We start from the raw sequence: 56,257 nt of genomic DNA, 5'->3' as shown, positions 1-56,257 counted from the left end.
CACCTCGACGATCCGTGTCGGCGCCGGCGGCATCATGCTGCCCAATCATGCGCCGCTGGTGATTGCCGAACAATTCGGCACGCTGGAATCACTCTTTCCCGGTCGCATAGATCTCGGCCTCGGCCGCGCGCCCGGCTCGGACCAGGCCACGGCGCGCGCCTTGCGCCGCAATCTTGATTCCGATCCGGACCAGTTTCCGCAAGACGTGCTGGAACTGATGCATTATTTCGAGCCTGCGCGACCGGGCCAGAGCGTGCGCGCCATTCCCGGTGAAGGATTGAACGTGCCGATCTGGATTCTCGGCTCCAGCCTGTTCGGCGCGCAGCTCGCGGCGGAATTCGGGTTGCCCTATGCCTTTGCGTCGCATTTCGCGCCGGCGCAAATGATGGATGCGATTGCGATATACCGCGCGCGCTTCAAGCCTTCGCGTCACTTGCAAAAGCCTTACGTGATGCTGGGCTATAACGTCTTTGCCGCCGACACCGATGAAGAAGCGCAGCTGCTTGCCAGCTCGATGCAGCAAGCCTTCGTCAACCTGCGCAGCGGCCGGCCGACGCCATTGCCGCCGCCGGTACCCAATTACACCGACAGTCTGTTGCCGCATCATCTGGCGATTCTCGAACATACGCTGTCATGCAGCGCCATCGGCAGTCCCGAGACGGTGCAGCGCGAAATCGCCAGCTTTGTCGAACGCACCGGCGCCGATGAATTGATGGTGACGTCGCAAATTCATAGCCACGCCGCGCGATTGCATTCCTATGAATTGCTTGCGGCAGCCGTCGACATGCAAGGCCAAAAGGCATAACGCGCATGGATATGCCCTCTGCCCAGCCGCCGGCGCAAACGCGCATCCGCCCGCCACCAGCGGCCTTGCTGGCCGTGATGCTGGCAGGCCTGTCCATGCTCGGTCCGTTTTCCATCGATACGTACCTGCCTGCTTTCCCGAATATCGAAGCCACGCTGCATGCCAATGCCATCCAGGTACAGCAAACCCTGACGGCATACATGCTGTCATTTGCCTTGATGATCCTCTGGCATGGCGCGCTGTCGGATGCCTTTGGCCGGCGCATCATCATTCTCGGCGCACTGGCTGTATTTGCGGTCGCCTCGCTGGGATGCGCCGCTGCGCACAGCATTGAATACCTCTGGGCTTTCCGCATGCTGCAAGGCGTCTCGGCCGGCGCCGGCGTCGTGATCGGCCGCGCCGTCATCCGCGACATGTATACCGATGCGCGCGCCACGCGCCTGCTGTCGCTGGTGACCATGATTTTTTCCATCGCGCCGGCAATTGCGCCCATCCTTGGCGGCTGGATCGTCAAGCTGCTCGATTGGCGCTCGATCTTCCTGTTCCTGTTTACGTATACGGTTTTGCTGATGTGGCTGTGCTACAAGCGCTTGCCGGAAACGCTGCCTCCGGAAGAGCGCCAGCCGTTCAACCCGACCTTCCTGGCGCAAAGCTACAAGCGGGTGCTAAGTTCACCGCTATTCCATTTAAAGGCTGGCACGGTGGCGCTCAACTTTGCCGGACTGTTCCTGTACGTCGCCGCTGCGCCGGTCTTCATCACGCGCCATCTGAAGCTGGGGCCGGATCAATTCGGCTGGCAATTCGTCCCGGCGGTGGGCGGCATTTTCCTCGGCGCGCTGACCGCGAACCGGCTCGCCGGCAAGATGCCGGTGCCCAAGCAAGTCATTATCGGCTTTTGCTTCCTGATCGGCGCGGGACTGATGAATGTGCTGTACCACGCATTCTTTCCGCCAGCCGTGCCATGGTCGGTATTGCCGCTGTTTTTCTACACGTTCGGCATGTCGGTGGTGGCGCCCGGCGTCACCTTCCTGGTGCTGGACCTGTTCCCCGAAATTCGCGGCACGGTCGCTTCCTGCCAATCGTTTGTGCAAACCATTATCGGTGCGCTAGTTGCCGGCGTGATCGCGCCGATGTTGTGGGGTTCGGTCTTGAGCCTGGCGCTCGGCCAACTGGCATTCGCATCCCTGGCCTTGGTGATGTGGCTGGCAGTAGGACCGTTTCATCGCCGCGCGCAGATTGCCTTGAAATAGACATGACTGCGACTCGCGTTAGGCACTAGCCTGAAGCGAGTCGCTTCTGGTGAAAACGGGAAAGAAAATGCTGCGGGCCGATGGCCCGCTTTCGACAAGGTGTTATCGCGTGCGGGAGAATTTCGCGGCGAGCTGATTGAGTTTCTCGGTGCGGCGCTGCTCGGCTTCTTCCGCCTTTTTCTTTTCCAACTCGGCCTGGCGTTGCGCCTTGCGCAATTCCGCATCCTTCTTCAAGCGCTCTTCCAGCACCGTGGCGGCATGCGCGCGCTGTTCGTCGGTGATCTCGCCGGCAGGATTGCCTTCCAGGTCGAACCGGTTCTCCGCCTTTTTCATCGCCTTCAAATAGCGCAGCGAATTGGTATGGATGCCGAGCGCAATCCGCAGCGCCTTGCGGTTGATTTCCGGTTGCAGCGCAATTAGCTGTTTGTCGATGCCGATGGCCAGCGGCTGCGCATCGCGCAAGACAGGGTACTTCTCCTGCAATTCCTTCAGCAGCGCACGGGCGACTTGAAAATGACTGGGCGCGGGCTTATCCATACTTATCAAGAAATCCATCAATATTTCAGAGGTGTGCAGGATACCACGGCAGGACAAGGATGCTGCAGCCGGACATATTGAAATTCCGGCAGACACCGACCAAATGATGTTTCTTTTTCATCTTGCCCACGTAAAAATACTAGTAATCTAGCAACAAAAATGGCATCCTTGCCAAAAATGACACTCGCCACCCTTCCTATCGATCGAGATGCCGTCAACCGCATCGGCCGCTTCCGCATCATCCGTGAGCTCGGACGCGGCACCATCGGTTGCGTCTATCTAGGCCACGATCCGGTCATCGACCGGGAAGTCGCCATCAAAACCTTCCTGCCATCGATGTCGATGGTGGAAAGAAAGCGCATCGAAGAACAATTCATCAACGAAGCACGTGCCTCAGGCCGCCTGAACCATACCAATATCGTCACGATCTACGAAGCCTTTTCCGAAGGCGGCACGACGTATATCGCGATGGAATACCTGAAGGGCACCGAACTGCACCGCATGCTGGCGGCCAAGCACAAGTTCTCTACTTCCGATGTGGCGTCGATCATTTACCGGCTGGCGACGGCGCTGGATTTCGCGCACAGAAATAATGTCGTGCACCGCGATATCAAGCCGGCGAACATTTTCCTGGTGGCCGACAACCAGCCCAAGCTGATGGATTTCGGTATCGCCCGCGCGCCCAACCGCGTGGCCGATGAACTGGCAGGCGCAGGCGACGCGCCCTTTACGCTGTACTGCAAGGACAATCTGCTGGGCACGCCCAATTACATGTCCCCGGAACAGGCCACCTATTCGCCGGTGGATCATCGCACCGATATTTATTCGCTCGGCGCGGTGATGTATGAAACGCTGACCGGCTCGCGGCCCTTCACGGCGGAAAATGTCGAGAAACTGCTGGAAAAGATCGCCTACAAAGCGCCAAGGGCGCCGCATGAAATCAACCCGGAAATCCCGGAAGGCTTGTCGGCCATCGTCATGAAGGCATTGCAGAAACGTCCGGAAAAGCGCTTTGCCACGGCGGGAGAGATGGCAGATGACATCAAGCGCTATGTCCTGGCAGGCAAGCGCCGTCGGCGCGAAGACCGCATGCGCCAGGGAGAAGAAAACCGGCGTCACGGCGACCGAGGCCACAATCATGAGCGGCAACAGGCTTACCCACGACCCGGCCTGATCAAAAAGATCTTCAATAACGTCCTGCGCAAATCGTAAGTGGCCTGGAACTGACTTAATTTGCCGACTAAATATGTCGGCTTATTTTTTTTGCTTATTTGGTCAGCTTCACTTGCCGGCTTATTTCACGCATGCCAGTAGCACCAGCGCGCCAATACCCACTGACGCGGCAGCGCACAGCCCGGCGATCCACATCCGCTTGAGATTGAACAATGCAGTGCGGCGGCCAAGGTAGATCCTGTTGTACATTGAGTGGCCCATATCCAACCCTCCGGCAAGTATATTTTCCCTTAATTTAATCGTATCGAATGAAACTTTCTTTGAGGAAAGTCATATCGTAACGATACCAGCGCTTCACGATTTAACAATGCAAGACACAAAAATTCACATCCTGGCACAACACTGAACCAGGCCAGCTTCCCATAGAAAACAGATAGGAGACAGGCATGAATCAATACCAAATCGCCCTTGTTGTCGGCAGCCTGCGGAGCGAATCGATCAACCGCAAATTCGCCGACGCGCTGGTACGCCTGGCGCCCGCCGAATTCTCGTTCAAGCATGTGGAAATCGGCGACCTGCCGCTTTACAACCAGGACGAGGAAAACAATCCGCCTGAATCGGTCAAGCGCCTGAAAGATGCCATCAAGTCGGCACACGGCGTTTTGTTCGTCACGCCGGAATACAACCGCTCAGTTCCCGGCGTGCTGAAAAATGCCATCGACCACGCCTCGCGTCCGTATGGCCAGAGCGCCTGGGCAGGCAAGCCGGCCGGCGTCATCGGCGTGTCCATCGGCGCCATCGGCACGGCCATGGCGCAGCAGCATTTGCGCAATATGCTGGCTTATCTGGACATGCCGACGCTTGGCCAGCCGGAAGCATTTATCCACGCCAAGGAAGGCTTATACGATGAAGCCGGCAACATCAGCCTGGGCAGCAAACAATTCCTGCAAGGCTGGATGGACAAGTACGTTGCCTGGGTAAAGAAACACAACGCCTGAATGTTCGCCTGACTGTTATCGAGGCGTGGCCACGGCTCAGGTGCGCAAGGTCTGATACGCCACCAGGCAGGTTTGCAGGTGGTGCGCCAATCCTTGGCCGCCGGCCCGCATGAGCGCATCGTGGCTGCGGCGGAAAAACGGCTTGGCAAACAGCGACAGCACATTCATCCAGCTGCGTGTCGTCTGCACGTGCCATTCATAGCGCACGATCGTCAATCCCTTGTCTTGCCCGAAGTGCCAGCAGCCGATGCCTTCCACGTCTCCCTCCACGCGTCCTTCCAGGATGCGCATCGGCTCGACCCGCGTGACGCGCGACACGAATTTCAGGCGATACGGTAAGGCGCTTTTCCAGATATAGCGTTGGCGTGCACCTATACCGCTGGCATCGCCGCGATCGAGTGTGACAACGCGCTCGACGCCTTGCCACCACTGCGGCCAGGATTCGCTATCCAGGATCGTCTTCCACACCAGTTCGAGCGGCGCGTCGAATTTCCACAGCGTGGTCAGATGATATTTGTTGAGCCTGGATGGGAGCATGGTGGTTTTTCTTGAATATTGAAACGGCACACGCCGGCTCGCGGCACGCCAGTTGCCGCGCCGTTTCCCTGTGCAATTGGATGGATTCCGGAGCGGCAATTTGGTTCGGGATAAACGTCACGGCGATTGGGCGGCTATGTCAACACTCGGTTTCGTTCCATGCCGCCGGAGCAAGCGCCGAACTCCCTACTGCTTGGGTCGTCTAAAAACTTTTCTTGCATTGAATACTTTTACTGTTGCGCTATCCAGAGAAACTATGGGCAGCGCAATTTTTTAGCAGTACTTGGCAGCGAAAAAGGAGCATCGAATGTCTATCACCAAGCCAAACCGTACTCATGTTAAATCTTCCAATGCAATGGAGCTGCAGCGGCAAAAGAACTCCGGCGACCAGCATGTCTTGCCGATCGACGACCCGGCCGAAGATCCGCATCGTCCGCATCGTGTGAGTCGTCAGGATATGCAAAAAACTTTTCCGAATGGTTCGGAACCGGCAGAACCGGAATCGCCATGACTTCCGATGCCCGGCCTGCATAAGAGCGACTTAGGCAGGCGTGCATCAATGAATTCAAGACGGGGCAGCATCTTTTCTGCCCCGTTTTTATTTGTCGCTCATTGAAAAACAGAAGTGGCATGCTGCAGCTGAGCGATCCCGCATGGCAAACCGAAAATTTTCATTTCGCACGGCACGAGAGACAATGTCCTGCCGGTGGATTTCTGCAGCCGCAAGCTTGTGCCGCAATTGCATCAGACTGGCTACGCCGTGACATATGACGAGTTTGAAGGCGGCCATGTCATTCCCACCAACATCGTGCAGGCAGCGATGAACTGGTTTCTGGCACGGGGCTGATGCGTTAGGAAGATGATAGATGCCGTGCATCCACCACGTGGGATGAAAGCGGAATTCGCACCACGGTTTGGCATCCAATCAGTCCAGCATCAGGCGGCGGCATCAATATCCCTCATGGCGTCGCCGCTGGTTTTATCGTTTACCGCTCGTTAAGAGCATGGAGACACATATGATCACGGACCCCATTGGCAATAGAAGAAGTGAAGGATTCCCGACAAGTGACCCGCTGCAAGCGCTTGAAAAGGACCATAACTTTGTGAAGAAGCTGTTCGAACGCTATTTTTCCACACAAGATCAGCAAGTCAAACAGGAAGCCGGCCCGGAAATATTACAGCTTCTGGAAATGCATTCGTCCCTGGAAGAAGCTACGTTCTATCCAGCAGTACAACAGCTTGATGCAAGGCTGGTTGAAGAATGCATGAGCGAGCATGAACAGGCCGACCAGTTAATCCATCAACTCAAGGGCATGGATCCCAGCAATCCGCAATGCGACGCGATGTTCCAGCAATTGCGCGATGCTATCCTGCAGCATATCGACGCCGAGGAAAAGCAGCTTTTCCCGGTAGTTCGCCAGTCCAACATGGATCTGGAAGCGCTTGGCATTCAAATGCAGGCTTATGAATCCAACATGGTTGCCACTCTGGCGCGTGAATCACAGGGCGCGCCAAGCAGCCGTCGTGGATCTTGACCGGCGTTTTATTACTTCCATTTATTTCTTTCAAGCAGAAGCCCGGCATGACTGGGCTTTTTTCTTGCCGATGATTCTGCACATGCAAAAATTCCTTTGATTAAGAGCAGTGCCAAAAATGCAACCTTGGCACAAGTCATGTATCTAATCTTCTGTGCGCTGCATCTCATACGTAATAGCTGTGCGCATTACGAAAAACCTTTCGTTCTTCAATTTTTTTACCTTGGGAATGGGAGCTTAATGAGATGTAACGTCATGCTGAAAAGCTTTTTCGATTACCTTACTCAAGGAGATTACTATGAATAAATTACTTGCTTCATTGAGTGTTGCTCTGTTGGCAGCCTTTATGAATACATCGGCCATTGCTGCCACTGATGCCGCCAAGGCAGATGCCAAAGCGATGGAAGAAAAAGCAGATGGCAACTATAAAGCTGCAAAGGAAAAGATTGACGGCGACTACAAGGCTGCGAAAGCCAAGTGCTCGAAATTGAAAGGCGATAAGAAAGATGCCTGCAAGGACCAGGCCAAAGCTCAGCATGAACAGGCCGAGGCCGATGCCAAAGCCAAGCATGAACGCGCCGAGGATAAGGCTGACGCAGCGAAACGCTGATGCGCTACTGAGATAGCCTCCTAAATGAAAACGCCTTACGCGGCATTCGCGTAAGGCGTTAATTTTTTGGTGCTGATGAGAGGAATCGAACCTCCGACCTACTGATTACGAATCAGTTGCTCTACCAACTGAGCTACATCAGCGAAGTCTGCTATTTTAGCAAAAAAATCTGCTTTTCTGTCAGCAACTCCAAGTGACTTTCATCAAGCGTCGCGATGATAACCAGTCACATGTTCCACTTCATTCTTCGAACCCAGGAATACGGCAACGCGTTGATGCAGCGATTCCGGCTGAATGTCGAGGATGCGTTGCGTGCCATTGGTAGCGGCGCCGCCGGCCTGCTCGACGATGAATGACATCGGATTGGCTTCGTACATCAAGCGCAGCTTGCCTGGCTTGTTGGGCTCACGCGCATCGGCCGGATACATGAAGATGCCGCCGCGGTTCAGGATGCGATGCACATCCGCGACCATGGAAGCGATCCAGCGCATGTTGAAATCCTTTCCGCGCGGGCCGGTCTTGCCTTGCTGGAGTTCGTTGATGTAGCGCTGCACCGGCGGATACCAGTGGCGCGCATTGGAAGCATTGATCGCGTATTCCTTGGTGTCGACCGGGATTTGCATGTTGCGCTGGGTGAGTACCCAGGAACCCATCTCGCGATCGAGCGTGAAGCAGTTCACGCCATCGCCGGTGGTGAGCACCAGCACGGTTTGCGGGCCGTACACGGCATAGCCGGCAGCGACCTGCTTGGCGCCAGGCTGCAGGAAATCCTCTTCGGTCGGCGTCACCATGCCTTCCGGCGCTTTCAGCACGGAGAAGATGGTGCCGATGGAAACGTTGACATCGATGTTGGACGAACCATCGAGCGGATCGAACAGCAACAGGTATTCGCCCATCGGATAACGGTTCGGAATCGGGTGGATGGTTTCCATCTCTTCCGACGCCATGGCCGCCAGATGACCACCCCACTCGTTCGCTTCCAGCAGGATTTCATTGGACAGGACGTCGAGCTTTTTCTGCACTTCGCCCTGCACGTTTTCAATGCCGGCACTGCCCAGCACTTCGCCCAGCGCGCCCTTGCCCACGGCGTGGCTGATGGTTTTGCAGGCGCGGGCGACGACTTCGATCAACAGGCGCAGTTCGCCCGGCACGGTATTGTGCAAGCGCTGTTCTTCTACGAGATATTGGGTGAGGCTGATACGTTTAGCGTTGGCTGTCATGGTCTTTCTTTAGTTTGCTAGGGATTTCGAGATAACTTCGAGCACGTCGCCCGACAGGGATGGAGAGGCGGCGACGCGTTCCAACGCTTCGCGCATCTTTTCGCGCAAGGGCTGGGCATACTTGCGCCAGCGGTCCATCACGCGGGCCAGCCGCGCGGCGACCTGGGGATTGATGGCATCCAGAGCGATGACATACTCGGCCCAGAAGGCATAACCGCTGCCATCGGGCGCGTGAAATTGCGCGGGATTGCCGCTGCAGAAAGCCAGCACGAGGCTGCGCACCCGGTTCGGGTTCCTCAGCGTGAAGGCAGGATGGCGTGCCAGCTCGCGTACCGCCGCGACATCGGTGCCGCGCGCGGTGGCTTGCAGGGTGAACCACTTGTCGATCACCAGGGCTTCGTGCTTGAACTCTTCAAAGAAGCGGTTCAGGCGGTCCTGTCGGCCAGCCGCCCTGCTGTTGACCAGCGCCGTCAACGCCGCCAGGCGGTCGGTCATGTTGGTGGCATGGTCGTACTGGCGCTCCATCAGTTCGTGCGAAGCCTCATCATCCAGTTCGCACAGATAGGACAAGGCCAGGTTTTTTAAGGCGCGCTTGCCCACCGATTGCGGATCGGGGCTATAGGGGCCCGGTGTCTGGTTGGCGTGGTAAGTCTCCAGGAACTCTTCCCGCAATTGCTCCGCAATCATGCGGCGCAGCGCCAGGCGTGCGCGATGGATGGCGTGCGGATGGATCACGTCCATTTCTTCCGACAGCATCGTTTCCGATGGCAAGCTCAGCGCCACTTCGCGGAAGGCCGGGTCCAGTCCGGCATGCCGCAAGGTGCCGCGCAGCGCGCCAATCAGTGCCGCCTGTTCCGCGCTCGGCACACGCGCAGTCGCAGACTGGACATCGGCATCCTCGCCATCGAACGTCTGCGCGACAGAGTCCGCCAGCAGCAGTTTGTCGACCAGCACCAGCAAGCGGCGTGTGGCCAGTCGCTGGCCCGCTTCCCAGCGATTGAACGGGTCGCTGTCATGCTCCATCAGGAATGCCAGTTCGGCATCGGTGTACTCGTACGAGAGCACCACCGGCGCGGAGAAATTGCGCAGCAGCGAAGGCACGGGACATTCGCTCACTTCGTGGAACACGAATGTCTGGCGCTCTTCGGTCAATTCGAGAATGGCGGTCGTCGGCGCTTCCGGCGCATTGCCGTGCGGCGCCAGGTGCAGCGGCATGTCGCGTCCGCTGGAGTCGAGCAAGCCGACCGCCACCGGAATATGGAAAGGCAGCTTCTTTTCCTGGCCCGGCGTCGGCGGGCAGGATTGCGACAACGTCAGGGTGAAGGTCCTGGCATGACCATCGTATTCGCTTGTAGCGGAGACATGTGGCGTGCCGGCCTGGCTGTACCAGCGTTCGAACTGCGTCAGGTCGCGGCCATTGGCGTCGGCCATGGCAGCACGGAAGTCGTCGCAGGTTACGGCTTGCCCATCATGCCGCTCGAAATACAGCGCCATGCCGCGGTTGAAGCCTTCGCGCCCCAGCAGGGTCTGGTACATGCGCACGACTTCCGAGCCTTTTTCATACACGGTCACCGTGTAGAAATTATTAATCTCAATGTACGAGTCCGGCCGCACGGGATGCGCCATCGGGCCGGCATCTTCCGCAAACTGCGTTTGACGCAGGACGCGCACGTCATCGATGCGCCGCACGGCCCGCCCCGAATCCGTGCCGATCATATCGGCGGAAAACTCCTGGTCGCGGAATACCGTCAAGCCTTCCTTCAGCGACAACTGGAACCAGTCGCGGCAAGTGACGCGGTTGCCGGTCCAGTTATGGAAGTATTCGTGCCCGACCACCGATTCGATATTGAAGTAATCGATGTCGGTGGCGATGCGCGGATTGGCGAGCACAAACTTGGTGTTGAAGATGTTCAGGCCCTTGTTTTCCATCGCGCCCATGTTGAAGTCGCCCACGGCGACGATCATGAAGCGATCCAGGTCGAGTTCCAGATTGAAGCGCTCCTCGTCCCAGCGAATGCTGTTTTTCAGCGAATCCATGGCGTGCTGGGTCTTGTCGAGGTTGCCGTGTTCGACCCACACCTGCAGCAGGACTTCGCGGCCATCCTTCAGAAGGAAGGCTTCTTCCTGGCAAACCAGGTCGCCCGCGACCAGCGCGAAGAGGTAGGACGGTTTCTTGAACGGGTCTTCCCAGAGAGCGTAATGGCGGCCGTCGCCGAGGTCGCCCTGTTCGATCAGGTTGCCGTTGGAGAGCAGCACCGGATAGCGCTTTTTATCGGCGCGCAGCATGACGGTGTACTTCGCCATGACATCCGGCCGGTCGGGGAAATAGGTAATCTTGCGGAAGCCTTCCGCTTCGCACTGGGTAAAGAAGTTGCCGTTAGAAACGTACAAGCCCATCAGCGACGTATTGCTTTCGGGATTCAAGGCCGTTTCGATTTCCAGCGTCACCTGGTCCGGCGCATTGGGAATGCGCAGGGTTTCGCCATCCAGGCGATAGTCCGCCGGCGTCAATTCCTTGCCGTTCATGCGGATTTGCACCAGGCGCATTTCATGACCGTACAACACCAGGTCGCGCTCGGGGCTATCCGGATTTTTTACCAGGGTACTGCGTGTGGCGACCCGGGTTTCTGCCGGATCGAGATCGAAGCCCATCTCAACCTGTTCGACCAAATAGCCGGGAGGGACATACTGATTGCGGTAAATCGTTGGGGGAGTATCGGTACGCATCACGGTAGAGTCCTGCGAAAGAAAGGCGCAAAATACAATTTTACCAATCCGCAGAGGGAATCATGAAATTTGTATCAAGCGGCTTCATGCTTTGCGTCATGTTTATGCTGGCTTCTTGTACCCAAGAGCAACAAAACCAGATCAGCCGCTCGGTACAGAACTGGACGGGCACCAATGGCGTGCTCGAATTCTATTCCGGCGACAAGCTGATGCGCCGCTTTTTGAAGATCGACAAGATCACGACTGCCACGGGAACGGACGATGGCCGGCCGCGTTCCTACCGTTTTGGCTATGGCATTCTGGATGAAAATCAGAACATGATTGCCGATCCCGGGGAAAAGAAGGTGTACTTCGAAATCAGCGATTTCGGCAGCAATTACATCTTTTTCGAAAATCCTCACTAAGCCGTTCCTTACATTTTCTTACCGTTTTTTTCAATAGCGCGACTATCATTCATTATGTAACTCAATGCTTTGGAGTCGACGATGAAACGCGGTTTCCCCCTGATGTTCGTGGCGCTGCTCGCCATACTGCTGGCTGGCTGCTCCACTCCGACAATTCGCAGCGAAGTCACGGCTTTCCATGAATGGCCGGCGCAACTGGCCGACAAGTCGTTCACCTTCGAACGCAGCAATGCGCAAAACAATGACCTGGAATATCGCAATTACGAAAACCTTGTGCGCGCGGAATTGCTGAGACTGGGCTTTACCGATGCGTCTGCAGCAGCGAAGGCGGCACTGAAGGTGAATCTGGCGTACCGCATCACCGACCGTGACGTGCGGGTAGTCGAGCCGGTTGTCGTGAACCCGGGAGGGTGGGGGCCGCCATATGGCCCTTTTTACGGGCCGCGCTGGCCATACCGGTATTACGATCCGTTCTGGTATGACCCCTTCTGGTATTCGCCGCCGGTAGTCAGTTACTCCGAATCGAATTATCGGCTCTACCATCGCCAGCTACAGGTAGGCATCACCCGTGCAGCCGATGGCAAGAAGCTGTATGACGTCACCGTCGTCAGCGAAGGTCGCAGCCCGTCCCTGGCTGCCGTTATGCCCTACATGGTGAAAAGCGCCTTCGCCGATTTCCCGGGCCGAAGCGGGGTACCGCATCAGGTGACGATGGAATTCAAGGACGATCCGGCGCCGAAGAACATCAAGCCATAGCGCTTGCCTTAGTAAGCTCTTGCTAGGCGCCCACCCGTTTCAGGCCGTGACTCAGGAATAATAAGCCTCGGAGGCAACGGTAATGAGTGCAATCAGCAGCACGGCGGCAACCAGTATGATCAGCAGGCGCCCGAATTTCGGGCTATCGGAAACGTTGGGCTCTTTGTGTTCGGGCTCTGGATGCATGTGAGGCTCTCGACGCATATGTCGATTGGTTAAAATATTGGGCAGCTCAATGAAGCTGCTGAGGAATGCGGCGTGCACGCTCCAGGTCGAGAGGACGCACGCCGCCTGCTCCGGAAGCCTTATCGATCTTCCGGCGTCAACCGCTTACGGCAGCAGGATAGTCGAGCCCGTGGTCTTGCGCGCTTCCAGGTCGCGATGCGCCTGCGCCACATCCTTCAAGGCATAGCGCTGATTGACAGGAATCTTCACCTTGCCGCTTTCGACCATGCGGAACAGGTCCGCCGCGATTTCCTCCAGCGCTTCACGCTTGGCGATATGGGTAAACAGCGACGGACGCGTCACATACAGCGAACCGCGCGAAGCCAGTTCCTGCAGGCCAAACGGCGGCACCGGGCCCGAGGCGGCGCCGAAGCTCACCAGCATGCCAAGGGGAGCCAGGCAATCCAGCGAAGGGATGAAGGTATCCTTGCCGATGGAATCGTACACGACCGGCACGCCGGCGCCGCCGGTGATTTCCTTGACGCGCTCGACGAAGTTTTCCTTATTGTAGTTAATGACATGCGCGCAGCCATGCGCCTTCGCCAGCTCGGCTTTTTCATCCGAACCGACCGTGCCGATCATGGTCACGCCCATCGCCCTGGCCCACTGGCAGGCGATCAAGCCAACACCGCCGGCAGCGGCATGGAACAGGATGGTTTCGCCGCCGCGCAAGGGATAGGTACGGTTGAACAGATATTGCACCGTCATCCCTTGCAGCATCATGGCCGCGCCGGTGTCGAAATCGATGGCAGCCGGCAGCTTCACCACTTGCTTGGCCGGCATGACGCGTTCTTCCGCATAGGCGCCTGGAGGCTGGGCGGCATAGGCGATGCGATCGCCCGGCTGCAGATGCGTCACGCCCTCGCCCACCGCCACGACCGTGCCCGAGGCTTCCATGCCCAGGCCAGCCGGCAAGGCTTGCTGGTAGGCGCCATTGCGGAAGTAGACATCGATGTAATTCAAGCCGCAGGCGGCATGGCGCACATGCACCTCGCCCGGACCCGGTGCGCCAACTTCGACATCGACATATTCCATGACTTCCGGGCCACCGACCCGGGATATTCTGATTGCTTTCGGCATGTGCGGCTCGCTTGATGTGAAGTGAACAATGTTGGCAATTCTAATACCGCTCAGCGGAACTTGCCGGAAGGCCTATCGCCTCACCCGTCACACCTTCTTGCGTGACAATAAATACATCCCGCTCAAGACCAGTGCCGTGCCGCCCAGCTGGATTGCCGTGATCGGTTCATCCAGCACCAGCGCGCCCAGGAATAAGGTGGATACCGGCCCGACCATGCCGGCTTGCGAAGCGCTGCCGGCGCCGATTTTTTCCACGCCCAGCATGGTCAGATACACCGGCAAGACTGTGCAAAACACCGCATTCACCAGCGACAGGCCATATACCTCATGCGGCTGCACCAGCATGCCAGCCGGCCGCAGCACGAAAAACTGCACGATGCACGCCACGCTGGAGACGCACATGGCATAAGCCACCAGGCGTAGCGTGCCGACCTTGCGCACCAGCTCGCCGGACAGCAGCAGATAGATTGCATAAGTAAATGCGCTGGATAGCACCAGCGCGCCGCCGAGCGCAATATTGCCCTGCCCGCCAATCTGCACATCATGCAAGAACACCAGCACGGTGCCGCCATACGAAACCAGCAAGGCCAGCCATTCCAGGCGCGTGACTTTCTTTTTTAGGAAAACAAAGGAAATCAGCAGGACAAAGGATGGCGTCAAGAACAGGATCAGGCGCTCGAGTCCCGCGCTGATGTATTGCAGTCCAAGGAAATCGAGAAAACTCGACAAGTAATAGCCGACGAGGCCGAGCAGCACGATCTTGATCCGCTCGGCGCGTGTCAGCGGCAACGCCGTGCGCGCTTGCCAGATTGCCATCACGGCAAAGAATGGCAGGGAAAACAGCATGCGGAAAGTGATCAGGGTGACCGCATCGACGTGATACCGGTAGATCAGTTTGGCGACAATGGCCTTAGCCGAGAAAAAGATTGCGCCAAGAATGGCAATGACCAGGCCGCCAAGAAAAGCACGGCGCGCCGGTAGAGAAGAAGATGAATTGGCAAGCATGGTAACAATTGTAGGCTTGCTACAATTTTCTTGCCGAATGCTTGCTTATCAGCATGCACTCCACTTTATACAAGCATGGCGAAATAGCTGCCGAACGGCATATTCAGCGGTGGGCGGCATGGTAAAATCCGCACTCATTTTCGTGTCTGCAGCCGCTCCGGCTGAATTGAAGACTCTCAATTTTTCCTTTGCAAACAGGCACTTGCAAAAGCTTATCGGGAAAGAATTGTCATGGCAGGACATAGCAAATGGGCCAACATCAAGCACAAGAAGGCAGCAACTGACGCCAAGCGCGGCAAGATCTGGACCCGACTGATCAAGGAAATCACCGTTGCGGCACGCATGGGCGGCGGCGACGTCAATGCCAACCCGCGCCTGCGGTTGGCAATCGACAAGGCGGCCGACGCCAATATGCCGAAGGATAATGTGCAGCGCGCCATCCAGCGTGGCACCGGCGGCCTGGAAGGCGCCAACTACGAAGAAATCCGTTACGAAGGCTACGGCATCAATGGCGCCGCCATCATCGTCGATTGCATGACCGACAATCGCGTGCGCACGGTGGCGGAAGTGCGTCACGCCTTTTCCAAGTATGGCGGCAACATGGGTACCGAGGGCTCGGTGGCTTTCCTGTTCAAGCATTGCGGCCAGTTCCTGTTCGCCCCCGGCACCGATGAAGACAAATTGATGGAAGCCGCGCTCGAAGCCGGCGCCGAAGATGTCGTCACCGACGAGGAAGGCGGTATCGAAGTGCTGTGCGCGCCGAACGATTTTTCTGCGGTCAAGGATGCGCTGGAAAAGACTGGCTTCAAGGCGGAAGTCGCCGAGATCATCATGAAGCCGTCCACCGAAACCGTGTTTACCGGCGAAGACGCGCAAAAGATGCAAAAGCTGCTGGACGCCCTGGAGAATCTCGACGATGTCCAGGAAGTCTATACGAATGCCGTGATCGAGGAATAATTACATGAAAGTTCTGGTAGTAGGTTCAGGCGGCCGCGAACACGCGCTGGCCTGGAAAATCGCGCAATCGTCGCGCGTGCAAATGGTGTATGTCGCGCCCGGCAATGGCGGCACCGAACTCGATCCGCGCCTGAAGAACGTGCCGATCACCGAGCCCGGCTGGCTGGCGCAATTCGCCATCAAGGAAGGTATCGGCCTGACCGTGGTCGGTCCGGAAACCCCGCTGGCTGCCGGCATCGTCAACATCTTCCGCGAACACGGCTTGAAGATCTTCGGCCCGACCAAGGAAGCGGCGCAACTGGAAAGCTCCAAGGATTTCGCCAAGGCCTTCATGAAGCGCCATAGCATCCCGACCGCCGATTATGAAACCTTTGCCGATGCCAAGGCAGCGCACGACTACGTCAACCGCAAGGGCGCGCCGATCGTCATCAAGGCCGATGGCCTGGCCGCCGGCAAGGGCGTGGTCGTGGCGATGAGCCTGGACGAAGCGCATGCCGCCATCGACGCCATGCTCTCGGATAACAAGCTCGGCGACGCCGGCGCGCGCGTGGTGATCGAAGACTTCCTCGATGGCGAGGAAGCCAGCTTCATCGTCATGGTAGATGGCCAGAACATCCTGCCGCTGGCCACCAGCCAGGACCACAAGCGCCTGAAAGACAATGACGAAGGCCCGAACACCGGCGGCATGGGCGCCTATTCGCCGGCGCCGATCGTCACGCCGTCCATCCATGCCAAGGTCATGCGCGAAATCATTCAGCCGACCGTGCAAGGCATGGCCAAGGATGGCATTCCGTTTACGGGCTTCCTGTATGCAGGCCTGATGATCGACAAGCAGGGCCAGGTCAAGACGCTGGAATTCAATTGCCGCATGGGCGACCCGGAAACCCAGCCGATCATGGCGCGCCTGAAGACCGATTTCCTCACCGTGGCAGAGCACGCCGTCAATGGCACGCTCGACAAGATCGAACTGGAATGGGATCGCCGCACCGCGCTGGGCGTGGTGATGGCTGCTGCCGGTTACCCGGAATCGCCGCGCAAGGGCGACGTTATCCATGACATTCCGGCCGAAACCGCCGATTGCGTCACCTTCCATGCCGGCACGACCATCGCCGATGGCAACCTGGTGACTTCTGGCGGCCGCGTGCTGTGCGTGGTAGGCCTGGGCGACAGCGTGCGCATGGCGCAACGCGCTGCCTACCAGGCGGTGGACAAGATCCAGTTCAACGGCATGCAGTTCCGCCGCGACATCGGCTGGCGCGCCATCAAGCGCTGACCGCACGGCAAACTTAGGAGCAGCATGGATTCCGCCATCGTCAAGGATTACCTGACCGGCCTGCAAACCCGGATCGTCGATGCGCTTGCCGCCATCGATGGCAAGCCCTTCCTTGTCGACACCTGGCAGCGGCCCGAAGGCGGCGGCGGCACCTCGCGCATCATCGAGGAAGGCAAAGTCTTCGAGCGTGGCGGCGTCGGTTTTTCCCACGTGATGGGCAAGAACCTGCCGCCTTCGGCCGCGGCGAACCGGCCGGAAATCGCCGGACGCAGCTGGGAAGCCATGGGCGTGTCGCTGGTGCTGCATCCCCGCAATCCCTATGCGCCGACCGTGCACATGAATGTGCGCTTCTTCATCGCTACCGCCGAAGGCGAGGAACCGGCGGCCGGCGCACCGATGTGGTGGTTCGGCGGCGGCATGGACCTGACGCCCTATTACGGTTTCGAGGAAGATGCCCGTCACTTCCACCAGACTTGCAAGGATGCGCTGACACCCTTCCGCGGCGACCTGTACCCGCGCTTCAAGAAATGGTGTGACGATTATTTTTTCCTGAAACACCGCAATGAACCGCGCGGCGTCGGCGGCATTTTCTTTGACGATTTCAATGCGCTCGGCTTCGATCAAAGCTTCGCCATGATGCAAAGCGTTGGTGATGCCTTTATCGACGCCTATGCGCCGATTCTCACCCGGCGCATGAATACGCCCTATGGCGAGCGCGAGCGTGACTTCCAGGCTTACCGACGCGGCCGCTATGTCGAATTCAACCTGGTGTTCGATCGCGGCACGCATTTCGGCCTGCAATCGGGCGGCCGTACCGAATCGATCCTGATGTCGCTGCCGCCGATCGTCAAATGGCGCTACAACTGGAGCCCGGAAGCGGGAAGCCCGGAAGCGCGGCTCTATTCGGATTTCCTGATTGCACGAGACTGGGTCTGATCACGCACCGACCATTACCAGCCGCATTGCCAATATCAAGAATTAGCATCAAACCAGCCGGGATACCCGCCGACCGCGTTGTCATCCCGGCAGTGTTAGACTATATATAACAATATCATCTCTACCAGGACCAAGTTCCCGCATGGATATCAAAAAACTGCAAGCCCTTGTTGTTGACGCTCTCGAAGACATCAAGGCACAAGACATCCGCGTCTATGACACGACCCAGCTGACCAGCCTGTTCGACCGACTCGCGATCGCATCCGGCACTTCCAACCGGCAAACCAAGGCGCTGGCCGCTTCCGTGCGAGACAAGGTCAAGGGCAATGGCGGCGAGATTCTCAGCATGGAAGGCGAAGATACCGGTGAGTGGGTGCTGGTGGACTTGGGCGACATGATCGTCCACATCATGCAACCGGCCATCCGCGACTATTATCGCCTTGAAGAAATCTGGGGCGAGAAAGAAGTCAAGCTGGGCGCTGCCAAACGGACCTCCAAGCGCACTGCCAGCGCGGAAGAAGAAGCTGAAGCGCCCAAGAAACGTGGCCGCCACCTGACGGTCAATCGTTCGGTGACTGAAACCGAGGAAGCCCCGAAAAAGGCCCCGGCACGCAAGACTGCATCGAAGACCGCGAGTAAAACTGCGACGAAAACAGCTAGCAAGAGTGCGGCCAAGTCGACCGGCACCGCTGCCAAGACCGCCAGCAAAACCGCAGGCGCCGCAGCAAAGTCTACGGCCGCCAAGTCCACTACAGCGCGCAAGACCACTGCCAAGACTGCCGCAAAGCCTGCCAGCAGCACCAAGATCAAGGTTGCCACCCGCAAGGCTCCCGCTAAAAAAGCCGCCAAGAAGGCTGACTAAACCGACGGCATGCAACTGATCATTGCCGCTGTCGGCCACAAGATGCCTGCCTGGATCGAGGCCGGCTTTGGCGAGTATGCCAAGCGCATGCCGCCGGAATGCCGGATTCAGCTCAAGGAAATCAAGCCGGTGGAGCGCAGCGGCAGCAGGACCGCCGAGACCGTCATGGCGCAGGAGCGCACCCGCATCGAGGCGGCGATTCCCAAGGGTTCGCGGATTGTCGCGCTGGACGAACGCGGCAAGGACATCACTACTGTACAACTTGCCAAATATCTGACACAGTGGCAACAAGATGGCCGGGATGTTACATTCGTCGTCGGCGGTGCCGATGGGCTGGATGCGGAATTCAAGGCGAACGCCGATCTTTTATTGCGCATTTCCAGCCTGACCCTGCCGCATGGCATGGTGAGGGTCCTACTGGCGGAACAGCTATACCGGGCGTGGTCGATTACCCAGAATCACCCGTATCACCGCGTCTAGGCTAGGCAACCTTTAGAGAATCGATCAAGCAGGGCATGAGACCAAGCGACCATAAAATCTACCTCGCCTCCAAGAGCGCCCGCCGGCGTGAACTGCTGCGCCAGATCGGCGTGGAATTCGAGCTGCTATTGCTGCGCGACCAGGGGCCACGCGGCCCTGAAGTCAGCGAAGAAGTGCTTCCCGGTGAAGCGGCCGATGATTACGTTGCGCGTGTGACCAGGGAAAAAGCCGAGTGCGCGCACCACACCATGTTGTGGCGCAAACTGCCGGCACGCCCGGTGCTCGCCGCCGATACCACGGTGGTGGTCGATGGCCGCATCCTCGGCAAGCCGGCCGGTTATGCCGAAGCCGCCGACATGTTGCGCTCGCTGTCCGGCCGCACCCATGAAGTGCTGACCAGCGTGGTCGTGCGGCACCACGATGAGACCTGGCAGCTCACCCAGCGCTCGGCGGTTCGTTTCACGCCACTGGACGATGCCGCGATTCATGCATATTGCATGTCCGCCGAACCTTACGACAAGGCTGGCGGTTACGGCATCCAGGGCATGGCTGCGGTCTTCATCCAGGAAATCGCCGGCAGCTATTCCGGCATCATGGGCTTACCCCTGTTCGAAACGGCGCAATTGCTGCGCCGGGCAGGCGTGCGCATCCTCGACACCACCGGTCGCTGAGTCTTCCCATGAGCGAAGACATCCTCGTCAACATCACCCCGCAGGAAACGCGCGTCGCGCTGGTCTTCCAGGGCGCCGTGCAGGAACTGCACATCGAGCGCACGCTGTCGCGCGGCATGACCGGCAATATCTACCTGGGCAAAGTGGTGCGCGTACTGCCCGGCATGCAATCGGCATTCATCGACATCGGCCTGGAGCGCGCCGCCTTTCTGCATGTCGCCGACATCTGGGAAGCACGTTCGCGGGAAAATGGCGGTAATCCGACGCCGATTGAAAAGCTGCTGTTCGATGGCCAGTCGCTGATGGTCCAGGTGGTCAAGGACCCGATCGGCACTAAGGGTGCGCGCCTGTCCACGCAAATCTCGATCGCCGGGCGCATGCTCGTCTACCTGCCGCAGGACCCGCACATCGGCATCTCCCAGCGCATCGAGAACGAAGCGGGCCGTGAGCAGCTCAAGCAGCGCGTGCAGCGCCTGTTACCGCCGGAGGAAAAAGGCGGCTTCATCATCCGCACGATGGCCGAGGAAGCGTCCGAAGCCGATCTGCAGATGGATATCGATTATCTGCGCAAGACCTGGTCCAATCTGAGCGCCGGCGCCAAGACCAAGCCTGCTCCCGTTTTGCTGTACCAGGATCTGAGTCTGGCGCAACGCGTGCTGCGCGACTTCGTCAACGACGACACTTCCAGCATCCAGGTCGACTCGCGCGAAAATTTCCTCAAGCTGCAGCAATTTGCCACGACTTACACGCCTTCCGTGCTACCCCGTTTGCAGCACTATACCGGCGAACGCCCCCTGTTCGAACTCTATGGCGTGGAAGAAGAAATCCAGCGCGCGCTGGGGCGCCGTGTCGACCTCAAGTCCGGCGGCTACCTGATCGTCGACCAGACCGAGGCGATGACCACCATCGACGTCAACACCGGCAGCTACGTCACCGGTCGCAACTTCGACGACACCATTTTCAAGACCAACCTCGAAGCCGCGCATGCCATCGCGCGCCAGCTACGCTTACGAAACCTCGGCGGCATCATCATTCTCGATTTCATCGACATGGATAGCCCCGACCATCGCGCCGCCGTCCTTGCCGAACTGCACAAGGCGCTGGCACGCGACCGCACCAAGATTTCGGTCTCCAATTTTTCCACGCTCGGCCTGGTGGAAATGACCAGGAAGCGCACGCGCGAGTCGCTCGCCCATATTCTGTGCGAGCCCTGCCCGGCTTGCAGCGGCAAAGGCCAGGTCAAGACCGCGCGCACCATCTGCTATGAAATCCTGCGAGAACTGCTGCGTGAAGCGCGCCAATTCAACCCGCGCGAATTCCGCATCCTGGCTTCGCAAGTCGTGGTGGATATGTTCCTCGAAGAGGAGTCGCAGCACCTGGCGATGCTCGGCGACTTCATCGGCAAGCCGATCTCGCTGCAGGTGGAGTCACAATTCCACCAGGAACAGTACGACATCATCCTGATGTAAAGGCCTGCGCCTCCACCCCTTCCTCAGTTGTACACATAAGGCTTGACCTTGATGTCGGACGTACTGGCGCGCTGAACTTCTTCCGGCGTCAGTGGTGGCTTGTCCCACCAGATGGCACGTGCTTCCCGCTGCTTGCGTTCAAGGTCGGGCTGCTGCCGTTTCAGGTCCTTGATAAATCCGGTCAATTCGGATTCATAGTTCCGGTTGTACTTGGAAAAATGCATGGCGATTACCTTTCGATATTCTGAAGAAGGTCACTTAAGCATCAACAACTTTGATAGTCGTTGCTTGAGGCTTACCCGTCTGCAACTTAGGTAATTCCACCCGCAGCACGCCATTTCTGTATGTCGCTTTGGCCTGGTCGGGCACGACGACTGCAGGCAAAGGCACAACACGGCGGAAATTGCCGTAAGCGCATTGCAGGATGCGATATCGGCCCTCCGACTCTTCGCGATCAAAACGCTTTTCGCCGCGCACGATCAGCGCATTGTCCTGCACTTCGACATCCAGCTCATTTTTGTCCATGCCGGGCACTTCGATGCGAACGACTACACGCTTGTCATCCTCAAACACATCGCCGCCGAGCATGGACCAGCCAATGGAAGGCAAATAAAACGCGTCGTCGACATCGCTTCTTTGCGGCAAATTGGTGTGCTGCCCGGGGCGAAATCCAGTCAGGGCACTGGAAGCGGATTGGCGCAAATGCTGCCAGCCTTCCGCCATGGAGTCCAGAAATGAAGAAAAGCCTTGTTTGAGGTCATCGAGTTTCATGTTACCTCCTTGATTCAGCCATTTCAGTTCTGCGCGACAGGCTTGCCTGCGCATCTACATAATATGTGCCGCGGAATGAATTTCAAGGCCGAAGCAGAGCTTCGACACCCCGGATTCGCACGGCCAAATTACACCTCAGCCCTTGAAATCTTCGGGCGAATATCTTAAATATTTATCGTGTTTGATGAACCCGTTTCCTGATTGATCCAAGGAGGTAATCATGAATCTCGTCAGACGTGAAAATTCCCCATTGTCTTTCTATCGTCCGATAGAAGACCGGTTCGAGCGCATGTTTGAAAACATGTTTCAAGACTTCTTCTCGCCGTTTATAGCCCAGTCCGCCTTGTCGGGCGGCGAAGGTGGCGATATCGTCAGTCCGCGCCTGAATGTGAAGGAAACGGACAAGACCTATGAAATCGAAGTGGAAATACCCGGCGTGAAGAAGGAAGACGTCAAGGTTGCGGTTGACAACCAGCGCATTTCCATCGAGGGCGAAGTCAAACGCGAATCCGCGCAAAAAGAAGGCGAGAATATCGTTTACGCCGAGCGCTCGATTAAAAAATTCGCGCGCAGCGTCATGCTGCCGGTGGAAGTGGATGATGCTGGCGCGCAGGCCAAGCTGGAAAATGGCGTGCTGATGCTGACCCTGCCGAAAAAAGTGACGGCACAACCGAAAAAACTGACGATCCAGTAATCCTCGAACCGTATCGAGCCTTGCATCAGGCAGGCATTCCTGGACATGGCGCCAGGCAGGCCGCGCTCGGCAGCGCGGCCTTTTCGTCAAAGAGCATTACGCCGGATTTGAATACTGCAACTGGTAAAGCTTGGCGTAGATGCCGTTTTTCTGCAGCAGCTCCGCATGCGTCCCCGCTTCGGCAATCCGGCCGTGGTCCAGCACGACGATCCTATCGGCGCGCTCGATTGTCGATAAGCGATGTGCAATCACCAACGTAGTGCGGCCGCGCATCAGCTCATCGAGCGCCGCCTGCACGGCACGCTCCGACTCGGTATCTAGCGCGGAAGTGGCTTCATCGAGAATCAGGATCGGGGCATTCTTGTAAATCGCGCGGGCAATCGCCAGGCGCTGGCGCTGGCCGCCTGAGAGCCGCATGCCATTGTTACCGACCTGAGTCTCCAGCCCTTGAGGCAGGTTCGCCACTACGTCTTCCATGTGCGCCGCCTTGACTGACGCGGCAATACGCGCCTGGTCCGGCTGCGTATCGCCATAGGCGATATTAGCAGCGACCGTATCGTCGAACAGCACGACATTCTGGCTGACCATAGCGATTTGCGCGCGCAGGCTGGCCAGCGCGATGTCACGGATTGGCATACCATCCAGGTGGATTTCGCCGCTCGTCGGCGAATAGAAATCCGGCACTAGGTTCACCAGCGTCGACTTACCTCCTCCCGAAGTGCCAACGAAAGCGACGGTCTGTCCCGGCTCAATTGCCAGATTTACATTCGTCAAAGCCGCACGCTCTTGCCCCGGATAGGTAAAGCCGACATCGATAAATTCCAGCCGGCCGGCGGCACGCTGCGGCAAGGTTTTGCCGCCAGTACGCTCGGGTACCGCATCGATCAGGCCAAAAACATTTTCCGCTGCCGCCAGACCGCGTTGCAACGGGCCATTGATCTCCGCCAGATGCTTTAAAGGTGTAAGCAGCATCAGCATGGCGGTAATGAAGGAAGCAAAGCCGCCGACCGTGGCTTGTCCTTCTCCCGCCTGCACCAGCGCAATCACGATCACCACGGATACCGCACAAGCGGTCATCATTTGCGTGATGGGTACCGTAGCGGCAAAGGTGCTGGCCATGCGCATGGCAAAGCCACGAATCTTGTCTGAACGCTGCTCGAATCGCGCCTTCTCGTATTGCTGGCCGCCGAAAATCTTGATGACCTGGACCGCACGAGTCGTTTCCTCCACCACCTGGGTCACCTCGGCATTGATTTCGAGGAAAGTCTTGGTCAGGCGACGGAAACGCTTGCTGGTCATGCGAATCACGGCGGCAAGCAAGGGAATCAGCACCAGCGTAATCAGGGTCAGGCGCCAGTTCAGCCAGAACAGATACCCAAGCAAACCCGCCACGGTCAGGCTATCGCGGATCATCGCCGTCAGCACGGTTTTCAGCATCTCGACGATCTGCTGCACTTCGAACATCATCGAGTTGATGACCTGGCCGACCGAGTTTTTCGTGTAATAGCCGACCGGCACATCGAGCAGGCGGCCAAACATCGCTTCACGCAATTGGTTCTGCAAGCGCGTCGACACCCATGTGATCATGTAAGTGGTCAGAAAAGTCGAGACGCCGCGCACCAGGAAAATCCCGACCACGAAGGCCGGCACCAACCACAACGAGAAGGTCGCCTTGCCGGAGAATCCCTTGTCGAGCAGGATTTTCATCATGGCTGCCAGCGTGGGTTCTGTGGTAGCGGTCAGGATCATGCCGATCAGGGCTAGCGCGAGGCGGCCCTTGTAGGGACGCAGCATGCCGATCAGGCGTTTGAGGTGAGGGGAAAACATCATAAATAGTGTGAGGTCTCAGTCTGCCCGTGTTTCTTCATACCGGGCGCCAGCCAACGGAATCGCCAGCAGGATCATGAAAGCCATGCCAAATACGGCATCGCGCAGGATGGCATTGAACATGCCGCCAACCATGATGGCAAGTCCGAGCATCAGTAGCCGCATGCCATGATGGTTATTCATGCGCCAGGCTACTGCCAGCTGCATCAGCCAGATCCACAACAATGCAGCAACGCCGATCACACCTATTTCCGCTGCATACAGCAGATAGTCGTTATGTGGTGTAGCGAAAACGTCGACATCGCGCTCGGTAGCCAGTTTGGCGTAATGCGGCTCCCAGGTAGAAATGCCGTGCCCGGTTAACGGCCGTTGGGCGATGATTTCCAACGTCAGTGCATATATCTCCAGACGGTTTCCTTGGGCGCTGGGCTTATTCCCCTTGGAAAAGGCAACGATATCGTTAAAAGTCGTTGTCATTCTTTCTTTAAAGCCGCTCGACATTCCCCATGCAGCAGCGACAATGAGTGCAACGCCGAGCAATCCGGCAGCGCCACGCCAGTGTCCTCTCAGGTATCGCACGCTCGCCACGATACATAACAATACAAAAATTACGATAGCAGTACGAGTCTTGGTCAAGAACAGAACGGGCGTCGCGATATAGATGAATGCAACCAAGATGCGCGCCAAGGATTTCCAACCTGTTGCCAGCGTCATGTCATAAAGTAGCCATCCTGCCGCTATTGCCAGCAAAATCCCCAGCAAAATGGATTTGTTGCCGGAATAAGCTCGATAGGCATTAAACAAGCCTATATCTGGAAGCAACTGCAAGACATTCAAGTAAAACAGCATCGCTGCATACAATGCGCCAGCAATGAATGCTTTATAAGCCCAGTTTTGCCACTCTCCTTTACCCACACTGATAAACAACAGCAGAAACAGATAAATTTGGTAATGGGCAAAGCCGGACCAGAATGCCTTTTGCGGCCGCTCCAGAAAAATGCCGGCCAGGCAGGTCACAAGCAGCATGGCCATCACCGGGCGGAACATGGGATGTGCCCGAACCTCGGCCCAACGCTTACGATAATCTCCCGCCAGCATCAGACTGAACAGGAAAATCACCACGCCCAGATAAACGATCCCGACCGGAAAAAACAGCAGAAACGGCAAAATGGCCAGTACATATTGCGGCCACTCGCCGCGTCGTGCTGCAAAGCTCATCGTGGTTGGCACTTTCTTAATTTATTCGCGCCAGTAGTCGGCAATCCAGGGAGCCCGTTTCACATACCGGAAAGCGCGGTTACGGCGGCCTTCCAAAGCGTCAGGCGGATTGACTTCGCCGTGGAAAATCACAATCCGGGTTCCGGCCGGGATTATCGGCGTACGCCAGTAATTGGTCGGCCAGGGCGGAATGCAATGGTATTTGTAACTGCAGCACCATTCACGCGGCCAGTATCCCAGCTTGCCCTGCTTGTGCAAGACATCGGAAAGGAAGGCCTGTTCATTGCGAAAGGTTTTGCGGGCTTCGGCCTGGGTGGCGCGGAACTGGGCCAGCACATCGGCATGCGCGCCGATGCGGAAGCGATAGACCGAGGAATTGCCCGTGACCCGCCAGGGACGTTTCCAGTCATGGATGATCAGGAATTCGCCCGGATGCTCGAAAAAGCAATCGATGCTGTCGGTGATGACGACATCCAGGTCAAGGAACAAGGCCGTGCCGCGCAAACCATGCAAGTCAGCTTCAAAAGTCGTCAACTTTTTCCAGCCGCGCTCGGGCAAGCCTTCCGGCAGCTTCAGGTCGGGAATCGGCAGGCATTCGACTTCGGAACGCACGCCTTCGCTGCGGTCGGTCAGACAAACGAAGCGGAAGTCTCCACTCAGGTGACGTCGCACCATGCCATATAAACGATTGACATACTCGGGGCCATACTTGGTGCCCCACTTCATGCAAAGAATTACGCGCCCGTCATCGGCCGCCGCATTGCTCGTTGTTGTCAAAATTACTCCATCCAGTGAAAATCCCGTCCTTTATGGGTAACAGGGACTGTAGCCAGCTAATAGAAAGAAGCTATCGCTAGCGGCAAGCGAAGAACTTTGCGGATTATCCCCGCCGATTTCAAGTTGTGCAATGACCAGCGAAGAAATTGCCCTATTTCATGTGCGTTGCTCGCGCCACATCATTCCGCGCAGGTAAAATAGATGGATGACTTCCCCGCAATTCATTCATCTCCGTCTTCACTCCGAATACTCCATCGTCGATGGCCTGGTGCGCATTGACGATGTCGTCAAGGCTGCTGCCAAGGATAAGCAGCCGGCGCTGGCGATTACCGACCTGGCCAACCTGTTCGGCATGGTCAAATTCTACAAGGCTGCGCGCGGCAAGGGCGTCAAGCCGATCGCCGGCTGCGATGTCTGGATCACCAATGACGAGGAACGAGACAAGCCCTCGCGCCTGCTCTTGCTGGTCAAAAACCGCGACGGATATCTGCAGCTCTGCGAATTGCTGGCCCAGGCATGGTTGACGAACCAGCATCGCGGCCGCGCCGAAATCCGCATCGAATGGCTGGATAAACTGCAGCCGGGCGGCCTGATCGCCTTGTCGGGCGCGCAATACGGCGATATCGGCATGGCGATCGACAATGGTAACCTGGCCGCCGCGGAAAAATGCGCGCAGCGCTGGGCCCAGATTTTCCCTGGCCATTTTTATATCGAAGTGCAACGCGCCGGCCACGCCAACGGGGAGCTGCATCTGCGCCAATCCGTCGCGCTGGCCGCCAAGCTCGGCTTGCCCGTGGTGGCGACCCATCCGGTGCAATTCTTGAAGCCCGAAGAATTCATCGCGCACGAAGCGCGCACCTGTATCGCCGAAGGCGAAATCCTGGCCAACAACCGCCGGGTCAAGCGCTTCAACGAACAACAATATTTCAAGAGCCAGGAAGAGATGGCGGCACTGTTCGCCGACATGCCGGCGGCAATACAAAACACCATCGAAATTGCCAAGCGCTGCAACCTGAATCTCGAACTGGGCAAACCCCAGCTGCCGCTCTTCCCCACCCCGGACGGCATGTCGCTCGATGACTTCCTGGTGCAAGAAGCCAAGGCCGGCCTGGAAGAGCGCCTGATACACCTGTACCCGAATGAAGCCGAGCGTGAGGAAGCGCGGCCGCGTTACGAAGCGCGCCTGAAGTTCGAGACGGATACCATCAACAAGATGAAGTTTCCCGGCTACTTCCTGATCGTGGCCGACTTTATCCAGTGGGGCAAGAACAATGGCGTGCCGGTAGGGCCGGGCCGTGGTTCCGGCGCCGGCTCGCTGGTGGCGTATGCGCTCAAGATTACCGACCTCGACCCGCTGCGCTACAACCTGCTGTTCGAACGCTTCCTGAATCCGGAACGCGTCTCGATGCCTGACTTCGATATCGACTTTTGCCAGGAAAACCGCGACCGCGTGATCCAGTACGTCAAGGACCGCTACGGCCGCGACGCCGTCTCGCAGATCGCCACCTTCGGCACCATGGCGGCCAAGGGCGCAATCCGCGACGTCGGCCGCGTGCTGGACATGGGCTACATGTTCTGCGACGGCATTTCCAAGCTGATTCCCTTCAAGCCAGGCAAGCAGGTATCGATTGCCGACGCTATCGAGGAAGAGCCGCTCCTGAAAGAGCGCATTGAAAACGAAGATGAGGTCCGCCAGTTGATCGACCTCGCGCAACAGGTGGAAGGCATCACGCGTAACATCGGCATGCATGCCGGCGGCGTGCTGATCGCGCCGGGCAAGCTGACCGACTTCTGCCCGCTCTACACGCAAGGCGGCGACGCCGGCGTTGTCTCGCAGTATGACAAGGATGACGTCGAAGCCGTCGGCTTGGTGAAGTTCGACTTTTTGGGCTTGACCACGCTGACGATTCTCGACCGCGCGGTCCGCTATATCAAGATGCTCGACCCGGCCCTGGCCGACTTCGCGCTGGAGAAATTGCCGCTGGATGACCGGGCTTCCTACAAGCTGCTGACCGACGCGAAAACCGTCGCCGTGTTCCAGCTAGAAAGCCGCGGCATGCAAGGCATGCTGAAAGACGCGCGTCCCGACCGCTTCGAGGACATCATCGCGCTGGTGGCGCTGTACCGCCCGGGCCCGATGGACCTGATCCCGGATTTCTGCAAGCGCAAGCACGGCGAAAAGTTCGATTATCCCGACCCTCGTACCGAGGGCATCCTGTCCGAAACCTACGGCATCATGGTGTACCAGGAGCAGGTGATGCAGATGGCGCAGGTGATCGGCGGCTATTCGCTCGGCGGCGCGGACTTGCTGCGCCGTGCGATGGGTAAGAAGAAGCCGGAAGAAATGGCCGAACATCGCCTGATCTTCCGTGAAGGCGCGGCGAAGAACGGCTTGTCGCAAGAGAAGGCCGACGAGATTTTCGACTTGATGGAAAAGTTCGCCGGCTACGGCTTCAACAAGTCGCACGCCGCCGCTTACGCCCTGCTGTCGTATCACACCGCCTACCTCAAAGCACACCATGCCGCTGCCTTCATGGCAGCCAACATGTCGCTGGCGATGGACGATACCGACAAGGTCAAGATCCTGGTCGAGGACGCCGTCGATGTCTGCGGCCTGACCATCCTGCCGCCGGATATCAACCAGTCGCACTACCGCTTCATGCCGGTAGGCGAGCCCGGCAAGAAAGCCATGCAAATCCGTTACGGCCTTGGTGCGGTAAAGGGCAGCGGCCAGAGCGCCATCGAAGCAATCATTGCGGCGCGTGAAGAAGGCGGCCCGTTCACCGACCTGTTCGACTTTGCCAAGCGCGTCGACAAGCAGCAGATCAACCGACGCACGATCGAATCGCTGATCCGATCTGGCGCCTTCGACTGCTTCAAGGTCGACCGCGCTGTCCTGCTGGCTTCGGTCAGCCTGGCACTGGAAAACGCGGAACAGGCAGCAGCCTCCGCCAACCAGGTCAGCCTGTTCGGCGACGATAGCGAACTGGCGGCGCCTCCCGAATACATCAAGGTGCCGGCCTGGAGCGAAAAACAGCGCCTGACCGAGGAAAAAACCGCGCTCGGGTTTTACCTGTCGGGCCACCTGTTCAATGCCTACGCCGCGGAAGCACGCAAGTTCGCCCGCTCCAAGCTGTCCGATTTGGCGCCTTCGCGTGACCCCAAGGTGATCGCCGGCGTCATTACTACTGTGCGCACGCAGATGACCCAGCGCGGCAAGATGGTGATCGTCACGCTCGACGATGGCAGCGCCACAGTCGATGTTACCGTCTATAACGAGCTGTATGACCCGAACCGCGGCATGTTCAAGGAAGATGAATTCCTCGCCGTCATGGGTAAGGTATCGGAAGACCGTTTCTCCGGCGGCTTGCGCATTACGGCCGACAAGGTGATGGATATCGCCGCGGCGCGTGCGGCATTCGGCAAGGGCTTGCGACTGTCGATGAATGGCCAGGCCGATGCCAAGAAATTGCGTGAATTGCTCGCGCCATTCCAGGCGGAAGATGCTTGCCGCGTGGTGGTGCAATACACCAAGAATGGCGCATTGGGCGAGCTGCAATTATCGGATGAATGGCGTGTGCGCGGCGACGATGCCTTGCGCAGCAAGCTGGGAGAATGGCTGCAGCACGAAAACGTTTGGTTTGAGTATTGAATGACTAATTAATCCAAGATGGATTAATTAGTTACTTTTTAAATTCCAGCAAACCGCGAATACGCCCCAGCAGGCGCGCCACATAGCGCGGCGACGGCACCAGCAGGCGCGGCACCAGCGCCGCCAGCGCCAGCAGCAAAGTCTTTCGTCCCAACGCTGTAGCTTGCCGAGGCCCCACATGCTTGCCGGTGAAGATCAGCTTGGATTGCGCATGGTGGTAGCCGCGATAGAACTCGGCGCGTAGCGGGCTCTTGCCGCGCACCGAACTGCGCGACAGGTGCGTTACCGACACATGCGGCACCACCACGATAGCCTTGCCGCTGTCGAACACGCGCTGGCACAGATCTTCGTCTTCGTAGTACAGGAAAAATCCCTCATCGAAGAAGCCGATCTCGCGCATCACTGCCATATTGAACAGCATCGCCGCACCGCATACGAAGCCGACGCAACAAGGTCCGTCAGCCCCCGGCCCGCGCGAGCGCCATAGCTTGCCAGGCCAGCGGTAGCTGAGCTCGATCTCGCCGCCGCGACGAATCAGATGCGGCGCGATGATGGCAGCATCTGGAAACTCGCCAGCGGCAGCCAGCAATCCCTGCAACAGTTCCATCAAAGGCAGACAATCGGGATTCAGCAGCAAGGCATGACTCGTCGTGACTCGATGCAGCGCCTGATTATTGGCTGCGCCAAAACCGAGATTACGCTCGTTGCGCAAGACCAGCGCGTTGGGCATGGCACGCGCGGCAGTGTCTGCAGTGTCATCATTGCTGGCATTGTCGACAATGGTCACGTGCGGCAGTTGGGACAAAGTCTCTGCCAGAGCAGGAATACAATGCGCACTGTTGTAGGTAACGACAATGACAGTCAGATCAGCAAGGGTGGGAGTCATAGGCAAGATTCGGTTACAGCGCCAAATTTTACCATGCGAAAATGCGCCCGCATTCCGCGCAAGGCTTATAATGCTGGGAAATCAAAGACTTAGAGAAGTTTCCATGCAGTCCACTACCGCACCCATCGTTAACATCGCCGCCTACAAATTCATCAGTTTCGACGATACCGCAGAAAAGCGTCCGCAATTCCAGGATATGTGTCGCGAGCTCGATCTGAAAGGCACGATCCTGCTGAGCCCCGAGGGCATCAACCTGTTTCTGGCCGGCGTGCGCGAATCCATTGACCGTTTCCTCGCCTGGCTGCGCAGCGATGCGCGCTTTGCCGATATCGAAGTCAAGGAAAGCTATTCAGACGAGCAGCCTTTCAAGCGCATGATGGTCAAGCTCAAGCGCGAAATCATCACCATGAAGCTGCCGCTGATCCAGCCGGAAAAAGGCCGCGCCCCGGCAGTCGATGCCAAGACGCTCAAGCGCTGGCTGGATACCGGCGTGGATGATGACGGCAAGCCGGTAGTGATGATGGATACCCGCAATGCTTTCGAGGTCGATGTCGGCACCTTCGACAACACGCTCGATTACCGCATCAGGAAATTCAGCGAATTTCCGGAAGTCGTCGCCAAGCACAAGGATGAACTGGCGGACAAGACCGTCGTCACGTTCTGCACGGGCGGCATCCGCTGCGAAAAGGCAGCGATCCACATGCAGAATATCGGGTATGAGCGCGTGTACCAGCTGGAAGGCGGCATTCTGAAGTATTTCGAGGAAGTCGGCGGTGCCCACTATACGGGCTCATGCTTTGTCTTCGATTATCGGACTGCTCTGACACCTGAGTTGAAGCCATCGGGTGAAATTCGCTGCAAGGATTGCGGAGCGGTGATCAAGGGACAGGAAGAGGAAGAGCCGGTGCTGATTTATGGGAAGCTGTGCAAGCAGTGCGCGGTTTAATAACGAATCACTATTCCTCCGTCTAGCGTAGGTGCGGCGAGCGTTATCAATTCATCAATTGAGCTTATGACTGGCTCTGCAATTCTTATTGCGCAGCGGCGAAGGTGCAGAACTACACTGCCTTCAGCCCACAATCTGCAATCAGTGATTAGCACTTGAATTATATTTTTTGACAATATTTGCTAATATGCAGTCAGCGGGCGAATCCTATAGCATCTAAAAATCGAACAATAAGCACACTCGGGGAGTCTTATGAGCATCGTACCTACCATTCTGTGTGGCGGCGCAGGTTCTCGCCTCTGGCCACTTTCCCGAGAAATGCACCCCAAGCCATTTATCCGCCTAGCAGACGGGCAAAGTTTGTTGCAGAAAGCGTTTCTGCGGGGTGCGATGCTTCCCGATGTAAAAGAAATACTGACCGTCACAAATCGTGAATTGCTGTTCAAAACCGAAGATGATTTTCGCGAGGTGAATGGCAATAAAATCGGCACTTCTTATATTCTTGAACCGTTTGGTCGCAACACTGCGGCCGCCATTGCCGCCGCCGCATTACATATTGCAAAAGCCCATGGCGAAGACGCCATCATGCTGGTTCTCGCGGCTGATCATTTGATCACTGATCAGCAAGCTTTTGCCGACGCTGTCAAGCAAGCACTGGCGCTGGCTAAACAGGGCAAGCTTGTCACTTTTGGCATCCATCCGGCAGCGCCGGAAACCGGCTACGGCTATATCGAAGCCGAGGGAAACCATGTTGTGCGCTTTGTTGAAAAACCTTCGCTAGAAAAAGCTCAGGACTACCTGGCATCCGGCCGCTTCCTATGGAACTCTGGCATGTTCTGCTTCGAGGCCGGCATCATGTTGCAGGCACTTGAACAGCATTGCCCGGAAATTCTGGCCGCCACCGCAGCCTGCATCGAAGCGTCGCGCCTGGCTGAGGGCAAAGGCTTTAGCCAGCTCGACCTTGACCCGGATGGTTTTCGGAATGTGCCGGACAATTCCATTGACTATGCCGTCATGGAAAAATCCGACCGGGTGGCAGTGATCCCCTGCGATATCGGCTGGAGCGACATCGGCTCCTGGAGTGCCTTGGGAGAGCTGACCAATTGCGACGATCAAGGTAACCGCATCATTGGCGAAGCATTGCTGCATGATGTGAGCGATTGTTATATCCGCAGCGACCAGCGCCTCGTTGGTGCAGTCGGGGTGGACAATCTCATCATCGTTGATACCCCCGATGCATTACTGGTTGCCGACAAATCCCGTTCGCAGGACGTCAAGCAGTTGTACGCCACCCTGAAGGCGCAAGGTCATGAAGCACATAGACTTCATCTGACTGTGCATCGTCCTTGGGGGACTTACACTGTATTAGAGGAAAATGTTCAGTACAAGATCAAGCGGATTGTCGTCAAACCCGGCGCGTCGCTGTCTTTGCAAATGCACCATCACCGCAGCGAGCACTGGATCGTCGTAAGTGGCATGGCTAAAGTCGTCAACGGTGATCGCGAATTGTATGTCAACACGAACGAATCCACTTACATACCAGCCGGACATAAGCATCGGCTCGAGAACCCCGGGATACTGGACCTTGTCATGATCGAGGTGCAGAGCGGCCAGTACCTCGGCGAGGACGATATCGTGCGATTCCAGGATAATTACGGAAGAGCTGGATAGCGTTGGCATCAAGTTAATCCTTGTGGATTGCTGATGCACACTTAACAGCCGAACCTGGAGGCGCATAATGGAAGTTATGGAACAGCGTCTGCTTCGCGCAGCTTGAAATTAATTTAAGTAAAGGTTTTTGATGATTGTAGTTACAGGTGGCGCCGGCTTTATTGGCTCGAATTTTGTACTGGATTGGCTGGCGCAATTGAACGAGCCTGTCATTAACCTGGACAAGCTCACCTACGCAGGCAATGTCCAGAACCTCAGCAGCCTGGAAAGCGACCCACGCCATATCTTTGTCCAGGGCGATATCGGCGACAGCGCGCTAATCCGCTCCTTGTTGCAGCAATATCAACCGCGCGTCATCCTCAACTTTGCAGCAGAAAGCCATGTCGACCGCTCGATCCACGGTCCGGAAGATTTTATCCAGACCAATATTGTCGGCACCTTCCGCTTGCTGGAAGAAGTGCGCAGCTACTGGAATCAATTGGAAGTCGACGCAAAACGCGATTTCCGCTTCCTGCATGTCTCCACCGACGAAGTCTATGGTTCGCTGAAAAAGGAAGACCCGGCTTTCAGGGAAACCAATCGTTACGAGCCCAATAGCCCCTATTCCGCCAGCAAGGCTTCCAGCGACCACCTGGTACGCGCCTATCACCATACGTATGGCTTGCCGGTGCTGACCACCAATTGCTCCAACAATTACGGTCCTTACCACTTCCCGGAAAAGCTGATCCCTTTGATGATCGTGAATGCGCTCGCGGGCAAGGCGCTGCCGGTATACGGCGACGGCATGCAGATACGCGACTGGCTGTATGTCAAGGATCACTGCAGCGCGATCCGCCGGGTGCTGGAAGCCGGCCAGCCGGGTGAAACGTATAACGTCGGCGGCTGGAACGAGATGCCCAATATCGAGATCGTGCGCCGTGTTTGCACCTTGCTCGATGAGTTGCGTCCGCGTGCCGATGGCAAGCCGTACAGCGAGCAGATTACCTATGTTGCCGATCGCCCCGGTCACGATCGCCGCTATGCCATCGATGCCAGCAAGATCGAGCACGAACTGGGCTGGAGGCCGGCTGAAACATTCGACACCGGTATTCGTAAAACGGTGCAATGGTATCTGGATAACCCGGAATGGGTCGCGAATGTGCAAAGCGGCGCGTATCGCGACTGGGTTGAAACCAATTACGCAGATCGCACGGCATGAGCGCGCCCAAGACCATTCTGCTTTTCGGCAAAGGCGGCCAGGTAGGCTGGGAATTGCAACGCAGCCTGGCTCCCTTAGGCAAGGTCATCGGGCTGGACTTCAACAGCACCGAGCTTTGCGGCGACTTCACCAATCTTGCTGGCCTGAGCAAGACCGTGGAAACGGTGCGCCCCGACTTTATTGTCAACGCGGCGGCGCATACGGCAGTGGACAAGGCGGAAAGCGAACCGGAACTGGCACGCACGATCAATGCGCTGGCCCCCGGCGCATTGGCGGAAGCCGCGCAGCGCGTCGGTGCTTGCCTGGTGCACTATTCGACGGATTACGTCTTTGACGGCAGCGGCGATCAACCCTGGAAGGAAACCGACACGCCGGCGCCGCTGAGCGTGTATGGCGCCACCAAGCTGGAAGGCGAACGCCTGATTGCCGCAGCCTGCCCCAAGCACTTGATCTTCCGTACCAGCTGGGTGTACGCGGCGCGCGGCGGCAATTTTGCCAAGACCATGCTGCGCCTGGCAAAGGAACGGGACAGGCTGACCGTCATCAATGACCAGATTGGCGCGCCGACAGGCGCCGACCTGCTGGCTGACGTGACGGCTCACGCGATTCGCAGCCTTGCCGTCAAGCCGGAACTGGCTGGCCTGTACCACCTGGTTGCCAGCGGTACGACGTCCTGGCATGGCTATGCCAGTTTCATCGTGGCGCATGCACAGCAAGACGGCGTGGCGCTCAAGGCAAGCGTTGACGCCATCGACCCAGTGCCGACCAGCGCATTCCCCACACCGGCAAAGCGGCCGCACAATTCGCGCTTAGATACCAGCAAGTTGCAGGCTGCGTTCGACTTGACGCTACCGGACTGGCAGCAAGGCGTTCAGCGCATGCTGACCGAAATCCTTTGAGCTTTCACTGATTCATCATGACACAACGTAAAGGCATCATTCTCGCCGGCGGCTCTGGCACCCGGCTGCACCCGGCGACACTGTCCATCAGCAAGCAACTGCTGCCCGTGTATGACAAGCCAATGGTGTACTACCCGCTGAGCACATTGATGCTGGCCGGGATGCGCGACATTCTGATCATCAGTACGCCGCAGGATACGCCGCGCTTTCAACAGTTGCTGGGCGATGGCTCGCAGTGGGGAATCAACCTGCAATATGCCGTGCAACCGAGCCCGGATGGCTTGGCGCAAGCCTTTATCATTGGCGAGCAATTCATCGGCAATGCGCCCAGCGCACTGATCCTGGGCGACAATATTTTTTATGGCCATGACATTTCGACTTTGCTGAAGAATGCGGATGCCCAAAAAGAAGGCGCCACGGTATTTGCCTATCATGTGCGCGATCCGGAGCGTTATGGCGTAGTGGCATTTGACGATCAAGGCAAAGCCAGCAGCATTGAAGAGAAGCCGCTCAAGCCCAGGAGCAACTATGCTGTCACCGGCTTGTACTTCTATGACAGCCAGGTGGTCGACATCGCCAGGGAGATCAAGCCAAGCGCCCGGGGCGAGTTGGAAATCACCGAGGTGAATCAAACCTACCTGAATCGGGGAAGCCTGAATGTACAAATCATGCAGCGCGGTTATGCCTGGCTGGATACCGGCACGCATGACAGTTTGCTGGAAGCCAGTCTGTTCATCTCGACGCTGGAGCATCGGCAAGGACTCAAGGTGGCCTGCCCTGAAGAGATCGCCTGGCGCAATGGCTTCATCGACCGCGAGCAATTGGCCAGGCTGGCGCAGCCACTCAGCAAAAATGGCTACGGGCAGTACTTGCAACAGCTATTGAAGGAACCCTTTAAGTGAACGTCATTGCCACTGCGCTGCCGGAAGTGCTGATTTTCGAACCGCGCGTCTTTGCCGATGAGCGCGGCTGGTTCATGGAAAGTTACAACCAGGCCGTGTTTGAAAAAGCTGTCGGCTATGCCGTGCATTTCGTGCAGGACAACCACAGCTATAGCATGCGCGGCGTCTTGCGCGGCTTGCATTTTCAACTGCATCCCTATGCCCAAGGCAAGCTGGTGCGCGCGACCCAGGGCCGGGTATGGGATGTCGCGGTGGATATCCGCAAGAGCTCGCCGACTTTCGGCAAATGGGTGGGAGCGGAACTCAGCGCCGAAAACCGCCGCCAGTTCTGGATTCCGCCTGGCTTTGCCCATGGCTTCATCACCTTGAGCGAGACTGCAGAATTCCTGTACAAAACCACCGCCCTATATAACAAAGAGTCGGAAGGCGCGATTGCCTGGAACGATCCGCAACTGGGCGTTCAGTGGCCGGAAATCGCGCCGGCTGATGTGATTCTCGCGGCGAAAGATGCGGCAGCGCCCTTGCTGAAAGATGCCCGGCTCTTTGATTAAGCCGCAACCGGACAGTCGTACGCATTTGTAATAACGTAATCTCCCCTAAAATGACGGCATGAACTACATCGGCCGTTTCGCTCCCTCTCCTACCGGCCCGCTGCACCGCGGTTCGCTGGTGGCGGCCATGGCTAGCTATCTGGACGCCCGAGCCCATGGCGGAAAATGGCTGGTGCGCATTGAAGATATCGACGAGCCGCGTTGCCCGCCTGGCGTTGCGGAAGATATCCTCGCCACGCTCGCTGCTTTCGGCATGCGGTGGGATGGCGAAGTGGTATGGCAAAGCCGGCGCAAGCATCTGTACGAAGCGGCATTCGCGCGGTTGGGGAGGTGGGTTTATCCATGCGGCTGCACGCGCCGCGAGATTGCGGATTCACGCATCGGCATTGCAGCCGATGGCGCCGCCGTCTATCCGGGCACATGCCGCCATGGCCTGGCGCCTGGAAAAACCGCGCGCGCCTCCCGCGTTCGGGTGCCGGATGCCGGCGATCCGGCTGGCGTCATCCGGTTTGAAGATCGCTGGATGGGAATAGTTTCCCAACAACTGGCGACCGAAGTCGGGGATTTCGTCCTGAAGCGTGCCGACGGATTCTGGGCATACCAGCTCGCGGTGGTGGTGGATGATGCCGACCAGGGAATTACGCATATCGTGCGTGGCGCAGACTTACTGGATTCCACGCCGCGCCAGATTTATCTCCAACAGCTATTGGAGGCGCCGACACCCTCTTACCTGCACGTGCCGGTGGTGACCAATGAAATCGGCGAAAAACTCTCCAAGCAAACCGGTGCAATGGCACTCGATACGGAGGCGCCATTGGCGGAATTGTTGCGTGCGGCGCAATTTCTGGGGTTGCAAATAGATGGCCCGCCAGACAGCGTGGAAGCGTTCTGGACTGTGGCGGTAACGGCGTGGCAAATGCGGCTGAGGCTGGATGGCACAGTGCTGCCCTTGCCGGCTATCCAGCCTGCGCAATAGGGGCGCGATTCTTATCTGAGTCCGGCGCTTAACGCTTGGGCAAACCACCCAGCAAGGCAGCCAGTTTAGGCTTCTGTGACTTGCCGGAAGAAGCAGCCTTTGACGCAGGGGCTGGAGCAGACGTAGGCGCACTGCTGCTTTCCAGCGCAGATACCGGCGCAGGCTTTTCCGGCTCATACGGCTTGAGGAACCAGGGATCGATCTTTTCCTTGCGCGGCAGCGGCGCAGCAGCGCCCCGACCGCCTCTTTCCTCATCGCGACGAGGGCGACGTTCACCGCCATAGCTGCCCCGGCTTTCTTCACGGCGCGAACGGCCTTCGCTGACATGCCCCGCGTCCGCGACAAAGCCGGGCAACTCCGTGGGCACCAGCTTCTTCTTGATCAGCTTTTCGATATCCGCCAGCAGCTTGGCATCCTTTTCCGTCACCAGCGAGATCGCATCGCCCGAAGCGCCGGCGCGGCCCGTGCGGCCAATGCGGTGCACGTAGTCTTCGGCATTGTAAGGAAGGTCATAATTGATCACGCACGGCAGCTCGGCAATATCAAGGCCGCGTGCCGCGACATCGGTGGCAACCAGGATTTCCACGTCACCCTTCTTGAAGGATTCGAGGGCTGCCATGCGTTCAGCCTGCGACTTGTCGCCGTGAATGGCCGATGCCTTCAAGCCCTGCTTTTCCAGCTCGCGCGCCAGGCGCGAAGCGCCGATCTTGGTATTGGAAAAGACGATGACTTGCTTGAGGCCGCGCTCGCGGATGATGTGCGCGACCGCCCGGCGTTTGGATTCTTCCTCGACCTTGTAAAGGATTTGCGTGACGTTTTCGTTAGTGGCATTGCTGCGCGCGACTTCGATCGTCACCGGGCTGCTCAAAAAGCTGTTGGCCAGCTTCTTGATCTCCGGCGAGAAGGTCGCAGAAAACATCAGGTTTTGCCGCTGCTTGGGCAAGAGGTTGATGATGCGCTGCAGGTCCGGCAAGAAGCCCATGTCCAGCATGCGGTCCGCTTCATCCATCACCAGGATTTGCGTCTGCGACAGATTCAGCGTCTTTTGCTGCACGTGGTCCAGCAAGCGCCCTGGCGTCGCGATGACAATTTCCACGCCGGCGCGCAAGGCAGCGGTTTGCGGCGCCATATCCATGCCACCGAACACGACCGTCGAGCGCAAAGGCGTATAACGTGAATATGCCTTGACGTTGTCCGCCACCTGGTCCGCCAACTCTCGGGTTGGCGTCAGGATCAATGCGCGCACCGGATGACGGGCAGGCGAAGCGCTGCTATTGGCATGCGCCAGCAACAATTGAATGATCGGCAAGGAGAAGCCGGCGGTCTTGCCGGTGCCGGTCTGCGCCGCGCCCATGACATCACGCCCTTGCAACACAACAGGAATGGCTTGCGCCTGGATCGGCGTCGGGTTGACATAGCCTTGGTCGGCGAGCGCTCGCAAAATCTCGGGAGACAAGCCGAAATCTTCGAAACGAATGGATGCAGGATTAGCTTGCGCTGGAGCGGATTGATTCTCGGACATGGCTTATGGAAGGGTCCCGTGAACTGGATGCCCGGTGAAGGTAGGCATGAAGCGGGATAATCGTCAATCGGATTTATCTAGATTTTTCTATTATACGCCACTGAAGACAGAGAAGCCGTCGCGGCACGAGCCGGGGCCATTTTAACGAGTGGCGCATAATATTGGCCTTGAAAGGAATTGCTATGTCTATTGACAAAAAGAATACTGCTCATTCCTCCGAAAGCGCCCTGTCAAGATTCTCCCGCGGCACTGTCACACGCCAGCTCTTTACTCCTGAACAGATTCAGGAAAGCATGGCGCTGACACGGCCGCCTTCGATCAAAATTGCCAGCATTGCAGGGTTACAGGCAGCCTTGGCATTATTGGCGGCTATCGTCCTGACATACTTTTCTCCCTGGACGCACATGATCGGGTATCCCGCGCTCGGCGCCCTGGCCTCGTTATTCGGACGTTATGCCCCTGTCCGCGATCGCATGCGCATCGTCGCGATTTGCGCGCTGTTGCTGACCTTGGCCGTACTGATTCCTTCATTGGCTTCTCTTGCCGGCGCCTCGGCCACGATCATGGTGATGGTACTGGCACTTCTTGCTGGCGCCTCAACGTTTGCCGTCAACCATTTACGCCTGGGCGGACCAGGTGCGGTGATCATCGTGTTTGCGGTGGGCGGTGCGCTGGCGCCGGTAGAGTCATGGCAAGCCGCAACCGAAAGGGCGATCGCCACCGCGGCCGGCGGCATTGTCGCATGGATCGTCTGCGCGCTGACGGATCATATGCGGACGGTGGAATTGGCCAGCCTGGACATGCCTGCCCCGCCCCATCGCTCGCTGAGCCATGAATTGATTGCCGCCGGTCGCATTACCCTTGGCGCAGGGATTGCCGCGTTCATTGCCCATGCCGCCGGATGGCCGCATCCGGCCTGGGCGGCAATTGGCGCGACGGCCGTCATGCAAGGCGGGCATTTGCATGTCACCATGAACCGTGCCCTGCAGCGCATGGCGGGCACCATTGTCGGCGCCTTCATTGTCTGGAGCATCCTTTCACAGTCGCCATCGTTCTGGATGCTGGTTGCGGCGGTAGTCATATTCCAGTTTCTGACCGAAGTGATCATCGGTTTTAACTATGCGCTGGGACAGATTACCGTCACGCCCATGGCCTTGCTCATGACTTATCTGGTCGCCCCGGCCCCAACAGCCACCAACATGCCGTTTGAGCGGGTGCTGGATACCATTCTCGGCGCCGCGATCGGCATCGTATTTGCCGTCATTTTTTCTACCGTGGATGACCGCGCCTTTCTGGCCGCGCATAGAAAAAAACCATGATGGCTTGAGTTCATAGTTGTTCCTGCACCGTTTGACGCAACGCCTGCTGACGCAAGCGGCTGAAATTCAAGGCCGCCGCAAGCACGCCAAAGGCGCCGAACACCAGAATCATGCTGGTGCCGACATGCTCCACCGTCAGCCCTGCCGCCGCCACGCCGGCCGACTGCCCCAGGAAAAAGCAAGATGCAAATGCCGACACGGCGGCACCACGCCGCTCCGGCGCCATTTGCGTTGCGTTGATCTGCAGAGTGTTGTGCAACATGTAGAAGCCAAGCCCGGCAATGAAACACGCAGGAATAGCCCATTGCCACGCCGGAGCCAGCCCGACAGTCGCGAATGATGTGCATACCAGCACGCCGCCCCAACGCGCCAAGCCGACCTCGCCCAGCCTTTTCACCAATACGGCCGCCGTGGTGGCGAACAGAAAGCCGCCGAAGCCGAACAGCATGACCAGCGAGCCAGCTTTCGACAACGAAATGCCATGCACATGATGCAAGTGCGAAGCGATGAAGGCGAATGCTCCGTACAGGCAGGCGCCTTCCAGGAATACAGTCAGCAGTACGACTCGCGCCCAAGGCACTGAGAGCACCTGGCCGAATTCGCTCAACATGCGTTGCACCGCATGCCCTTCCACCTTATGCATGGTTTGCGCATGCGCAGGCAAGCGACGGCTCAAGCTCAGCAGGATCATACTGATCAGGCCGAAGCCCATCGCCACGCCCCAGAATGGCACACGCCAACTGAGGTGATCTGCCGTGAATCCGCCCACCAGTACCCCGGCGGACACTCCCAGAATTTGTCCAATAAGGAAGCGTGCCAGTACCGGCTGGCGATTTTCATATGGGATGACATCGCCGATCCAAGCCATGGCGAGTGGAATGATCGCGGCTGCCGTCGCCCCCGCAAATAACCGCGCTGCCAACAGCAGCCCGTACGTCGGCGCCAATGCACACATCGCGGCAGTGATGGCGCAAGCGATGCAAGCCCAGGCGATGACACGGTACTTTCCGTAACGGTCGCCCACCGGACCGAAGAAAAGCTGCGATACCCCATAGGCAACGGCAAAGCAGGTAATGACATATGAGGCCATGCCCAGAGAGACATGGAACTCGTTTGCCAATCTCGGCAGCAGCGCATCGGTCAGGCGCAGTGATATGGCGCTGGCAAACGCGGCAAGTGACAGAGCGAGAATTGCGGTGGAAGGGATGGAATCGGAAGATGCGTCCGGGGAGCGAGAATTCATGAAGCGCTTTCCATCATGGTCACATGACGAAAAATTGATTGGGCTAGCGATAGAACGAGTGTAACAGCATCTTTTAACCTCCGCAGACGGCATCACTTATCTAATTGATTAAACGCCTTTCCCAGTAGACCAGTCGCTCGCCACATTACGACACCACGCGCGATCCGCAAAAAAGGCCAGATATCCACACACAAAATTCACATTTCCTCCACTAATTAGTCACTGCCAGTTGTTACCTTAATGCGTTCTTCAGCCAATACTGGGTAATAAATTTTCAGGGGAGCCACCTCGGTATAACCACAACGCCGCCGTGCTGCCGACCGTTTGTGCATTTTCTATTTGGCGCCTTTTAAAATTATCAAAAGCATGTCTTTCCCTAAGCAATTCACCCAACCAGATAAACAAAACGTACGGTTTCAGGTCGTTTTCCGTTCCCATCTTAGTTTTGCTGTTGTGATGGCTGGCGCATTGTTGGCTCTATATAACGTGCGTTTTTGGCATTCCACATTTGCCGCTCTATGGAACGGCTCAGTCATGGACTCGCTATTTATCGCATCATTGTTTGTTATCTTACTCATACTTTATTCATCTTTTTTCTTGCTCATTCCCGGACGACGGGCATTAAAAATTGTGGCGATATGCAGCTTCATTATTGCCACGTTCGCATCATATTCTGCCGACACTTATGGAATATTTATCGACAGGGATATGGTGCGCAATTTGTTTGAGACGGACAAACGTGAAGTTGGTGCCCTGCTGAATTTGCGCTTTTTTGCCTACGCGGCGTTACTCGGCGCGCTGCCATGTTTTCTTATCCTGCGATGCCACATACAGCCTTATGGAATAACGCAACGCTTGAAGCACGGTATTTTGTTCTTGGTTGGCGGTACGGCGTTATGCGTTTTTTTAGTCTTTGCCTTTTCTGCGCACTACAGTTCCTTTTTGCGTAAGCATAAGCCCCTGCGCTATCTGTTGACTCCGGCAGCCGCGGTTCAAGGCACGATCCAATATGCCCGAAGCATTATTCCGGACGCGCATGCCAATCTACTCGTCGACAAGACTGGGACAACGATTAGGCCTGCCGCAAATGCAGGCGATAAGCCTTTGCTGATGTTTTTAGTCGTCGGTGAAACTGCACGCGCACAGAATTTTCAGCTTGGCGGCTATCAACGTCCTACCAACCCTGAGTTATCGAACATTGATGGTCTTTTTTACTTTAACAACGTGAGCTCTTGCGGGACATCGACCGCCATATCACTCCCTTGCATGTTCTCTCATCTTCAGAGGGACAACTTTAGCGTCAGCGCGGCAGCGCGCACGACAAATCTTCTCGACGCGCTGAAAAAGGCAGGGGTGAAGGTCGAATGGCGAGACAATAATTCTGGAAGTAAGGGTGTTAGCGCCCGAATCACAACCATCACTTACAGCCCGAATGACTATACGGATAAGTGCAACGCTGAATCGTGCTTTGATGAAGTCATGTTGAAGGGACTGAATGAGCGGATAAACGCCACTCGGGAGGACACTGTCCTCGTATTTCACCAAGTCGGTAGCCATGGCCCGGCATATGCAAATCGCTATCCACAGGCATTTGAAAAGTTCACGCCGGTTTGCCGCACCAATGAACTCAATGAGTGCACGGACGCTGAAATTCGCAATGCCTACGACAATACCATCTTGTATACAGATCACAACATCGCACAACAGATCAAGCTGTTGCAATCCATGTCAGACCGTTTTGACTCATTACTGATCTATGTTTCCGACCATGGTGAATCATTGGGCGAGAAAAGCCTGTATTTGCATGGCGCTCCCTATGTGTTTGCGCCAGATGAGCAGAAAAAAGTTCCTTTTATGGTATGGATGTCTGATGGGTACAGAAAACGAAATCACGTAAACCAGCAGTGTCTGAAATCGCTGCTATCTCGTGCCTACAGCCATGACAATCTGTACCATACTGTGCTCGGCTCCATGAGTATAAAAAATGACGTTTACAACAAGGAGCTCGATATATGGGCGGAATGCCGGGTAGGCGCGAACGATAGCTAAAGACAGATCTCCATGAAGATGGGGGGTTATCCGGTGCGATGGTCGATCTCGGCAGCCAAAGAAGCGGCTACCAGTTCACTGCAACCTGAAGATACTTTAACGATAGCGGCCAAGGTCGCCGGAGTATCGACTCTGCTGCCGCTTACTGTGCCCGATTGTGTTCCCGGTTTCAGAATAAAAAAGGGCTTACAGCAGAAACGCTGCAAGCCCTTAATTTATTGGTAGGCCTCCGCGGAGTCGAACCGCGCACCAACGGATTATGAGTCCGCTGCTCTAACCAAGCATGAGCTAGAGGCCCTATGAAAACACTTCACTATCCGACCTATTTTCTTGCTTCAATGGGTCAGGTTGAGGGTCAAGGATTATACCTTTTGAGATAGAAAAAGCTGAGTGTCGGGCCTCCAAAGGACGTCAACTCTTTTGACCAAAAGCGTCTCAAATTTCCTCTTGCGCATGCTTGGGAATTACTTAGTTTTCCTCGTCCGCGCCGTAGACATCAGGGACCAACAAAGGGGCATTGAACAGATTCAGTCCAAGTGCCTTTTCTTTTCGCAGAACACGCCTCATTACACTTGTCGTGTAGGTAATTCGCTTCAACTCAGCATCAGGCAAGCTTCCATACTTTTCCAACACATGGTCAATTATCCCAAGTTCGTTTTTAGTGAAGCGGCTACCTGATGGTTTGTCGTCAACATTCTCAAACAGCTCGTATTTTGGCTGCCGCTGTATAACAAGTGAGCCTGCTCGATTATAAATGGACAAATTGATACCCAAAGATTCCAACTTCTTTGGATGCAGCTCCACCCAGTACGGCCCATCCTTTTGACGGATTATGTACGAGTCAGTGAGTCGCTCACCTAGCTCGTCAATTGCTCGCGCCTCTATTAAAAAAGCCAGCTTATGCAAAGCAAAATATGAAAGAGTCGGTCGTCTTGCAGTAATCTGATCAATTAGTTCTCTTGTTCCTCGACTTGTTCGGGCCGTTGTTCTCTTCGTCGTTTTCTTTGCGGTACGCCTAGTAAGCTCTGCAATAAACTGGTAATCAGACAACTGATTTGCGAAACTTCGATGGATCATCGCCCGCTGCCCAGGGTGATAAGCAGGGATCAGCATTCTATTTAGCCAAGGATGTGCAGTTCGTACGTGAGTTCTTAGGTCTAATTCATGTTCCTCAACAAGCCCGCATGCCTTCAATGCAGTTCCTCCGAGCGTTACAACGATCTTCGGGTCTATCAACTCAATCTGCCTTTGCAAAAACTCGGCGCAGTTTTTTATCTCTGTTGGAGTCGGTGTCGCATTGTTTCCCTTTGCGTCTTTGGGATTGCACAACACTGCATTTGTTACGAACAGCTCATAACGGTTTAGGCCGACTTGTTCGAGTAGCGACTCAAAGTTGTGACCAGACTTATCACCGTGGAACGGTATTTGCGACTCGTCTGCACCTAGTCTGCCTGGTGCTTCACCAATAAACACTACTTTGGCAGTAAGCGAACCGCTTGCCGGCCCCAACACTCGCTCACTGTTGCACATTCTTGCGCACTTATTGCAAGCTTTTACATCTGAAATAAGTTGCGAAAATTTCTTTTCAATTGTTCCTTTTGCCAATTCCATTCAATCCCTAAGTGATTCGCGCCAAAGTAGATAAGTTTGCCAGCGATTTGTCTGAGTACGCGTGCACAGAATGGCAAATCAATTTTCCAGCTGTCTTTCCTGATTCGCCAGCTATAAAGCCGAGGAGCTGCCCAAGTGCAATAAAATTACCGAGAGCCTTGTTGAAATAGTCATGGTTGCGATAAACAACAACAAGGTCAAGTACGTTATTTGAGTGCCATAAGAGTTCACCGAAGTGCCAGCAGGGTCCACCGCGAGTGCGTGGAGCATCGGTTGCAGGAGAGGAAAGATGAAAGACAAGCCCTGTTGTATTTCGTTGCTCCCAGGTCGTCAGCTTCTCAATCACACGCTCCAGTTGATTCACAGGCTCGGGCCGTCCAAAGGCGATTAAACGCTCAAAATATGTGCCCCATCGCCCTCTATTCCGAGACCACTTCATGGCTCTGCGATGCCGGGTCAAGTATTTTGAATAAAGTTCGGCCCGTACCGGGAAACGCTGATGTAATGAAATAGGAAAGATAGTATCTATTACGTCTTCAATTCGTTCTACTCCCGCTGTTCGATGCGGTGAGTAATCTTGCAGCCACTGAGAGTCTAACTGTGTCGGCTGTGCAATCTCAGTAATAAGATTAAACGCTTCGCCGCGACCTTGAACTATTTTTCTGGCTCCGGTTTGCCACGCTTCGAGGCACGTTACTTCCTGTACGTCCAGCATTCCTCACTCCTGTTGATTTCGTTTTTTTATTAGGCGTATATGATATTGAGCGGGCATCTAGATCTACTGAAATAGTCCCTCCGCCATTTTCTTTTAGTAAATGAAACATGGCGTAGCCCTGAAAAATCGCTTCCTGCCATTGTTTAGCAGTGCATTGCTTTACTTCTAAATTGGCACTCAACTTCTTGATTGTTTTCAGCATCCCGGTATCAATAGAATTTATGTCCCGGTAGTAATTGCGCTCTGCTGCTTGATTGAATACAAAGACCGAAATAGCTTCCTCTAAAAAGATCGCTCTAGCTCCATCTTCGATTCGGTCAATATCGTCGTCACTCTTGCGCTTCCGCCTCAGGAGAGCCCGAATTACGGGTGACCACCCCAAAATTGCGGTGTAAGCAAGATGGAATACGTCGTGGTAACGGTATCCGTCATCAGCGTGAGCATTGTCGTCAAGTCCATTGCCGACGTACACGTTATTGATGCAAATTTTCACTTGAACAGCGTCGCCTACCTTCTTTTCTTCAAAAACGACTGAAAAGTTGCGGGGAAAACGCTCATCTTCCTCGTAGCCTCTGTCAAATTCAGTCTTCTGTCCTGTGTCAAAAAGCTGCCCGGCCTTGACCAGATTGGCTCTGGCTATGTCTTCAAGGGAGAGCTTATTTCTTGTTGCGAGACTTGCAACATACCAAAGGATGTCGCCCAATTCTTCGGCGACCTCGCGCCTGAAGACGGGATGCTGATTATGAAGTAGGCCCTTTTTATAGGTGCTGTGTAAATCACCGATTTCACCGACAAGGCCGAGCAACGAAATAATTGCTCTTTTCTTTTCATCGGTTCTTTCAACTGCAGCCTGATATTCTTCTAACGTTAGGGTGCTTTCTTTGCCTTTACGACTTTTATTCTTCATTCGGCAGCTCCTTTACACTTGTTTTTTACAAGCGCATTGATTTTACTCATAGTTAGCAATTCTAACGTTACTTGCGGTAAATGTTTCTACATTTGGTACTTTTTTGCTAACGAGTAAATGCCTAGTGAAAATTTGGGCAAAATTTTTTGAAACCCCTTTTCAATGTTTGAGCTGGGATAATTCCCCCCTCCCCACTGCCTGGGATCAAGTACCTATAACTCCTTCTCGCAGAAGTTTATGAACAAGCCGATGACAGTTAGCACAAAGGCACTGAAGCGATTCAAGTAAAGTGCGGTGGTTTTCGACCATGTCGCGGACATGTACTTCATGATGGTGAACTTCTATACAAGCTTCAGCATGTGGGGTGCCGTATATTTCCACCGGATCTAATCCACATTTTTCACAGTACAACTTACCGTGTTCGCGTTTGAACTGGCTCCGCTTTGCTTGCGAAAGCCCCCTAGCACGCTCTTTTACTAAATGTGTGACCAACTTCGGCTTTCCCTCTGTCCATTCTTGGTCTTCTGTTGAAAAGGGTGGCGGTATTTCGGGTAACGGCTCGTTCTTTGGGACAATTGGATAGCCTGCCTCTTTCAGTATTCTGAAACAGGTGGAAGTCACCCCTGCAGTAAAGTGTTTTGGTAAAACCTCAAATCCAAGTGCAAGTTTAGCAGCGACGCCGAACACTGCCTTTGGTGGCAGTCTTTCTCCATCTTCTGCAACGAGATCATAGTCGGTGGAGGCAGCAAACTGATGATCGGCATAGCCTTCCAAAAGCATTTGCACAGCTTTCCAGACATGCTCCGCGCTGACTTTATCTAGTGCCTCGGAGGGGAGTCGTTCTAAGCTACGGTTATCTTTGCGATTATTGGAGGATGTGCCGTTGAATTGCCAACGTACTCTGACTGGTTTTTCGTCGGTAACCTCAACGGCTGTCCCAATTCCTGCATAGGTAAACGGGTCACGCTCATCTGAACGCCAGAAGACATGAACCTCTGCACCTGGTGCGGTCATTCTTTGAATCGTTGGTTGAGTTCGGTGACTGTTAGTCTTGCCACGCCATACAAGATCAGGACCATCGAAGTAGTTATCGTAGTCGTGGCCTGTGCGCCCTGCAGTACCTATGTTGCAGAAGATGAAGTCCGCGCCATCCCGTTCAGCGTATCCAGTGTCCCAAGGTCCTCCCTTGGCATTAGGGTCCAATCCAATGGCTTCTTTGATCTGACTACGCTTGTATGCTTTTCCTACCTGGAAGGTAAAACGGGTCATTTGGCTTAGCCCATTGAAAAAATTGCAGATAGACAATTATAAGGAGAGCAAGGCTAAAAGGTAACTGTGCAGAATTGGTAGAAAGTAGTTGGTTTCAAATGGGTACACCGTATGCGAACCAATTAAGTAACTTCGCTGGCTGGTTCGGTATAGCACCTTGACTAACCCAAATCGTACCGACATAATGCGAACCATCCAAAACGAACCAGTAGGATTTCGCAATGTTTGTCCGTGCCTATCTCAGAGCCTCTACCGCAGAACAAAACGCTAGCCGAGCCAAGGCTGACCTTGAATCATTTGCCAACGAACGGGGCCTGCGGATCGCTGCCTTCTATGTCGAAAACGAATCAGGAGCAAGCCTTCAGCGTCCAGAGTTGTTTCGCCTGCTTTCAGATTGCCATGCAGGAGACATCCTGCTAATCGAGCAGGTAGATCGTCTGTCCCGTCTAAATGCCGAGGATTGGGACAAGCTCAAGGCCGAACTTCAATCACGTAGGGTCCGTGTGGTCGCCCTCGACCTTCCTACGTCTTGGATGATGACCAACACGACTGACGAGATGACTTCGCGGATGATGGAGGCCTTGAATGGGATGATGCTCGACATGCTGGCAGCGATCGCAAGAAAGGACTACACGGACCGACGCAGGCGGCAGCAACAAGGCATCGCAAAGCTCAAAGCCGAGGGTGGCTACAAAGGACGAAAAGAGGATACTGAACGCAATGAAGCTATCATGGAGATGCTTCGTAGGGGCGACAGTTGGAACCACATTATCGCTGCTAGTGGCTGTTCTAGATCGACGCTATCCCGACTCTCCCATCGGATCAAGGCTCGCAACGATGTCGCAAGCATTACACCAAGGAAATAATTTATGCGATTATTCCAGTTCAATCAGTATGCAAAATGAACAATGGGATCGCCTATACAAATAACCGAGAACAGCTCACCTCATGTCAATGCTTGTGAACACAACCGAGAGATTAAACAGGCAGCCCATCGCATTTGGTGTGTATTCGAGGAGTTGAGGAGATTAGACCCTGACATGCCGCTTCAGCAAGCTGCGACCCTGATTACCGTGGCCTTACGTGAAGGCCTTGGTGTCATCGAAGCAGCGAACCTGACAGACCAAACCACCGCGTCGATCACGCGCAACCTCCAAGCTCTCGGACAGGTACACCGCACAGGCAAGCCGGGTCTGAACCTTGTAGAACTCAAGCCCAATCCTGAAGATGGTAGGAAGAAGACCTGCCATCTCACTCCAAATGGACTGGCCCTTGTAACGAAGCTGGCACTTCACGTAGGACGCTAATGAACATTGACTTCGAGGTTGAATGGGACGGTCCAGGGGACTATGTGCTGGTCCCGGCAGCAGTTCGCAATGGTGCGACATGGGACGGTAAGCCCATCCAGATTGCATACACAGAGAGGTTCGCTGCGATCCAACATGAACTGGAGGAACTCAAGGCCTTCTTTACAGCTGCAGGCATTGTGACCGACCCAATCTGGGAACAGGGTGGCGTGATCTACAAGATCGACGACTATCTTTGACACATAAAATAGTCGAAACACTTGGGGCCACTTTGAGGTGGCCTTTTTTATTTCATCTCCACACGGACAGTGATCCTGCAATTACTACCCACCTTAGGTAGAGCAATCCAAACTACATGTCGACTAAGCCAATTACTGTTCAATAGTCTTTTTATCGACGCTGTGTAATTACTCCACACATTTAGGAACGATAAGTCGAGCTTCGTTTCGAGATGGACCCGGCGACTCAATCCCAAAGCGCAGGAAGTACCTTCATCGTTTGCACAATTACGCGGTGCCTGTCTTTGGTTATCAGTATTTGCAAGCATCGACTCAGCACATTACAGAAAGTCCACGCGACCGCTATCCCCTCCAGTGGTGCCGCTGCACATCATCAAGACACCGAGCATTTTACTTTGTGAAGACCGATTCAAATCTGAGCAAGCTGCTCATTTTTTTGACCACATAATCCAAATAAATCAATCACTTATGGAATCCCCATTATGTACTATCAAGAGCAAGACGAAACGCCTGTCTATCGAGTTGCTTCAGTCGCCTATGAACGACGACGCGTCGATCCTCCTATTACGATCAATGGGAAGGAAGTAAGTCGGTATCCGTCACCTGTTGTGACTGAGTATGTCGACATGAGGACAGGTGAAGTCATTCCCGCAAAGACTCTGAGGAACAATCCTGAAGTATGGCCCGTCGTGTATTTGAGCGAGAACGCTCTGAGACGACAAGCTGTTCTCAATACTCTGAGGGAGGAAGTCCGTCATTTTGCTTTGTTCGTCCTCTCATTTAGGAACCACCGGCGAGGTGTAACTCCCGGAATGGACAAACTGGTCGTATGGTATGCGCGACTCAACGAGCAACGACCTGCCAATGTTCGCCGCAACGTGAAAACCCTAGAAAAGACAGGAATCCTCGCTGGATCATCTCTTCTTGGTCCGTTATTCCAGTTCTCTGGCAGGCACACCAAAGCGAGAGAGCATCTTGGCGAGGATGGTGCTGCATCAGCCAAGTACCTAGTGATGTCGCTCAAAAAGCAAGCCAAGGGCTTCCAGCACTCACCTCTATCCCAACCTGTTCAAAAGGTCAGCAGGTCGCAAATGAGTGTATCGCCTCAGCATCGAAAGACTCTTATGTCCGGTAATAGTCGATACTTCCATCATGTTCAGTCCTTTCTCAAAAAGACGCGAGGTTGCCTCATGCCTCAGGTCATGCAGGCGTAGTCCTTTGATACCACATGCGTTACATGCCTTTGCGAAAGCTGCACTAACATTATCCCTATGTAGGCTCACTAAGAAGTCGCTCGATGTGCGGGGGATGTACTGGATGGCTGATGCTGCTCTAGTAGACAAAGGAACGATCCTGGATTCTCCATTCTTCGTATCATGAAGGTAGGCCATTCTGGTATCTAGGTTGATGTCGTTCCATGTCAGATTAGCCAGTTCACCACGCCTCATTGCCGTTTCGATTGCGAGAATAACGATGGCCTTGAGCAGCACATTTCCTGTCTTGTCGCAGTAGCCCAGCAGGAGTTCCTCCTCTCCAGCAAGAAGCCGTCTATCACGTCCTCTCGGGAGCTTTGGCTTACGCATTGCCTTCACTGGATTGAAAAGTGTTTCATACCCCCAGTCCTTACGAGCGACCTCGTATAAGTGCGAGATCAACGCCAAATCCAAACGTACGGTATTCGACCCTACTCCCTCTTCTAGTCTCGAATCACGGTAGAGTGCCAGATCAGCTCCGCGAATTTGAGACAGTGGCTGGGCGGATAAAGGATTCTTTTGCCATCGCCGTAACCTAGACATCTCTTGTTGTCGTCCCTTCTTTGAAGGGGTTACCTCGCTTGCGTACCGTTCCAACGCGTCATGCAGAGAGACCTTGTCAGCCTTGCGCATTGCTGACGCAAGTCCTTGTAGAACCAACCGCTCTTTCTCGTTAGCCCACAAAATTGCGTCTTGCCTAGACTGAAATGTTTTGGTCTGCTCAGGATAGCCTTGTAGGCGTACACGAGCTTGGTATTGTGAGGGTCCTCGCTTCCGAATTTGTGCCACTTGTTATCTCCATGTTGAAGACCCAATGGCGCAAAAATGGCGCAAAAGTGAGAAATGAGTAGGGATACTGAAGGTATCTAGAGGGGGAAGACACAGGTCAAAGTGAGTAGACACTGTCTCTGCACCCCGCATAAACAAAAAGGGCTACGCCTTAGCGTAACCCTCTGTGTTTATTGGTAGGCCTCCGCGGAGTCGAACCGCGCACCAACGGATTATGAGTCCGCTGCTCTAACCAAGCATGAGCTAGAGGCCCGTTAAACTTGTACTACCAGCCTGCTAGCTTAACTACCTTCCAGGAAGCTCTTGAGCTTATCGGAACGTGAAGGATGGCGCAACTTGCGCAGCGCCTTGGCTTCTATCTGGCGGATACGCTCGCGGGTGACGTCGAACTGCTTGCCGACTTCTTCCAGCGTATGGTCGGTCGACATTTCGATACCGAAGCGCATGCGCAGCACCTTGGCTTCGCGTGGTGTAAGCGAATCCAGCACATCCTTGACCACACCGCGCATGGAGGCGTGCAGCGCGGCGTCGCTTGGTGCCAGCGTATTGTTATCCTCGATGAAATCTCCCAAGTGAGAATCGTCATCGTCGCCGATCGGTGTTTCCATCGAAATCGGTTCCTTGGCGATCTTCATGATCTTGCGGATCTTATCTTCCGGCATTTCCATCTTCAGGGCCAGTGTTGCCGGATCCGGCTCGGCGCCGGTTTCCTGCAAAATCTGACGCGAGATGCGGTTCATCTTGTTGATAGTCTCGATCATGTGCACCGGGATACGGATGGTGCGCGCCTGGTCGGCGATGGAACGTGTGATCGCCTGGCGAATCCACCATGTCGCATAGGTCGAGAATTTATAACCGCGGCGGTATTCGAACTTGTCCACCGCCTTCATCAAGCCGATATTGCCTTCCTGGATCAGGTCGAGGAATTGCAGGCCACGGTTCGTGTACTTCTTCGCGATCGAAATCACCAGACGCAGGTTAGCCTCGGTCATTTCGCGCTTGGCCTTGCGGGCTTTCATTTCGCCGGCCGACATCTTCTTGTTGATGACACGCAGATCCGGCAGCGGCAACACGACGCGCGCTTGCAAGTCGATCAGCTTTTGCTGCAATTCCTTGATGGTCGGGACGTTACGACCCAGCACAGCGCTGTAGTCATGGCCGGCGGCGACTTCGCCATCGATCCAGTCGAGATTGGTTTCATTGCCCGGGAAGACCTTGATGAAGTGGGCGCGCGGCATGCCGCAGCGGTTCACGGCCACATCGAGGATTTGTTTTTCGATATGGCGCACTTCATCGACCTGGCCGCGCAGCGTGTCGCACAGCTTTTCGACGAACTTGGCGGTGAAACGGATGCCCAGCAATTCGTTGGAGATGGTTTCCTGCGCCTTGACGTAGGGCTTGGAGTTGTAGCCTTCCTTTTCGAAGGCCTTGCGCATCTTGTCGAACTGCGATGCGATGTCGTGGAATTTGGCCAGGGCGTCGCGCTTCAGTTGCTCGAGCTGCTCTGCCGAGAAACCTGCGGCGCCACCGCTGGCGGAAGCTTCCTCTTCTTCTTCCTCTTCTTCCTCTTCGTCCTCGTCTTCCTCATCTTCATCATCGGAGGCAGCCGCAGCCGTAGCGGTCGGCGCAACGTCTTCCGAAGCGTTCGGGTCGACCATGCCGTCGACGATTTCGTCCACCTTGATTTCCTCGGATTCGATGCGCTCGGCAGCGGCAAGAATCTCGGCGATGGTGGTGGGGCAGGCGGAGATCGCCTGGATCATGTCCTTCAGGCCTTCTTCAATGCGCTTGGCGATTTCGATTTCGCCTTCACGAGTCAGCAGTTCGACCGAGCCCATTTCACGCATGTACATGCGCACCGGATCGGTGGTGCGGCCAAAGTCGGAATCCACTGTCGACAGCGCAGCTTCGGCAGCCGCGTCGGTATCCTCGTCGGAGGTGACGTTGGCGACGGCGTCGGACAGCAGCAAAGTTTCGGCATCCGGGGCTTGCTCATAGACGGCAATGCCCATGTCGTTGAAGGTGCCGATGATGCCCTCGATCGCTTCCGGGTCGACGATATTGTCCGGCAGGTGATCGTTGATCTCGGCGTATGTCAGGAAGCCGCGGTCCTTGCCCAGCTTGATCAGGGTCTTGAGCTTCTGGCGGCGGCGCTCGAGTTCTTCCTCGGAAGCCTCGGCATCGGACGAGAAGGCGTCTTTCAGGAAGGCTTTTTCCTTGGCCTTGCGATCCTTGGCGCGAGCTTTATCAGCAGCCTTCAGCTCTGCGCGTTCGACGGCGTTGAGCGCGGCGACTTCATCGTTCTCCGGCTGGAAGTCCTTGGGTTTGCGGCCACGGCGGCCGGGCACTTTCACGCCCGGCAAAACGTAGCCGGAAGTATCGATTGCCGCCAATGCTTCGGCATCGGTAGTCTGACTGACCGGCGAAGCAGCCGTGGCCAGAACAGTCGCCTTGGCTTCTGCGGCCTTGACTTCTGCTGACTTGGCGGCCTTGCTGGCCTTACCTGTAGTTTTCGCTTCGGTTTTCTTGGTCACGGGTGCTTTCGCTGTAACCGGCGCTGTCTTGGCAGCGCTGGTGGATGTTGGTTTGGCAGCGGCGGTTTTCGGCGCTGCTTTCGACGTTACCTTAGATTGGGTCGAGGCGGCTTTCGTCAAGGATTTGACCGGGCTTTTCACAGTTGATTTCAGGCTTTTTTCCGCAGTTGTCGTTTTGCTCTTGGCTGTAGTGGCCGCCTTGGCTGGTGCAGGTGCCTTGGCCGGCTTGGCGGCGCTCTTGGCTGCCGTCGGCTTCGTGCTCTTTACAGCCTTGGTAGAGGATTTCGCGGAGGTCTTGGTCGCGGACTTCTTCATTGCGTTCGCCATGGAATCAACTGTCAATTAGAGGTTAATCTTGCTACGCGGTTCATGCATCTGATGCATTTGTTCCGGCCCCAAAACCCGAAGCACATCGCATGGAAATTCCCCGCATGCGCAGCGATGCGAGGAGTGCGATGCGCTAAGGCCTTGAATCAAAAGCTTTTAATTATAGCACAGACGCAGATGTTCCTTCAAAGATACGAACCAAAATTGCTATATTTACCACGCTATCCCTGCCCGGATTCCGATTGCGCCTCACGCCGCAATTGATCCTGCTGCATCATCAACTGGCGATAACGCTGCCGCGCCTCATCCGATTGCAAGCCGCTTGCCGCCAGTTGCTCCATCTCGGCTTTCAAAAGCTTCATTTTAGTCTGTCGTAGCGCCCCGGCAAGCTCGAGGCGGGCGGTATTGACATCAGATTCTTGATCAGCCGCAATTTCCGCTATCAAATCTTCAAATTCTCCGCCTGTGGCACGCAATTGCTCCGCCAATGCCGCAAAGGTCGCATGCTCGCCCATGGCTTGGCTGGCGGCCGCCAATTGCGCCCAGATTTCAGTGCGTTCGGGCACCAGGCGAGCAAGGACTTCCAGCGCCTCATGGTCAAGGCTCGCCGCCAGCACCGGATGCGCCACCAGCAACCGGAGAATCTGCCGTTCCAGACCGACCGGCGCCGGGCGGCTGGTTTTCGGCGGCGCTAT

The 56,257-nt window shown here is 55.9% G+C and carries 54 protein-coding genes and 3 tRNA genes (2 of these 57 only partly in view); 31 read left to right on the top strand and 26 right to left on the bottom strand.

Annotated features, from left to right (window positions below):
- Positions 1–805 carry the 3' portion of an LLM class flavin-dependent oxidoreductase gene (locus EDC30_RS03985; protein ID WP_132257496.1) on the top strand. 206 nt of this gene lie to the left of the window's left edge, so the window shows 805 of its 1,011 coding nt (coding positions 207–1,011); the start codon falls outside the window, past its left edge; its stop codon occupies positions 803–805.
- 11 nt (positions 806–816) lie between these two features.
- On the top strand, positions 817–2,055 hold the full coding sequence (locus EDC30_RS03980; RefSeq protein ID WP_132257771.1) for a multidrug effflux MFS transporter: 1,239 nt from the start codon (positions 817–819) through the stop codon (positions 2,053–2,055).
- Positions 2,056–2,157: 102 nt separating this feature from the next.
- On the opposite strand, the gene EDC30_RS03975 is transcribed toward EDC30_RS03980, so the two are convergent.
- On the bottom strand, positions 2,158–2,592 hold the full coding sequence (locus EDC30_RS03975) for a ProQ/FINO family protein (protein WP_243656645.1): 435 nt from the start codon (positions 2,590–2,592) through the stop codon (positions 2,158–2,160).
- Between the two features lie 177 nt (positions 2,593–2,769).
- Between EDC30_RS03975 and EDC30_RS03970 the strand changes: the two genes are divergently transcribed.
- Positions 2,770–3,804 (top strand): serine/threonine protein kinase, encoded by a 1,035-nt coding sequence (locus EDC30_RS03970; protein WP_132257770.1) that lies wholly within the window; start codon positions 2,770–2,772, stop codon positions 3,802–3,804.
- Positions 3,805–3,885: 81 nt separating this feature from the next.
- Here EDC30_RS03970 and EDC30_RS19415 read toward each other — a convergent pair whose 3' ends face one another.
- Positions 3,886–4,026: a hypothetical protein gene (locus EDC30_RS19415; RefSeq protein WP_165973717.1), complete on the bottom strand. Its 141-nt coding sequence runs from the start codon at positions 4,024–4,026 to the stop codon at positions 3,886–3,888.
- Positions 4,027–4,211: 185 nt separating this feature from the next.
- Between EDC30_RS19415 and EDC30_RS03965 the strand changes: the two genes are divergently transcribed.
- Positions 4,212–4,763: an NADPH-dependent FMN reductase gene (locus EDC30_RS03965; protein ID WP_132257494.1), complete on the top strand. Its 552-nt coding sequence runs from the start codon at positions 4,212–4,214 to the stop codon at positions 4,761–4,763.
- Positions 4,764–4,799: 36 nt separating this feature from the next.
- Here EDC30_RS03965 and EDC30_RS03960 read toward each other — a convergent pair whose 3' ends face one another.
- The gene (locus EDC30_RS03960) at positions 4,800–5,300 is read right to left on the bottom strand and encodes an SRPBCC family protein (RefSeq protein ID WP_132257493.1); all 501 of its coding nucleotides are present in this window, start codon (positions 5,298–5,300) and stop codon (positions 4,800–4,802) included.
- A gap of 307 nt (positions 5,301–5,607) precedes the next feature.
- On the opposite strand from EDC30_RS03960, the gene EDC30_RS03955 reads away from it, so the two are divergent.
- The 3 genes from EDC30_RS03955 (at position 5,608) to EDC30_RS03945 (ending at position 7,445) form a co-directional block, all read left to right on the top strand.
- Positions 5,608–5,811, top strand: a complete 204-nt coding sequence (locus EDC30_RS03955; RefSeq protein ID WP_132257492.1) for a hypothetical protein — start codon at positions 5,608–5,610, stop codon at positions 5,809–5,811.
- Between the two features lie 403 nt (positions 5,812–6,214).
- Entirely contained in the window at positions 6,215–6,835 is a 621-nt protein-coding gene (locus tag EDC30_RS03950; protein WP_132257491.1) for a hemerythrin domain-containing protein, read from the top strand.
- A gap of 298 nt (positions 6,836–7,133) precedes the next feature.
- Entirely contained in the window at positions 7,134–7,445 is a 312-nt protein-coding gene (locus EDC30_RS03945) for a cell envelope biogenesis protein TolA (RefSeq protein WP_132257490.1), read from the top strand.
- Between the two features lie 67 nt (positions 7,446–7,512).
- Here the strand turns inward: EDC30_RS03945 and EDC30_RS03940 are convergent.
- The 3 genes from EDC30_RS03940 to pepN form a co-directional block, all read right to left on the bottom strand.
- Positions 7,513–7,588: transfer RNA gene (locus tag EDC30_RS03940), tRNA-Thr, on the bottom strand.
- Positions 7,589–7,648: 60 nt separating this feature from the next.
- On the bottom strand, positions 7,649–8,665 hold the full coding sequence (locus EDC30_RS03935; RefSeq protein ID WP_132257489.1) for a class 1 fructose-bisphosphatase: 1,017 nt from the start codon (positions 8,663–8,665) through the stop codon (positions 7,649–7,651).
- Between the two features lie 9 nt (positions 8,666–8,674).
- On the bottom strand, positions 8,675–11,392 hold the full coding sequence (gene pepN, locus EDC30_RS03930; RefSeq protein ID WP_132257769.1) for an aminopeptidase N: 2,718 nt from the start codon (positions 11,390–11,392) through the stop codon (positions 8,675–8,677).
- A 62-nt stretch (positions 11,393–11,454) separates the two neighbouring features.
- On the opposite strand from pepN, the gene EDC30_RS03925 reads away from it, so the two are divergent.
- Both EDC30_RS03925 and EDC30_RS03920 read left to right on the top strand, forming a co-directional pair.
- Positions 11,455–11,796, top strand: coding sequence for a hypothetical protein (locus EDC30_RS03925; protein ID WP_243656644.1), 342 nt, complete (start codon positions 11,455–11,457; stop codon positions 11,794–11,796).
- 81 nt (positions 11,797–11,877) lie between these two features.
- Positions 11,878–12,552 carry a DUF4136 domain-containing protein gene (locus EDC30_RS03920; protein ID WP_132257488.1) on the top strand — a complete coding sequence of 225 codons (675 nt, stop codon included), beginning with the start codon at positions 11,878–11,880 and terminating at the stop codon, positions 12,550–12,552.
- Positions 12,553–12,603: 51 nt separating this feature from the next.
- Here EDC30_RS03920 and EDC30_RS19875 read toward each other — a convergent pair whose 3' ends face one another.
- From EDC30_RS19875 to EDC30_RS03910, 3 genes are all read right to left on the bottom strand, one after another.
- Positions 12,604–12,738, bottom strand: a complete 135-nt coding sequence (locus tag EDC30_RS19875) for a hypothetical protein (RefSeq protein ID WP_279389745.1) — start codon at positions 12,736–12,738, stop codon at positions 12,604–12,606.
- A gap of 144 nt (positions 12,739–12,882) precedes the next feature.
- On the bottom strand, positions 12,883–13,857 hold the full coding sequence (locus tag EDC30_RS03915) for a quinone oxidoreductase family protein (RefSeq protein WP_132257487.1): 975 nt from the start codon (positions 13,855–13,857) through the stop codon (positions 12,883–12,885).
- Positions 13,858–13,944: 87 nt separating this feature from the next.
- Positions 13,945–14,862 carry a DMT family transporter gene (locus EDC30_RS03910; protein ID WP_207907203.1) on the bottom strand — a complete coding sequence of 306 codons (918 nt, stop codon included), beginning with the start codon at positions 14,860–14,862 and terminating at the stop codon, positions 13,945–13,947.
- Between the two features lie 231 nt (positions 14,863–15,093).
- Between EDC30_RS03910 and EDC30_RS03905 the strand changes: the two genes are divergently transcribed.
- The 7 genes from EDC30_RS03905 to rng all read left to right on the top strand — a co-directional run bounded on the left by EDC30_RS03905 (position 15,094) and on the right by rng (position 21,510).
- Positions 15,094–15,819 (top strand): YebC/PmpR family DNA-binding transcriptional regulator, encoded by a 726-nt coding sequence (locus tag EDC30_RS03905; RefSeq protein WP_132257485.1) that lies wholly within the window; start codon positions 15,094–15,096, stop codon positions 15,817–15,819.
- Positions 15,820–15,823: 4 nt separating this feature from the next.
- Positions 15,824–17,092: a phosphoribosylamine--glycine ligase gene (gene purD, locus EDC30_RS03900; RefSeq protein WP_132257484.1), complete on the top strand. Its 1,269-nt coding sequence runs from the start codon at positions 15,824–15,826 to the stop codon at positions 17,090–17,092.
- Positions 17,093–17,116: 24 nt separating this feature from the next.
- Positions 17,117–18,028 carry an oxygen-dependent coproporphyrinogen oxidase gene (gene hemF, locus EDC30_RS03895; protein ID WP_132257483.1) on the top strand — a complete coding sequence of 304 codons (912 nt, stop codon included), beginning with the start codon at positions 17,117–17,119 and terminating at the stop codon, positions 18,026–18,028.
- 142 nt (positions 18,029–18,170) lie between these two features.
- Positions 18,171–18,890 (top strand): ribosome silencing factor, encoded by a 720-nt coding sequence (gene rsfS, locus EDC30_RS03890; RefSeq protein WP_132257482.1) that lies wholly within the window; start codon positions 18,171–18,173, stop codon positions 18,888–18,890.
- 9 nt (positions 18,891–18,899) lie between these two features.
- Entirely contained in the window at positions 18,900–19,370 is a 471-nt protein-coding gene (rlmH, locus tag EDC30_RS03885; RefSeq protein ID WP_132257481.1) for a 23S rRNA (pseudouridine(1915)-N(3))-methyltransferase RlmH, read from the top strand.
- 35 nt (positions 19,371–19,405) lie between these two features.
- Positions 19,406–20,041 (top strand): Maf family protein, encoded by a 636-nt coding sequence (locus EDC30_RS03880; protein ID WP_132257480.1) that lies wholly within the window; start codon positions 19,406–19,408, stop codon positions 20,039–20,041.
- Positions 20,042–20,049: 8 nt separating this feature from the next.
- The gene (gene rng / locus EDC30_RS03875; RefSeq protein ID WP_132257478.1) at positions 20,050–21,510 is read left to right on the top strand and encodes a ribonuclease G; all 1,461 of its coding nucleotides are present in this window, start codon (positions 20,050–20,052) and stop codon (positions 21,508–21,510) included.
- A 23-nt stretch (positions 21,511–21,533) separates the two neighbouring features.
- Here the strand turns inward: rng and EDC30_RS03870 are convergent, their stop codons facing one another.
- Positions 21,534–21,734: a DUF3460 family protein gene (locus tag EDC30_RS03870; RefSeq protein WP_132257477.1), complete on the bottom strand. Its 201-nt coding sequence runs from the start codon at positions 21,732–21,734 to the stop codon at positions 21,534–21,536.
- Between the two features lie 34 nt (positions 21,735–21,768).
- On the bottom strand, positions 21,769–22,335 hold the full coding sequence (locus EDC30_RS03865) for an Hsp20/alpha crystallin family protein (RefSeq protein WP_243656643.1): 567 nt from the start codon (positions 22,333–22,335) through the stop codon (positions 21,769–21,771).
- A gap of 166 nt (positions 22,336–22,501) precedes the next feature.
- Here EDC30_RS03865 and EDC30_RS03860 point away from each other — a divergent pair, with 166 nt between their 5' ends.
- A complete protein-coding gene (locus tag EDC30_RS03860) occupies positions 22,502–22,975 on the top strand; it encodes an Hsp20/alpha crystallin family protein (RefSeq protein ID WP_132257473.1) in 474 nt (157 codons plus the stop codon).
- A gap of 96 nt (positions 22,976–23,071) precedes the next feature.
- Here the strand turns inward: EDC30_RS03860 and msbA are convergent, their stop codons facing one another.
- Genes msbA through EDC30_RS03845 form a run of 3 tightly spaced genes read right to left on the bottom strand, consistent with a single transcriptional unit; the run spans position 23,072 to position 26,746 of the window.
- Entirely contained in the window at positions 23,072–24,802 is a 1,731-nt protein-coding gene (gene msbA, locus EDC30_RS03855) for a lipid A export permease/ATP-binding protein MsbA (protein ID WP_132257767.1), read from the bottom strand.
- Positions 24,803–24,820: 18 nt separating this feature from the next.
- A complete protein-coding gene (locus EDC30_RS03850) occupies positions 24,821–26,020 on the bottom strand; it encodes an O-antigen ligase family protein (protein ID WP_132257471.1) in 1,200 nt (399 codons plus the stop codon).
- Positions 26,021–26,041: 21 nt separating this feature from the next.
- The gene (locus EDC30_RS03845; RefSeq protein WP_132257766.1) at positions 26,042–26,746 is read right to left on the bottom strand and encodes a glycosyltransferase; all 705 of its coding nucleotides are present in this window, start codon (positions 26,744–26,746) and stop codon (positions 26,042–26,044) included.
- Positions 26,747–27,002: 256 nt separating this feature from the next.
- Here EDC30_RS03845 and dnaE point away from each other — a divergent pair, with 256 nt between their 5' ends.
- A complete protein-coding gene (dnaE, locus tag EDC30_RS03840; RefSeq protein ID WP_132257470.1) occupies positions 27,003–30,449 on the top strand; it encodes a DNA polymerase III subunit alpha in 3,447 nt (1,148 codons plus the stop codon).
- Between the two features lie 31 nt (positions 30,450–30,480).
- Here the strand turns inward: dnaE and EDC30_RS03835 are convergent, their stop codons facing one another.
- A complete protein-coding gene (locus EDC30_RS03835; protein WP_132257468.1) occupies positions 30,481–31,335 on the bottom strand; it encodes a glycosyltransferase family 2 protein in 855 nt (284 codons plus the stop codon).
- Positions 31,336–31,438: 103 nt separating this feature from the next.
- On the opposite strand from EDC30_RS03835, the gene EDC30_RS03830 reads away from it, so the two are divergent.
- The 7 genes from EDC30_RS03830 (at position 31,439) to gluQRS (ending at position 38,478) form a co-directional block, all read left to right on the top strand.
- A complete protein-coding gene (locus EDC30_RS03830) occupies positions 31,439–32,281 on the top strand; it encodes a sulfurtransferase (protein ID WP_132257466.1) in 843 nt (280 codons plus the stop codon).
- 252 nt (positions 32,282–32,533) lie between these two features.
- Complete coding sequence (locus EDC30_RS03825) at positions 32,534–33,952, top strand: mannose-1-phosphate guanylyltransferase/mannose-6-phosphate isomerase (protein WP_132257464.1); 1,419 nt, start codon at positions 32,534–32,536, stop codon at positions 33,950–33,952.
- Positions 33,953–34,082: 130 nt separating this feature from the next.
- On the top strand, positions 34,083–35,150 hold the full coding sequence (gene rfbB, locus EDC30_RS03820; RefSeq protein WP_132257462.1) for a dTDP-glucose 4,6-dehydratase: 1,068 nt from the start codon (positions 34,083–34,085) through the stop codon (positions 35,148–35,150).
- The gene (gene rfbD / locus EDC30_RS03815; protein ID WP_132257461.1) at positions 35,147–36,049 is read left to right on the top strand and encodes a dTDP-4-dehydrorhamnose reductase; all 903 of its coding nucleotides are present in this window, start codon (positions 35,147–35,149) and stop codon (positions 36,047–36,049) included. Before rfbB ends, rfbD begins: the two co-directional genes overlap by 4 nt.
- Before the next feature lie 17 nt (positions 36,050–36,066).
- Positions 36,067–36,951, top strand: coding sequence for a glucose-1-phosphate thymidylyltransferase RfbA (rfbA, locus tag EDC30_RS03810; protein WP_132257459.1), 885 nt, complete (start codon positions 36,067–36,069; stop codon positions 36,949–36,951).
- Complete coding sequence (rfbC, locus tag EDC30_RS03805; protein WP_132257458.1) at positions 36,948–37,502, top strand: dTDP-4-dehydrorhamnose 3,5-epimerase; 555 nt, start codon at positions 36,948–36,950, stop codon at positions 37,500–37,502. The genes rfbA and rfbC overlap by 4 nt, the downstream gene beginning before the upstream one ends.
- Before the next feature lie 58 nt (positions 37,503–37,560).
- Positions 37,561–38,478, top strand: a complete 918-nt coding sequence (gluQRS, locus tag EDC30_RS03800) for a tRNA glutamyl-Q(34) synthetase GluQRS (protein WP_132257456.1) — start codon at positions 37,561–37,563, stop codon at positions 38,476–38,478.
- A gap of 28 nt (positions 38,479–38,506) precedes the next feature.
- Here the strand turns inward: gluQRS and EDC30_RS03795 are convergent, their stop codons facing one another.
- A complete protein-coding gene (locus EDC30_RS03795) occupies positions 38,507–40,000 on the bottom strand; it encodes a DEAD/DEAH box helicase (RefSeq protein ID WP_132257454.1) in 1,494 nt (497 codons plus the stop codon).
- A gap of 182 nt (positions 40,001–40,182) precedes the next feature.
- On the opposite strand from EDC30_RS03795, the gene EDC30_RS03790 reads away from it, so the two are divergent.
- Positions 40,183–41,319: an FUSC family protein gene (locus EDC30_RS03790; RefSeq protein ID WP_132257452.1), complete on the top strand. Its 1,137-nt coding sequence runs from the start codon at positions 40,183–40,185 to the stop codon at positions 41,317–41,319.
- Positions 41,320–41,329: 10 nt separating this feature from the next.
- On the opposite strand, the gene EDC30_RS03785 is transcribed toward EDC30_RS03790, so the two are convergent.
- Positions 41,330–42,562, bottom strand: a complete 1,233-nt coding sequence (locus EDC30_RS03785; protein ID WP_132257450.1) for an MFS transporter — start codon at positions 42,560–42,562, stop codon at positions 41,330–41,332.
- A gap of 366 nt (positions 42,563–42,928) precedes the next feature.
- Between EDC30_RS03785 and EDC30_RS03780 the strand changes: the two genes are divergently transcribed.
- On the top strand, positions 42,929–44,611 hold the full coding sequence (locus tag EDC30_RS03780) for a phosphoethanolamine transferase (protein ID WP_132257448.1): 1,683 nt from the start codon (positions 42,929–42,931) through the stop codon (positions 44,609–44,611).
- 219 nt (positions 44,612–44,830) lie between these two features.
- Here the strand turns inward: EDC30_RS03780 and EDC30_RS03775 are convergent.
- The 5 genes from EDC30_RS03775 to EDC30_RS03755 all read right to left on the bottom strand — a co-directional run bounded on the left by EDC30_RS03775 (position 44,831) and on the right by EDC30_RS03755 (position 49,113).
- Positions 44,831–44,909, bottom strand: a tRNA-Ile gene (locus EDC30_RS03775).
- Between the two features lie 170 nt (positions 44,910–45,079).
- On the bottom strand, positions 45,080–46,222 hold the full coding sequence (locus EDC30_RS03770) for a uracil-DNA glycosylase family protein (protein ID WP_132257447.1): 1,143 nt from the start codon (positions 46,220–46,222) through the stop codon (positions 45,080–45,082).
- Positions 46,223–46,229: 7 nt separating this feature from the next.
- The gene (locus tag EDC30_RS03765; protein ID WP_132257445.1) at positions 46,230–46,937 is read right to left on the bottom strand and encodes a thymidylate synthase family protein; all 708 of its coding nucleotides are present in this window, start codon (positions 46,935–46,937) and stop codon (positions 46,230–46,232) included.
- A complete protein-coding gene (locus EDC30_RS03760) occupies positions 46,852–47,844 on the bottom strand; it encodes a nucleoside triphosphate pyrophosphohydrolase family protein (protein ID WP_132257443.1) in 993 nt (330 codons plus the stop codon). The genes EDC30_RS03765 and EDC30_RS03760 overlap by 86 nt, the downstream gene beginning before the upstream one ends.
- A gap of 204 nt (positions 47,845–48,048) precedes the next feature.
- Entirely contained in the window at positions 48,049–49,113 is a 1,065-nt protein-coding gene (locus EDC30_RS03755) for an HNH endonuclease (RefSeq protein ID WP_132257441.1), read from the bottom strand.
- 221 nt (positions 49,114–49,334) lie between these two features.
- On the opposite strand from EDC30_RS03755, the gene EDC30_RS03750 reads away from it, so the two are divergent.
- From EDC30_RS03750 to EDC30_RS03740, 3 genes are all read left to right on the top strand, one after another.
- On the top strand, positions 49,335–49,979 hold the full coding sequence (locus EDC30_RS03750) for a recombinase family protein (protein WP_132257439.1): 645 nt from the start codon (positions 49,335–49,337) through the stop codon (positions 49,977–49,979).
- 174 nt (positions 49,980–50,153) lie between these two features.
- Entirely contained in the window at positions 50,154–50,420 is a 267-nt protein-coding gene (locus EDC30_RS03745) for a MarR family winged helix-turn-helix transcriptional regulator (RefSeq protein ID WP_132257438.1), read from the top strand.
- Positions 50,420–50,659 (top strand): hypothetical protein, encoded by a 240-nt coding sequence (locus EDC30_RS03740; protein ID WP_132257436.1) that lies wholly within the window; start codon positions 50,420–50,422, stop codon positions 50,657–50,659. Before EDC30_RS03745 ends, EDC30_RS03740 begins: the two co-directional genes overlap by 1 nt.
- 1,055 nt (positions 50,660–51,714) lie before the next feature.
- Here the strand turns inward: EDC30_RS03740 and EDC30_RS19980 are convergent.
- From EDC30_RS19980 to rpoD, 3 genes are all read right to left on the bottom strand, one after another.
- On the bottom strand, positions 51,715–52,242 hold the full coding sequence (locus EDC30_RS19980) for a site-specific integrase (protein WP_424446901.1): 528 nt from the start codon (positions 52,240–52,242) through the stop codon (positions 51,715–51,717).
- A 633-nt stretch (positions 52,243–52,875) separates the two neighbouring features.
- Positions 52,876–52,954 (bottom strand) — tRNA-Ile (locus EDC30_RS03730).
- Between the two features lie 28 nt (positions 52,955–52,982).
- Positions 52,983–55,235, bottom strand: a complete 2,253-nt coding sequence (rpoD, locus tag EDC30_RS03725; RefSeq protein ID WP_243656641.1) for an RNA polymerase sigma factor RpoD — start codon at positions 55,233–55,235, stop codon at positions 52,983–52,985.
- A gap of 28 nt (positions 55,236–55,263) precedes the next feature.
- Between rpoD and EDC30_RS19670 the strand changes: the two genes are divergently transcribed.
- A complete protein-coding gene (locus EDC30_RS19670; RefSeq protein WP_243656640.1) occupies positions 55,264–55,581 on the top strand; it encodes a hypothetical protein in 318 nt (105 codons plus the stop codon).
- A 202-nt stretch (positions 55,582–55,783) separates the two neighbouring features.
- Here the strand turns inward: EDC30_RS19670 and dnaG are convergent, their stop codons facing one another.
- On the bottom strand, positions 55,784–56,257 hold the end of the coding sequence (gene dnaG, locus EDC30_RS03720; protein WP_132257430.1) for a DNA primase. 1,323 nt of this gene lie beyond the right edge of the window; 474 of the gene's 1,797 nt are visible here — the last part of the coding sequence; the start codon falls outside the window, past its right edge — the gene reads right to left on this strand; the stop codon is at positions 55,784–55,786.

Source organism: Paucimonas lemoignei, assembly GCF_004342585.1.
Taxonomy (GTDB): domain Bacteria; phylum Pseudomonadota; class Gammaproteobacteria; order Burkholderiales; family Burkholderiaceae_D; genus Paucimonas; species Paucimonas lemoignei.
Note: the sequence above shows the minus strand (reverse complement) of the source record. Positions and strands in the feature narration are given on the sequence as shown.

Excerpts from the sequence above, each read along its gene's own strand:
- EDC30_RS03770 (WP_132257447.1), bottom strand. The coding sequence starts at position 46,222 with ATGGAATTGGCAAAAGGAACAATTGAAAAGAAATTTTCGCAACTTATT.
- EDC30_RS03780 (WP_132257448.1), top strand. The coding sequence starts at position 42,929 with ATGTCTTTCCCTAAGCAATTCACCCAACCAGATAAACAAAACGTACGG.
- EDC30_RS03955 (WP_132257492.1), top strand. The coding sequence starts at position 5,608 with ATGTCTATCACCAAGCCAAACCGTACTCATGTTAAATCTTCCAATGCA.
- EDC30_RS03920 (WP_132257488.1), top strand. The coding sequence starts at position 11,878 with ATGAAACGCGGTTTCCCCCTGATGTTCGTGGCGCTGCTCGCCATACTG.
- EDC30_RS03825 (WP_132257464.1), top strand. The coding sequence starts at position 32,534 with ATGAGCATCGTACCTACCATTCTGTGTGGCGGCGCAGGTTCTCGCCTC.
- rlmH (WP_132257481.1), top strand. The coding sequence starts at position 18,900 with ATGCAACTGATCATTGCCGCTGTCGGCCACAAGATGCCTGCCTGGATC.
- EDC30_RS03835 (WP_132257468.1), bottom strand. The coding sequence starts at position 31,335 with ATGACTCCCACCCTTGCTGATCTGACTGTCATTGTCGTTACCTACAAC.
- EDC30_RS03755 (WP_132257441.1), bottom strand. The coding sequence starts at position 49,113 with ATGACCCGTTTTACCTTCCAGGTAGGAAAAGCATACAAGCGTAGTCAG.
- EDC30_RS03960 (WP_132257493.1), bottom strand. The coding sequence starts at position 5,300 with ATGCTCCCATCCAGGCTCAACAAATATCATCTGACCACGCTGTGGAAA.
- rfbB (WP_132257462.1), top strand. The coding sequence starts at position 34,083 with ATGATTGTAGTTACAGGTGGCGCCGGCTTTATTGGCTCGAATTTTGTA.
- EDC30_RS03915 (WP_132257487.1), bottom strand. The coding sequence starts at position 13,857 with ATGCCGAAAGCAATCAGAATATCCCGGGTCGGTGGCCCGGAAGTCATG.
- EDC30_RS03785 (WP_132257450.1), bottom strand. The coding sequence starts at position 42,562 with ATGAATTCTCGCTCCCCGGACGCATCTTCCGATTCCATCCCTTCCACC.
- EDC30_RS03970 (WP_132257770.1), top strand. The coding sequence starts at position 2,770 with ATGACACTCGCCACCCTTCCTATCGATCGAGATGCCGTCAACCGCATC.
- EDC30_RS03975 (WP_243656645.1), bottom strand. The coding sequence starts at position 2,592 with ATGGATAAGCCCGCGCCCAGTCATTTTCAAGTCGCCCGTGCGCTGCTG.
- EDC30_RS03965 (WP_132257494.1), top strand. The coding sequence starts at position 4,212 with ATGAATCAATACCAAATCGCCCTTGTTGTCGGCAGCCTGCGGAGCGAA.
- EDC30_RS19875 (WP_279389745.1), bottom strand. The coding sequence starts at position 12,738 with ATGCATCCAGAGCCCGAACACAAAGAGCCCAACGTTTCCGATAGCCCG.
- EDC30_RS03865 (WP_243656643.1), bottom strand. The coding sequence starts at position 22,335 with ATGCGCAGGCAAGCCTGTCGCGCAGAACTGAAATGGCTGAATCAAGGA.
- EDC30_RS03935 (WP_132257489.1), bottom strand. The coding sequence starts at position 8,665 with ATGACAGCCAACGCTAAACGTATCAGCCTCACCCAATATCTCGTAGAA.
- EDC30_RS03740 (WP_132257436.1), top strand. The coding sequence starts at position 50,420 with ATGAACATTGACTTCGAGGTTGAATGGGACGGTCCAGGGGACTATGTG.
- EDC30_RS03870 (WP_132257477.1), bottom strand. The coding sequence starts at position 21,734 with ATGCATTTTTCCAAGTACAACCGGAACTATGAATCCGAATTGACCGGA.
- pepN (WP_132257769.1), bottom strand. The coding sequence starts at position 11,392 with ATGCGTACCGATACTCCCCCAACGATTTACCGCAATCAGTATGTCCCT.
- EDC30_RS03765 (WP_132257445.1), bottom strand. The coding sequence starts at position 46,937 with ATGCTGGACGTACAGGAAGTAACGTGCCTCGAAGCGTGGCAAACCGGA.
- EDC30_RS03850 (WP_132257471.1), bottom strand. The coding sequence starts at position 26,020 with ATGAGCTTTGCAGCACGACGCGGCGAGTGGCCGCAATATGTACTGGCC.
- EDC30_RS03790 (WP_132257452.1), top strand. The coding sequence starts at position 40,183 with ATGTCTATTGACAAAAAGAATACTGCTCATTCCTCCGAAAGCGCCCTG.
- EDC30_RS03905 (WP_132257485.1), top strand. The coding sequence starts at position 15,094 with ATGGCAGGACATAGCAAATGGGCCAACATCAAGCACAAGAAGGCAGCA.
- EDC30_RS03860 (WP_132257473.1), top strand. The coding sequence starts at position 22,502 with ATGAATCTCGTCAGACGTGAAAATTCCCCATTGTCTTTCTATCGTCCG.
- EDC30_RS03910 (WP_207907203.1), bottom strand. The coding sequence starts at position 14,862 with ATGCTTGCCAATTCATCTTCTTCTCTACCGGCGCGCCGTGCTTTTCTT.
- EDC30_RS19415 (WP_165973717.1), bottom strand. The coding sequence starts at position 4,026 with ATGGGCCACTCAATGTACAACAGGATCTACCTTGGCCGCCGCACTGCA.
- dnaE (WP_132257470.1), top strand. The coding sequence starts at position 27,003 with ATGACTTCCCCGCAATTCATTCATCTCCGTCTTCACTCCGAATACTCC.
- rfbD (WP_132257461.1), top strand. The coding sequence starts at position 35,147 with ATGAGCGCGCCCAAGACCATTCTGCTTTTCGGCAAAGGCGGCCAGGTA.
- EDC30_RS03945 (WP_132257490.1), top strand. The coding sequence starts at position 7,134 with ATGAATAAATTACTTGCTTCATTGAGTGTTGCTCTGTTGGCAGCCTTT.
- EDC30_RS03745 (WP_132257438.1), top strand. The coding sequence starts at position 50,154 with ATGCCGCTTCAGCAAGCTGCGACCCTGATTACCGTGGCCTTACGTGAA.
- EDC30_RS03830 (WP_132257466.1), top strand. The coding sequence starts at position 31,439 with ATGCAGTCCACTACCGCACCCATCGTTAACATCGCCGCCTACAAATTC.
- msbA (WP_132257767.1), bottom strand. The coding sequence starts at position 24,802 with ATGTTTTCCCCTCACCTCAAACGCCTGATCGGCATGCTGCGTCCCTAC.
- EDC30_RS03980 (WP_132257771.1), top strand. The coding sequence starts at position 817 with ATGCCCTCTGCCCAGCCGCCGGCGCAAACGCGCATCCGCCCGCCACCA.
- rfbA (WP_132257459.1), top strand. The coding sequence starts at position 36,067 with ATGACACAACGTAAAGGCATCATTCTCGCCGGCGGCTCTGGCACCCGG.
- rsfS (WP_132257482.1), top strand. The coding sequence starts at position 18,171 with ATGGATATCAAAAAACTGCAAGCCCTTGTTGTTGACGCTCTCGAAGAC.
- gluQRS (WP_132257456.1), top strand. The coding sequence starts at position 37,561 with ATGAACTACATCGGCCGTTTCGCTCCCTCTCCTACCGGCCCGCTGCAC.
- purD (WP_132257484.1), top strand. The coding sequence starts at position 15,824 with ATGAAAGTTCTGGTAGTAGGTTCAGGCGGCCGCGAACACGCGCTGGCC.
- EDC30_RS19980 (WP_424446901.1), bottom strand. The coding sequence starts at position 52,242 with ATGCGTAAGCCAAAGCTCCCGAGAGGACGTGATAGACGGCTTCTTGCT.
- hemF (WP_132257483.1), top strand. The coding sequence starts at position 17,117 with ATGGATTCCGCCATCGTCAAGGATTACCTGACCGGCCTGCAAACCCGG.
- EDC30_RS03795 (WP_132257454.1), bottom strand. The coding sequence starts at position 40,000 with ATGTCCGAGAATCAATCCGCTCCAGCGCAAGCTAATCCTGCATCCATT.
- EDC30_RS03760 (WP_132257443.1), bottom strand. The coding sequence starts at position 47,844 with ATGAAGAATAAAAGTCGTAAAGGCAAAGAAAGCACCCTAACGTTAGAA.
- EDC30_RS03880 (WP_132257480.1), top strand. The coding sequence starts at position 19,406 with ATGAGACCAAGCGACCATAAAATCTACCTCGCCTCCAAGAGCGCCCGC.
- EDC30_RS03925 (WP_243656644.1), top strand. The coding sequence starts at position 11,455 with ATGAAATTTGTATCAAGCGGCTTCATGCTTTGCGTCATGTTTATGCTG.
- rng (WP_132257478.1), top strand. The coding sequence starts at position 20,050 with ATGAGCGAAGACATCCTCGTCAACATCACCCCGCAGGAAACGCGCGTC.
- EDC30_RS03750 (WP_132257439.1), top strand. The coding sequence starts at position 49,335 with ATGTTTGTCCGTGCCTATCTCAGAGCCTCTACCGCAGAACAAAACGCT.
- EDC30_RS03845 (WP_132257766.1), bottom strand. The coding sequence starts at position 26,746 with ATGAAGTGGGGCACCAAGTATGGCCCCGAGTATGTCAATCGTTTATAT.